The organism is Methylosinus sp. R-45379 (assembly GCF_001644125.1).
GTDB lineage: Bacteria > Pseudomonadota > Alphaproteobacteria > Rhizobiales > Beijerinckiaceae > Methylosinus.
This window is the reverse complement of the sequence record NZ_LUUM01000246.1, coordinates 1-54,698: the sequence shown is the minus strand read 5'-3', so window position 1 is coordinate 54,698 and position 54,698 is coordinate 1. Positions and strand designations below refer to the sequence as shown.

General features: G+C 65.3%; 58 protein-coding genes and 1 tRNA gene (1 of these 59 running past the window's edge). 11 read left to right on the top strand and 48 right to left on the bottom strand.

The window, feature by feature from the left end; all coding sequences use genetic code 11:
* The 9 genes from A1351_RS11220 to A1351_RS11175 all read right to left on the bottom strand — a co-directional run.
* A protein-coding gene (locus A1351_RS11220; protein ID WP_064032989.1) for a phage/plasmid primase, P4 family crosses the window boundary here: on the bottom strand, nt 1-165 show its 5' end (the start). The gene continues 1,194 nt to the left of window position 1, outside the view; 165 of the gene's 1,359 nt are visible here — the first part of the coding sequence; it begins with the start codon at nt 163-165; its stop codon lies off the left edge, out of view.
* A complete protein-coding gene (locus tag A1351_RS11215; RefSeq protein WP_064032988.1) occupies nt 162-467 on the bottom strand; it encodes a hypothetical protein in 306 nt (101 codons plus the stop codon). The genes A1351_RS11220 and A1351_RS11215 overlap by 4 nt, the downstream gene beginning before the upstream one ends.
* Nucleotides 464-967: a hypothetical protein gene (locus A1351_RS11210; RefSeq protein WP_064032987.1), complete on the bottom strand. Its 504-nt coding sequence runs from the start codon at nt 965-967 to the stop codon at nt 464-466. Before A1351_RS11210 ends, A1351_RS11215 begins: the two co-directional genes overlap by 4 nt.
* Nucleotides 967-1,242: a hypothetical protein gene (locus A1351_RS11205; protein ID WP_064032986.1), complete on the bottom strand. Its 276-nt coding sequence runs from the start codon at nt 1,240-1,242 to the stop codon at nt 967-969. Before A1351_RS11205 ends, A1351_RS11210 begins: the two co-directional genes overlap by 1 nt.
* 209 nt (nt 1,243-1,451) lie before the next feature.
* Nucleotides 1,452-1,673 carry a hypothetical protein gene (locus tag A1351_RS11195; protein ID WP_064032984.1) on the bottom strand — a complete coding sequence of 74 codons (222 nt, stop codon included), beginning with the start codon at nt 1,671-1,673 and terminating at the stop codon, nt 1,452-1,454.
* A gap of 63 nt (nt 1,674-1,736) precedes the next feature.
* Nucleotides 1,737-2,258, bottom strand: a complete 522-nt coding sequence (locus A1351_RS11190; RefSeq protein ID WP_064032983.1) for a hypothetical protein — start codon at nt 2,256-2,258, stop codon at nt 1,737-1,739.
* 3 nt (nt 2,259-2,261) lie between these two features.
* Entirely contained in the window at nt 2,262-3,542 is a 1,281-nt protein-coding gene (locus tag A1351_RS11185) for a site-specific integrase (RefSeq protein WP_064032982.1), read from the bottom strand.
* A gap of 438 nt (nt 3,543-3,980) precedes the next feature.
* Complete coding sequence (locus A1351_RS11180; RefSeq protein ID WP_051592491.1) at nt 3,981-5,285, bottom strand: glycosyltransferase family 2 protein; 1,305 nt, start codon at nt 5,283-5,285, stop codon at nt 3,981-3,983.
* A 167-nt stretch (nt 5,286-5,452) separates the two neighbouring features.
* On the bottom strand, nt 5,453-6,601 hold the full coding sequence (locus A1351_RS11175; protein WP_024880103.1) for a HupE/UreJ family protein: 1,149 nt from the start codon (nt 6,599-6,601) through the stop codon (nt 5,453-5,455).
* A 228-nt stretch (nt 6,602-6,829) separates the two neighbouring features.
* On the opposite strand from A1351_RS11175, the gene A1351_RS11170 reads away from it, so the two are divergent.
* Together A1351_RS11170 and A1351_RS11165 are read left to right on the top strand one after the other, a co-directional pair.
* The gene (locus tag A1351_RS11170) at nt 6,830-7,237 is read left to right on the top strand and encodes a copper resistance CopC family protein (protein ID WP_024880102.1); all 408 of its coding nucleotides are present in this window, start codon (nt 6,830-6,832) and stop codon (nt 7,235-7,237) included.
* 38 nt (nt 7,238-7,275) lie between these two features.
* Complete coding sequence (locus A1351_RS11165; RefSeq protein ID WP_026598770.1) at nt 7,276-7,845, top strand: hypothetical protein; 570 nt, start codon at nt 7,276-7,278, stop codon at nt 7,843-7,845.
* 1 nt (nt 7,846) lies between these two features.
* Here A1351_RS11165 and A1351_RS11160 read toward each other — a convergent pair whose 3' ends face one another.
* The 5 genes from A1351_RS11160 to A1351_RS11140 all read right to left on the bottom strand — a co-directional run bounded on the left by A1351_RS11160 (nt 7,847) and on the right by A1351_RS11140 (nt 12,151).
* The gene (locus A1351_RS11160; protein ID WP_245267320.1) at nt 7,847-9,025 is read right to left on the bottom strand and encodes a PepSY domain-containing protein; all 1,179 of its coding nucleotides are present in this window, start codon (nt 9,023-9,025) and stop codon (nt 7,847-7,849) included.
* 404 nt (nt 9,026-9,429) lie between these two features.
* Nucleotides 9,430-9,648, bottom strand: coding sequence for a YdcH family protein (locus A1351_RS11155; protein ID WP_024880099.1), 219 nt, complete (start codon nt 9,646-9,648; stop codon nt 9,430-9,432).
* Nucleotides 9,649-9,768: 120 nt separating this feature from the next.
* Complete coding sequence (locus A1351_RS11150) at nt 9,769-10,362, bottom strand: hypothetical protein (protein WP_134188097.1); 594 nt, start codon at nt 10,360-10,362, stop codon at nt 9,769-9,771.
* Between the two features lie 10 nt (nt 10,363-10,372).
* Nucleotides 10,373-11,809 (bottom strand): protein adenylyltransferase SelO, encoded by a 1,437-nt coding sequence (locus A1351_RS11145; RefSeq protein WP_064032981.1) that lies wholly within the window; start codon nt 11,807-11,809, stop codon nt 10,373-10,375.
* 162 nt (nt 11,810-11,971) lie between these two features.
* Complete coding sequence (locus A1351_RS11140; RefSeq protein WP_024880096.1) at nt 11,972-12,151, bottom strand: YdcH family protein; 180 nt, start codon at nt 12,149-12,151, stop codon at nt 11,972-11,974.
* Nucleotides 12,152-12,417: 266 nt separating this feature from the next.
* On the opposite strand from A1351_RS11140, the gene A1351_RS11135 reads away from it, so the two are divergent.
* Both A1351_RS11135 and A1351_RS11130 read left to right on the top strand, forming a co-directional pair.
* A tRNA-Val gene (locus A1351_RS11135) sits at nt 12,418-12,492 on the top strand.
* A 276-nt stretch (nt 12,493-12,768) separates the two neighbouring features.
* Nucleotides 12,769-13,236: a MucR family transcriptional regulator gene (locus tag A1351_RS11130; RefSeq protein ID WP_024880095.1), complete on the top strand. Its 468-nt coding sequence runs from the start codon at nt 12,769-12,771 to the stop codon at nt 13,234-13,236.
* A gap of 54 nt (nt 13,237-13,290) precedes the next feature.
* On the opposite strand, the gene A1351_RS11125 is transcribed toward A1351_RS11130, so the two are convergent.
* Together A1351_RS11125 and A1351_RS11120 are read right to left on the bottom strand one after the other, a co-directional pair.
* Complete coding sequence (locus A1351_RS11125; RefSeq protein ID WP_024880094.1) at nt 13,291-15,348, bottom strand: polysaccharide biosynthesis tyrosine autokinase; 2,058 nt, start codon at nt 15,346-15,348, stop codon at nt 13,291-13,293.
* Between the two features lie 14 nt (nt 15,349-15,362).
* Nucleotides 15,363-16,127, bottom strand: coding sequence for a metallophosphoesterase family protein (locus tag A1351_RS11120; RefSeq protein WP_051465410.1), 765 nt, complete (start codon nt 16,125-16,127; stop codon nt 15,363-15,365).
* A 225-nt stretch (nt 16,128-16,352) separates the two neighbouring features.
* Between A1351_RS11120 and A1351_RS11115 the strand changes: the two genes are divergently transcribed.
* On the top strand, nt 16,353-17,906 hold the full coding sequence (locus tag A1351_RS11115) for a sugar transferase (protein WP_064032980.1): 1,554 nt from the start codon (nt 16,353-16,355) through the stop codon (nt 17,904-17,906).
* A 7-nt stretch (nt 17,907-17,913) separates the two neighbouring features.
* Here the strand turns inward: A1351_RS11115 and A1351_RS11110 are convergent, their stop codons facing one another.
* The 15 genes from A1351_RS11110 to A1351_RS11040 all read right to left on the bottom strand — a co-directional run bounded on the left by A1351_RS11110 (nt 17,914) and on the right by A1351_RS11040 (nt 35,385).
* Nucleotides 17,914-18,744: a glycosyltransferase family 2 protein gene (locus tag A1351_RS11110; protein WP_198162346.1), complete on the bottom strand. Its 831-nt coding sequence runs from the start codon at nt 18,742-18,744 to the stop codon at nt 17,914-17,916.
* Between the two features lies 1 nt (nt 18,745).
* The gene (locus A1351_RS11105) at nt 18,746-20,035 is read right to left on the bottom strand and encodes a glycosyltransferase (RefSeq protein WP_064032979.1); all 1,290 of its coding nucleotides are present in this window, start codon (nt 20,033-20,035) and stop codon (nt 18,746-18,748) included.
* On the bottom strand, nt 19,944-21,017 hold the full coding sequence (locus tag A1351_RS11100) for a glycosyltransferase family 4 protein (RefSeq protein WP_064032978.1): 1,074 nt from the start codon (nt 21,015-21,017) through the stop codon (nt 19,944-19,946). Before A1351_RS11100 ends, A1351_RS11105 begins: the two co-directional genes overlap by 92 nt.
* Nucleotides 20,996-22,450 carry an O-antigen polymerase gene (locus A1351_RS11095; protein WP_064032977.1) on the bottom strand — a complete coding sequence of 485 codons (1,455 nt, stop codon included), beginning with the start codon at nt 22,448-22,450 and terminating at the stop codon, nt 20,996-20,998. Before A1351_RS11095 ends, A1351_RS11100 begins: the two co-directional genes overlap by 22 nt.
* Nucleotides 22,451-22,455: 5 nt before the next feature.
* Nucleotides 22,456-23,682: a glycosyltransferase family 4 protein gene (locus tag A1351_RS11090; RefSeq protein WP_064032976.1), complete on the bottom strand. Its 1,227-nt coding sequence runs from the start codon at nt 23,680-23,682 to the stop codon at nt 22,456-22,458.
* A 13-nt stretch (nt 23,683-23,695) separates the two neighbouring features.
* Complete coding sequence (locus A1351_RS11085) at nt 23,696-24,568, bottom strand: glycosyltransferase family 2 protein (protein ID WP_036309513.1); 873 nt, start codon at nt 24,566-24,568, stop codon at nt 23,696-23,698.
* Entirely contained in the window at nt 24,565-25,524 is a 960-nt protein-coding gene (locus A1351_RS11080; protein WP_024880085.1) for a glycosyltransferase family 2 protein, read from the bottom strand. Before A1351_RS11080 ends, A1351_RS11085 begins: the two co-directional genes overlap by 4 nt.
* The gene (locus A1351_RS11075) at nt 25,518-26,687 is read right to left on the bottom strand and encodes a glycosyltransferase (protein WP_064032975.1); all 1,170 of its coding nucleotides are present in this window, start codon (nt 26,685-26,687) and stop codon (nt 25,518-25,520) included. The genes A1351_RS11080 and A1351_RS11075 overlap by 7 nt, the downstream gene beginning before the upstream one ends.
* Nucleotides 26,684-27,976, bottom strand: a complete 1,293-nt coding sequence (locus A1351_RS11070) for a polysaccharide ABC transporter ATP-binding protein (protein WP_051465408.1) — start codon at nt 27,974-27,976, stop codon at nt 26,684-26,686. The genes A1351_RS11075 and A1351_RS11070 overlap by 4 nt, the downstream gene beginning before the upstream one ends.
* Nucleotides 27,973-28,839 carry an ABC transporter permease gene (locus tag A1351_RS11065; protein WP_036290925.1) on the bottom strand — a complete coding sequence of 289 codons (867 nt, stop codon included), beginning with the start codon at nt 28,837-28,839 and terminating at the stop codon, nt 27,973-27,975. Before A1351_RS11065 ends, A1351_RS11070 begins: the two co-directional genes overlap by 4 nt.
* Nucleotides 28,836-29,462, bottom strand: coding sequence for a hypothetical protein (locus A1351_RS11060; RefSeq protein WP_024880081.1), 627 nt, complete (start codon nt 29,460-29,462; stop codon nt 28,836-28,838). The genes A1351_RS11065 and A1351_RS11060 overlap by 4 nt, the downstream gene beginning before the upstream one ends.
* Complete coding sequence (locus A1351_RS11055) at nt 29,459-31,696, bottom strand: polysaccharide biosynthesis tyrosine autokinase (RefSeq protein WP_024880080.1); 2,238 nt, start codon at nt 31,694-31,696, stop codon at nt 29,459-29,461. The genes A1351_RS11060 and A1351_RS11055 overlap by 4 nt, the downstream gene beginning before the upstream one ends.
* A 20-nt stretch (nt 31,697-31,716) precedes the next feature.
* Complete coding sequence (locus A1351_RS11050; protein ID WP_064032974.1) at nt 31,717-33,207, bottom strand: O-antigen ligase; 1,491 nt, start codon at nt 33,205-33,207, stop codon at nt 31,717-31,719.
* Nucleotides 33,208-33,342: 135 nt separating this feature from the next.
* On the bottom strand, nt 33,343-34,701 hold the full coding sequence (locus tag A1351_RS11045) for an outer membrane beta-barrel protein (RefSeq protein WP_026598760.1): 1,359 nt from the start codon (nt 34,699-34,701) through the stop codon (nt 33,343-33,345).
* Between the two features lie 96 nt (nt 34,702-34,797).
* Nucleotides 34,798-35,385, bottom strand: a complete 588-nt coding sequence (locus A1351_RS11040) for a polysaccharide biosynthesis/export family protein (RefSeq protein ID WP_064032973.1) — start codon at nt 35,383-35,385, stop codon at nt 34,798-34,800.
* Nucleotides 35,386-35,592: 207 nt separating this feature from the next.
* Here A1351_RS11040 and A1351_RS11035 point away from each other — a divergent pair, with 207 nt between their 5' ends.
* The 4 genes from A1351_RS11035 to A1351_RS11020 all read left to right on the top strand — a co-directional run bounded on the left by A1351_RS11035 (nt 35,593) and on the right by A1351_RS11020 (nt 39,655).
* Nucleotides 35,593-36,153 carry a TadE/TadG family type IV pilus assembly protein gene (locus A1351_RS11035; RefSeq protein ID WP_064033013.1) on the top strand — a complete coding sequence of 187 codons (561 nt, stop codon included), beginning with the start codon at nt 35,593-35,595 and terminating at the stop codon, nt 36,151-36,153.
* Between the two features lie 95 nt (nt 36,154-36,248).
* The gene (locus A1351_RS11030; RefSeq protein ID WP_245267316.1) at nt 36,249-36,734 is read left to right on the top strand and encodes a pilus assembly protein; all 486 of its coding nucleotides are present in this window, start codon (nt 36,249-36,251) and stop codon (nt 36,732-36,734) included.
* A gap of 20 nt (nt 36,735-36,754) precedes the next feature.
* Nucleotides 36,755-38,191: a TadE/TadG family type IV pilus assembly protein gene (locus A1351_RS11025; protein ID WP_064032972.1), complete on the top strand. Its 1,437-nt coding sequence runs from the start codon at nt 36,755-36,757 to the stop codon at nt 38,189-38,191.
* Nucleotides 38,192-38,263: 72 nt separating this feature from the next.
* A complete protein-coding gene (locus tag A1351_RS11020) occupies nt 38,264-39,655 on the top strand; it encodes a carbohydrate porin (RefSeq protein ID WP_083967272.1) in 1,392 nt (463 codons plus the stop codon).
* 4 nt (nt 39,656-39,659) lie between these two features.
* On the opposite strand, the gene A1351_RS11015 is transcribed toward A1351_RS11020, so the two are convergent.
* A complete protein-coding gene (locus A1351_RS11015; RefSeq protein WP_064032970.1) occupies nt 39,660-40,106 on the bottom strand; it encodes a four-helix bundle copper-binding protein in 447 nt (148 codons plus the stop codon).
* A 175-nt stretch (nt 40,107-40,281) separates the two neighbouring features.
* Between A1351_RS11015 and A1351_RS11010 the strand changes: the two genes are divergently transcribed.
* A complete protein-coding gene (locus A1351_RS11010; RefSeq protein WP_024880071.1) occupies nt 40,282-40,512 on the top strand; it encodes a hypothetical protein in 231 nt (76 codons plus the stop codon).
* 46 nt (nt 40,513-40,558) lie between these two features.
* Here A1351_RS11010 and A1351_RS11005 read toward each other — a convergent pair whose 3' ends face one another.
* From A1351_RS11005 to tpiA, 5 genes are all read right to left on the bottom strand, one after another.
* Complete coding sequence (locus A1351_RS11005) at nt 40,559-40,867, bottom strand: hypothetical protein (protein ID WP_064032969.1); 309 nt, start codon at nt 40,865-40,867, stop codon at nt 40,559-40,561.
* A gap of 81 nt (nt 40,868-40,948) precedes the next feature.
* Entirely contained in the window at nt 40,949-41,161 is a 213-nt protein-coding gene (locus A1351_RS11000; RefSeq protein WP_024880069.1) for a hypothetical protein, read from the bottom strand.
* 107 nt (nt 41,162-41,268) lie between these two features.
* Nucleotides 41,269-42,357 (bottom strand): 3-deoxy-7-phosphoheptulonate synthase, encoded by a 1,089-nt coding sequence (locus A1351_RS10995; protein WP_064033012.1) that lies wholly within the window; start codon nt 42,355-42,357, stop codon nt 41,269-41,271.
* Between the two features lie 212 nt (nt 42,358-42,569).
* Nucleotides 42,570-42,800, bottom strand: coding sequence for a hypothetical protein (locus A1351_RS10990; RefSeq protein WP_018265265.1), 231 nt, complete (start codon nt 42,798-42,800; stop codon nt 42,570-42,572).
* Nucleotides 42,801-42,898: 98 nt separating this feature from the next.
* The gene (tpiA, locus tag A1351_RS10985; protein ID WP_064032968.1) at nt 42,899-43,657 is read right to left on the bottom strand and encodes a triose-phosphate isomerase; all 759 of its coding nucleotides are present in this window, start codon (nt 43,655-43,657) and stop codon (nt 42,899-42,901) included.
* Nucleotides 43,658-43,867: 210 nt separating this feature from the next.
* Between tpiA and ndk the strand changes: the two genes are divergently transcribed.
* Nucleotides 43,868-44,290 carry a nucleoside-diphosphate kinase gene (ndk, locus tag A1351_RS10980; protein ID WP_024880066.1) on the top strand — a complete coding sequence of 141 codons (423 nt, stop codon included), beginning with the start codon at nt 43,868-43,870 and terminating at the stop codon, nt 44,288-44,290.
* Between the two features lie 4 nt (nt 44,291-44,294).
* On the opposite strand, the gene A1351_RS10975 is transcribed toward ndk, so the two are convergent.
* From A1351_RS10975 to A1351_RS10925, 11 genes are all read right to left on the bottom strand, one after another.
* Nucleotides 44,295-45,005 (bottom strand): glutathione S-transferase family protein, encoded by a 711-nt coding sequence (locus tag A1351_RS10975; protein WP_064032967.1) that lies wholly within the window; start codon nt 45,003-45,005, stop codon nt 44,295-44,297.
* 366 nt (nt 45,006-45,371) lie between these two features.
* Nucleotides 45,372-46,025: a phosphoribosylglycinamide formyltransferase gene (gene purN, locus A1351_RS10970; RefSeq protein WP_083967271.1), complete on the bottom strand. Its 654-nt coding sequence runs from the start codon at nt 46,023-46,025 to the stop codon at nt 45,372-45,374.
* Nucleotides 46,022-47,092 (bottom strand): phosphoribosylformylglycinamidine cyclo-ligase, encoded by a 1,071-nt coding sequence (gene purM / locus A1351_RS10965; RefSeq protein ID WP_064032966.1) that lies wholly within the window; start codon nt 47,090-47,092, stop codon nt 46,022-46,024. Before purM ends, purN begins: the two co-directional genes overlap by 4 nt.
* 159 nt (nt 47,093-47,251) lie before the next feature.
* Complete coding sequence (locus A1351_RS10960) at nt 47,252-47,620, bottom strand: iron-sulfur cluster assembly accessory protein (RefSeq protein ID WP_024880062.1); 369 nt, start codon at nt 47,618-47,620, stop codon at nt 47,252-47,254.
* Between the two features lie 57 nt (nt 47,621-47,677).
* Complete coding sequence (locus A1351_RS10955) at nt 47,678-48,103, bottom strand: VOC family protein (protein ID WP_024880061.1); 426 nt, start codon at nt 48,101-48,103, stop codon at nt 47,678-47,680.
* Between the two features lie 15 nt (nt 48,104-48,118).
* Nucleotides 48,119-48,529, bottom strand: a complete 411-nt coding sequence (locus A1351_RS10950; protein ID WP_198022766.1) for an iron-sulfur cluster assembly protein — start codon at nt 48,527-48,529, stop codon at nt 48,119-48,121.
* Between the two features lie 15 nt (nt 48,530-48,544).
* On the bottom strand, nt 48,545-49,795 hold the full coding sequence (locus A1351_RS10945) for a cysteine desulfurase (protein WP_024880059.1): 1,251 nt from the start codon (nt 49,793-49,795) through the stop codon (nt 48,545-48,547).
* A complete protein-coding gene (gene sufD / locus A1351_RS10940) occupies nt 49,792-51,096 on the bottom strand; it encodes a Fe-S cluster assembly protein SufD (protein ID WP_024880058.1) in 1,305 nt (434 codons plus the stop codon). Before sufD ends, A1351_RS10945 begins: the two co-directional genes overlap by 4 nt.
* 10 nt (nt 51,097-51,106) lie before the next feature.
* Nucleotides 51,107-51,856 carry a Fe-S cluster assembly ATPase SufC gene (sufC, locus tag A1351_RS10935; protein WP_024880057.1) on the bottom strand — a complete coding sequence of 250 codons (750 nt, stop codon included), beginning with the start codon at nt 51,854-51,856 and terminating at the stop codon, nt 51,107-51,109.
* 140 nt (nt 51,857-51,996) lie between these two features.
* Nucleotides 51,997-53,466, bottom strand: a complete 1,470-nt coding sequence (gene sufB / locus A1351_RS10930; RefSeq protein ID WP_024880056.1) for a Fe-S cluster assembly protein SufB — start codon at nt 53,464-53,466, stop codon at nt 51,997-51,999.
* Between the two features lie 67 nt (nt 53,467-53,533).
* Nucleotides 53,534-54,694: a cysteine desulfurase family protein gene (locus tag A1351_RS10925; protein ID WP_026598749.1), complete on the bottom strand. Its 1,161-nt coding sequence runs from the start codon at nt 54,692-54,694 to the stop codon at nt 53,534-53,536.
* Between the last annotated feature and the right edge of the window lie 4 nt (nt 54,695-54,698).

Here is a 54,698-nt window from a genome sequence, read left to right as displayed (position 1 = left end):
TTGCCAGTGTGTCCCGGTCCATGACAACCATTTCCCCCAGGCCGCGACATAGCGCAGGTCGCCGGCATGCAGTTCGGCGAAGCGTAGCGCGAGCGCTTCGTCCGAGAATGCAGGCGGCAGCGGCTCGTATTCGATGTTATCGTCGATGGCGAAGGGTCGGCTCATTTGCCCCCCTTCGCCGTAGCGGCGCGAAGCGCATCGAAGCTACGCGCGGCCTCGCGGATGCTCGCGACAATTCGCGAAAGCCGGTAATAAGCTTCATCATCGTCGCCGAATTGCAGTGCGACATGCGCCGCGAGCGCGTCAGCCGGAACCGGGCCGAGAACGTCGCAGATGTGGCTGCGCTGCATGTCTCGGGAAAACTCACAGTGGAGCGGAGCCGTCTCGCGGCCCCGGCGCTTCGGCAGATTGGCCTGATAGTCCTTCGCCGCGGCGATCGTGAGCGGATCAGGGAAAGGCGCGGTCATGCGGCGCCTCCCGTGATCTTACCGATCTTGGCGAGGCCCGCCACGGCAATCAGCGCCGCCTCGGCCCGGCCGTCATCCTTAACGCGGGCGAAGAGACCGGCCTGCGCAGGCCAGCGGCGGATTGCTTCGGAGCGGGCGGCGTCCTTTGCGCCGTCCTTGCCGGCGGGAATGCCGACGAGGCGCTTCCATGTCGGCGGTGTCAGATGCGTCGCCGGAATGCCGCAAGCGCCCATGACGCCCTCGACCACGCCGCGGGAGCGACCGAACGCAAAAGCGCCGACTGCGCCTTCGCCGGGCCGGGCGCCGACATATTCAATGAAAGCGTGTCCCGCGTGCCAGCGATAGACCAACTCGGCGAGCAAGGGCGGATTGACGGCCGGCCTTCCTTTCGGCCCGTCGTCGAGCGTCGGCATGTCCGCAATCTCGAGGAGATCACCATTCGGCGAGAGGAGCGCGAGCGCGCCGTGAACGCCAATATCGATTCCGATGAGGTTCGCCATTATCGCGCCTCCCCGAACAATGCATCGCGCCATTGGGGAATCGCGCTGAGAAATTCCGTCGCCCAAGCGAGCGCCGAGTCATGAGACATTGTCGCCAGCACATCGGCGTAGAACATGTCCGGCCGCGTCTCATTCCAGCGCCGCACTTCGAACGCGAACGTCGCCACGTTTTCGTCGGTCGGATGAGCGCAATTCTCGGCGACGAGTCCGGCGACGGCGATCGTGAGCTTTTCACGCTCGGCCAGCGCCGCGCGGAAATCGATGATCTCGGTCATCGGCGCGCCTCCCCGAATGCGAGAGAGGCGACGACGCCCGCGGCGACCGGCGAGAGGCGGAACCGGCGCGTGAGATGCGCGGCGCGAAAGGCTTGAAGGTCGAGGGCGGAAGAGATAGGCTCGGAACCGATCAGCGCGCCAACGTGATCAGATTTCCGAGGCCGGTCCGCGCTCCACGCGGCCGGCTTCGATTTTTTCGAGGCCATGATTCAAGCGGCCTCCGACTTTTCGCCGGCGCCGGCCGCGGCGCGATCTTCCATCGCCCGACGCCAGTCGGCGGCGGCCTCCCTGGAAATCCGAACGCCCTTCGTCCCGATGCGCATTTCTCGCGGGCCGTAGCCTTCGCGCTGCGCTTCGTAATACGCGCTGGCGCTGATTCCGTGCGCCGCGCAGAATTCCTTGATCGTGTAGGCTGCTTTCTGGTCGCTCATTTTGCACCTGTGTTGTTTCGAACACGGGTGCAGTATTGCGGAGCAATCAGGGGCTTTCGACGCCTATAGCGCGCTCTTGTCGGACAGAAGCGCGCTCTTGTCCTTTTTCGGCTCGATCGCGCGAATGATGTCTTTATTGTCCAGGGGAAGGTCGATCTTCCCATTCCAATTTTCCCGAATGTAACGCGCGCGGTGGGTCGGCTTTGAATGACCGGCCGCTTTCGCTTTTACGTCCAGTTCTCGTGCGCGATTTCGCCATTGATCGTCCGCCCGCTGCTTTTGAGTGGCGCCACCCATTCGACCGCTTCGCTTCGCTTTGTTGACTAATTCAAGCCGTTCATCTTCTGAGCTAGCGAATAGGCCAATGCGGAAGGCCGCGTGAATAGCGGTAAACACCTCATATCGAACAGCGTCCGGCAAACTATCGATCGTTTCCATGGTCCTGTTAAAATCACGGCGCGCGAGCCGAATGAACTTCCTTGTATCGTCATCCGGATTGCCGTTCGCTGCATTGTCTGCGACATGGGGAACGCGCGACTTAACGTATTCGCCGATCATAGGTTTGATCGCATCCTTGATTTTCATCGGTCACGCCCTCTCACGCGCTGTTCCGAAAGAGGTGAAGTTTCCAGCGCTATGCGTTCCGAGCGTTGGCGCGAATTTCCGGATGGTCTCGGCGAGGTAGGACGGCGCGAGGTGCGCATAGTGCTTTTCACACATGCGCGTGTCGGCATGGCCGAGGTTCTTTGCGATGACGTTGAGCGGCGCGCCAGCCATGGCGAGCAAGGATGCGTAGGTATGGCGCAGAATATGGAAGCCGGCCGGCTTGATCCGCGCGCCGGCGCAGGCCTCTTTCATCGGCCGCAACTGGTGGGAGGCTCCCCAGGCGCCGCCGCCGTCTTTCTCGAGAAGGAGATCGCCGCTCTCCCGCCCGGCTGTCACCTGTCGGAAAAATACCTGTCCCTCCTCGGTCAAAACGACATGGCGGGCCTTGCCGCTCTTGCTCTTGCCTACAGAGAGCGTTCCGGCGTCCGGATTGAAATCGGCGACTCGCAGGCGCGTCAGCTCGCCATAGCGGCAGCCGGTGAACAGCGCGGCATTGACGAGCGTGCGAAACGCGCCCTGAGAGGCATTCACGATGCGCCGGGCCTCGTCGACAGTGAAATATCGGACGCGCGCCGTCTCAACCTCCCGGAACGGCTTCACGGCCCGCCATGCGACGTCTGAGTCGATCTTGCCTTCGCGAAAGGCTTGGTTGAGCGCGGCCCGCAGGACGGTAAGCGTCCGGTTTGCGCTGGCCTGCCGGCGGCGCTTCTCTTCGTCACTCTGCGGAGCGGGCAGGGCGCGCGCCGCTTTTCCCTTTTTCCCCCGGACGTGGCGCGGGCGATTCGCGATCTCATTTCGCCAAGCTGTCAGCTTGTCCCGGTCGAGATCGGCGACTAGGACGGCGCCGAGCTTGGGGCGGATCAGATTGGCGGCCCGATTGCGGGCGTCGCCGAGGCTCTTGGAATGTTCCGATTCCAGCCGGGAGAGATATTCGTCGAGCGCACGGTCGACGGTGAAGGGCGCGGCCGGCCTCGTCTCCCGGCTATCGGCAGCGCGCTCGCGGGCCTTGGCTTGGGCCTGAGAGAAGGTCAGCACCTCGGCGCCGTCCGCGTCCTGGCCGTCGTCGGCCGTGCCGATCGTCTCGACGAGATATTTCTCGTCGCCGATATAGCGCCGGACAACCCACTTCCCGCCGGTCTTTCCCTTTCGGTAGCCGAGGTGCAGCCCGATATCGAGTGCGCGGAAATAGGGTTTCGGCTGCGGCTTCAGACGCTCGCGCGCGGCGCGGCTGTCCAATTTCGAGTCTCTGACGGTCTTTGCCATGTGCGCCCCCGACTTGCCCGGCGAAAACGATGCTGTCCAATATGTGTCCAATATATGGGGGCGGAGTCCTGCGCACAAGCACGAAGTTGCGCGCATATCATATATATTAAAATCAATAGCTTGGTGAAGTCGTGCGCAGCGCTGTGGAGGTGTATCTTAGCTCTTTCACGGCGAAAACACGGGTTCGATTCCCGTTGGGCGCGCCAGTGAGCACTTATCGACAAGACAATTGCAGCGCTCGATGCGGCTCGACGATTATTCCGCGCCCGTGAGAAATGAAAAACGCCCCGCGCTTACATCCGGCGTCGGGGCGTCTCGCTGTTGCGTCCAGTTCCGGGAAACTTTCGGCTTGCTCACAGATTAGGCGGGTCGGCCCTGTGATGCAAGCGTGGGCGCCGGGGCTCGCGCGTCGATATTCCGCTCTCGGCGATGCGCTCCTCAGAAATGCCAGAGCTGATCGCCGATCTTTCTCAGCCTCGGAAGATCGAGCAAGCGTCCGAAGGTCAGACAAAGCTCCGCCATGGGTCTCACCCAGGCGCGCGGGGCGCGTCTCTTCGCGCCGATCTGCCGCTTGCGGGCGCGCGTCACACGTCTCGACAGTTCCGCGAATCCGTCCGCGCCGAGGCAGGCGCGAATTGTGTCGGCCTGCGCTGTCAATCTCGTCTCGATATAGCGCGAGAGGTTCTCATATTCCCGGAAGCCCGGGTGCGCGACGTGGGATTTCTGCAGGCACAGCAGCGCGCTGACATAGCGGTCCACGCCGAGGCGACCGGCCAGCTCGCCGACATCGTCGATCAGCCGATCGACGACCGCGCGCCAGGCGAAATATTCCGCCTTGAACGCCTTCGTCGGATCGGCGTTGTGAACTCCGCAGAGCTCGGCGTGGCCGGCGAATCCATTTGCGCCGTGAATGCGATAGATGGTCAGCGGGACGTCGATGAGCGCGACGCCGCTGAGTAGCCGCACGCCTTTGTTGAGATAAGTGTCGCCATGGAGCCGCAGCTGCATAGAGCAGCTTCCGCCGAGCAGCAGGCTCAGCGCGTCGCGCCGGAAGCAATTGCCGGAGGTCGGCGCATAGACCCAGTCTCCCCACTCATGCGCGTCGATGAAATGCACACGGGAGCCCACATCGTCCAGCGGCGCGCGCGAGAAAGGCCAGAGATCGCCGCAAAGATGGATGGGACGGAGGCGCTCCTTGCGTAGCCCACGTCCCGACGCGATGAATTCGCCGAAGGCGCTCCAGGAGGTTCGGACGACGCCGTTATTGGTGGATTGCAGCATATCCGCGGAGGTGAAGCCGACCGCCGTCCGCAGCGAGAAATGCACGAAGATATGCGTCTCCACGAAATTCGGGAGGAGCATGTCGTCGGCGTCGAGAAACACCACATATTCGCCGGAGCTCGCGGCGAAGCCGGTATGGAAGGCGGCCGTTTGACCGAGATTTTCGGAATGCGCGATGATCTCGACTTGCGGATGGCGGAGCCGAATGTCGCGAAGGACGAGATCGCTCTCGTCTGTCGAGGCGTCGTCGACGATGATGCATTCGATGCGCGGATAGGTTTGCGTGAGCGCCGAATTGAGCGCCGCGAGCAAGAAGCGACCGTAATTGTAATTGGTGATGATCACGCTCACGAGCGGCAGATCATAGGCGAGCCTGCCGCTGAATGCGCGGCCATGATCCGGCTCGACGAAATTTACGTCATTATCGTCGATCTCTCGAAATTGGGTGAAATTTTCTAGCATAATCGGCTCTACTGTCTAAAAACGCTTCCCCGGCCGCGCTCCCGCGGAATGCATTTTGTCGCGGCAAGCCCTGTCGCAGCAAACTGTTACGTAACGCTATATACGTACATTACCTTATTGAAAAGGGTGCGCTTCGGATTTGATGCGCGTAGTGGTCGAGGGGCGCCTCAGCCGACGCCGAGGATGCGCTCCACCAGCCAATAGGCGCCGAAGCAGGCGATCACCGCGGAGACGGCGCGCACGAGGCGCGGATCGCGCAGTCCGTGAGTGAAAAATCGGTCGAAGGCCAAGAGCAGCGGCAGCGTGACCAGCACCACGCCGATCTGCCCGGCCTCGACGCCGAGATTGAAGCTCGCCAGCGCCGGCACGAGCGCGCGCTGCGGCACGCCGATCTCGATGAGCCCGCTCGCAAAGCCGAATCCGTGGATGAAGCCGAAGACGAAAGTGTCGCGCCAGCGGCCTTCCACCTTGCAGGTGAAAAAATTCTCGATCGCGACATAAATGATCGACAGCGCGATCGCGATCTCCACCCAGCGGCTCGGCAGATCGACGAGGCCGAGCGCCGCCAGCGAGAGCGTCACCGAATGCGAGACGGTGAAGGCCGTCACCAGCTTCACCACCGGCCAGACGCGCGTCGCCCACAGCATCACCGCTATCAGGAAGCACAAATGATCGTAGCCGGTCATTATGTGCTCGATCCCGGCGGCGAAGAATTTCGGCGCCAGCTGCCAGGGGGTGAGCAGCGGCTTGGAGAGATCGATCGGCGCGTCGCCGGGGAAGACCATCACCTCGCCGGGCGCCGGCTCCGCGCCGAGCCGCTGCGCCTCGGTGAGGCGCTCGTCGGCGTCGCGCTCGCCTATGCCGACGAGATGCTTCGCGCGGCGTCCCTGCGCCTCGAGCAGCCGATAGGGGTCGTAGAAGATCTGTCCCGCGACGGCGCTGCAATCGAGGCGCAGCGCGACCTTGGAATCGCGCGGATTGGCGGGGTCCGCGCCCACCGAGGCGATCTCGCTCGGGCAGGATTCGCCGGCCTCGTTCCGCAGGGCGACGCGGCTCTGGATGAATTTGCCGATCATCGCCTCGATGACGCCGGGCTCGGTGAGATCGACATCGGCGGCGCTCGGCTTGCTTTCGGCGAACATGCGCTCGATGTCGGCGCCGAGGAAGCCGACCTCCAGGCGATAGCGGCCGCCCCCTTCCGGGACGATGCGGCTGCTGGAAATATCCGCCGTATGCGCCTTCGCGGCCGTGGCGCCGCCGAGCAGGACGAGAATGGCGAAGAGCAGGGCGAAGGGCGAAGGCGTCATTCTCATCATTTCCTTCGCCATCGTCTCCCTCGACAACTCTCTTGACGCTTCGCGACACGGCGACGTATGCAAGATAAGATGATAGTGCATATCAGACCGGCCATGACAAGGCCGAAGCGGATAGGGCCGAGGCAGGCCGGCGCGCTCGTTGCGCCGCACAATTGCCGGCGGCGCGAGCGCCTTGCTCACGCCCGAGAGGGCGCTTAGCATCGACGCAAGCACGACAAAACGGAACCCATGATCCTTCCCGCCGCCGCTCCTCGTCGAACCGCTGTCCCGCTGCGCTGCGCTGCGCTTCTCCTGCTCGGCCTCGCTGTCTGTTTCGCCTCGCCACGCGCATGGGCTCACGCCATCGTCGTGCGCACCTCGCCGGCGCAGGATGGCGTCGCGCCTGGAAACATCGGCAAGGTCGATGTCTGGTACGACGCCGGCATAAGGGACGCTTTCGCGGCGCTGGCGGTGATCGCCGCCTCCGGCGAGCGGGTCGACAAGCGCGACGCCGCGATCGATCGCGCCGATCCGGCCCATGTCTCGGTCGGCGTCAATCCGCTCGGCCCCGGCAAATATACGGTCCGCTACCGCGCGCTTTCGGCCGACGGCCATCTCGTCAGCGGCGCCTGGGAGTTCGAGGTGCGGCCTCAATAGCGCTGATCGAGCACAGCAAGGGAAAGGAAGCCGCCGAGATGAGTCCCAACGGCCGGATGAATCTGATGTTGTTCCTCGCCGTCGTGGTGATCGCCGCCGGCAATGTCGGCGCCTTCACCTATTCGCTCTGGGGGCCGTCCTTCAGCCTCTATTGGAATGATTTTCTGGATGCGCATCTCTATCGGCCGGCGGTCAAGGCGGGTGATCGCACAATTGCGAATTGCCTCAAGGTCAGCGATTTCTATTCGGCGCGGCTGACGACCTATTTCCTCGGGGATTCGGACAAGAGCGCCGGCGGCCCGACCACCGATCTCAGCAAATATGACGAATATTGCGATCGTGTGCCGGGCACCGGCAAGGTGATCTTCTCCGTCACGCTGATGGAGAAGGACGTGCGGAGCCAATCGGTCGCGCTCGCCTTCTACAAGAGCGACGCCAAAGGCGGGCTCGAGCTTTTGACCTCCGTCCCGTCCAAGCCGCATCCGGCCGGCTTCGTGACTTTGGAATCCTCTGTCGATCACAAGGGAAAATATCTCCTCGAGCTCGCTTTCGGCGAAGGCAAGAGCGAGGAGGACAGGATCGCCATGCCGATCTCCGTCGGCCAATGATTCACTTGCGCCGAGCGCGGCGCTTCTGCCGCCATCGCAGGAACCCGCTCACATAGAGGATAAGCGGCGCGAGCCCCGTCAGCGCGACCAGCGCGCGGCCGGGAACGCCGAAGGCCTCGCCGCAATGCAGCGGGAACAGCCATTCCAGCAGCTTCTCGCCGGCGGTGAAATCATCGCGGTCCTGTGTCTGCAGCACGCGGCCGCTGTAGCGATCGACGCCGACATTGCGGAATGTCTTGGTGCGGTTGGGCTCGCTTTCCGACTGCTTGCCGATGACATAAACGCCATCGTCGCCGCTCGGCAGCAGAACCCAATGCAGCCGTCCCTCCGGGAAAACTTTTTCCGCGCTGGCGATGGCCTCGTCGAGGCCGATCGGCGCGCGGCCGGCGATCGGCGTCGATCGTCCAAAGTCCGGCTCGGGGCGCACCGGAGAGATCAGCGTCGCCAGCGAATGCGTCGCCGGCTTGAAGATCATCGCGATTCCGGTGGCGAGCGTCGCCAGCAGTAGAATGGCGAAATAGGCGCCGACGCTGCGATGCGCGTCATAGACGATGCGCTCGCGGCTCGCGCTCCATTTGATCGTCAGGCCCATCCGCCAATCGCCATTGCGCGGGAGCCAGAGATAGAGTCCGAGGATGATCGAGACGAAGATGACAATGCCCAGACTGCCGATGAGATAGGCGTTATTGACGCCGAGCAGCAGCGTCCAATGAAAAGCCATGACGATCTGCACGAGCGGCTGCGCGAGCACGTCGTCGCCATGCGCGAGCAAGCGGTCGCCGGTCACTTCGGCCCGATAGGGATCGACGAAGATCTGATGGAAAGAGCTGTCGAGATCGTCGGTCTCGACCATATAGCCGATGATCGCCGCCGCATTCGCATGGCGCGGCAAAGTGATGCGCTCGGGCCGGCCCTCCGCCGGCATGGCCGCGGTCGCCGCGGCGAGAATCTCGTCGAGCGGACGCATGACGGCCGGCGTCGGCGGCTCGACGCGCATGAGCGGGGCGTTCAGCCATTCGTCTATGTCTTCGCGAAAGGCGAGCAGGCTGCCGCTGAGACCGATGAGGACGAAAACTGCGCCGGCGAAAAGACCGATGTAGCGATGGGCAGACAGAAATATTTTGCGGCCCCGCTCGTTCCGCCCCATGATGCGCGCCTCCGGTCGCCAGATGTTGCTCATGCTCGGCTTCTCCGCCGCGAGCGAGGGAGCGTCTTCCGCCGCTCATGTCAACGCGGTGGAGCGGCGGGCGATCCCGAGGGGAAAATTCATGTGCAGGCGCTGGGATGCTTTGGCCGTCGGGCGCTAAACGTGTAATATAGGATGATTGAGGCCCCGGGCGGCGGAAATGCGGTCCGAGTGGGAACCTGTGCGCTGTTCCGTCGCATCTCGGCTTATTGTATCTCTCTTGGACAGGCATAGGCTCGCCAAAATTGAAAAAAGAACGGCGGAGGACCGTATGGGGAGCGCCCAGGATAGCAAGGAAACCGTGAGGCTCGTGGCGGTCCTCGCGATCGTCGCCATTGTCTCGCTCGCCGTTGTGGTCGGCCTCAGAATGTGGAAATAGCGCGCCGCTTTCGCCCGGATCAGGCGATGATGTCGGGCGTGAGCTGATCTTCCAGAAACGCAACGCGATCGCGCAGCAGCAATTTTCGTTTCTTCAGCCGCTGAATTTGCAGCTGGTCCACGGCGCCGACCGCGAGAAGGGCGTCGATCGCATCCTCGAGGTCTTTGTGCTCGAGCTTCAGTCGCTCGACTTCTAGCCGGATCGCATTGCGTTCGGCTTCGTTCAGCTCATCAACCATTCGCCAACCTGCCCGAGCGCCGCTTGGCGGCGAGTCGTGACGCGAGGATTATCGCCTCGCATCATGTTCATCTTCAAGTCCTAATGAGAAGGCGGCGACGCCTTCTCGCGAATTTCCGTCTCAGTCGACCGCGATCGACTTGTCCAGTTCCACGCAGGCGGCGGGGTCCACGCGCTCCAGCTCGAAGACGCGGTTCTGACGCGTCAGCTCGAGATAGAGGGACTTCTTCCTCTGGTCCGGGCCACGCCAGCCGCTCACGCCCTCGTCCATGTAGAGCGTGACAGAAGCGCCATCCTCGGCGAGATCGATGGGAAATTCGCCGCCTTCCTCGGCCGAGCCGCCGAGGCCGCCGCGCGCCATGCATTGGGCGGCGGCGTCCTTGCGGAACGAGCGGATGAGGCGGGCGCCGTCGACGTCGCGATTGGCCTCTTCGCTCCAGGCGCAGCCGCCGACGACGTAAAAAGCCTTGCCATGGCCCTTGTGGCGAAGCTCGATGCGCAAATCGCGCGCGTCCTCCGCCGTGGAGGCGAGCTCGCGCTGCAGCGACAGCCGCACGGAGACGACGGTCTGGCCGGGATGCGCGCGCAAATGCGCTTCGTCATAGCGACGGAAGAAGCAGGCCCCGCTCGGCGGGATTTTGTCGATCAGCAGATTTTTGGCGGCGGCGGCGCTCGAAAGAGCGAGAGACAGAGAGACGCATAGCGAGCGCTTCATTTTCCGAACGTCATCCCCCGGCAGGCGCCGGCGCATAGGCTTCACGCATGGAGGCGATCTGTGCGACCTTCTCGGCGAGCGCGCTCCAATCGTCACGCTCGGCGATATGCGCCCAGATCGATTCGACCTCTTCGATCAGCATAGTGCAGGGGACGGGGCGACGGAAATAGGGATGGTCGAGATTGGCGGCCGGCGATGTCTCATGCGCGGCGAGCGCCTCGCGCAGCCCTTGGAATTCCGGCGCGTCATAGGCCGCCGCCTCCGGGCTAGCGGCGGCGCGTTCGCGGCTCGCCATGCCGCCGCGCCAATCGAAGAATGTCTGCTCATAGGGCGCTTGCGTCTTGCCGAGAAACTCCAGCAATCCTTTGGCGAGAGCGGCGTCCTGCTCGGGATCGTCCGCCGGCAGCAGGCCGAAGCGATCGAGCAGAGCGAGCTGGAACTCGCGCTGGAGGACGGCCTGATAGCCGCCGAGAATCTGCTCGGCGCGCTGCAGCCCGACATGCGGCAGAATGGTCTCGGCGAGGCGGGTGAGATTCCAGCCGAGCGCGCCCGGCTGGCGGCCGAAGGAATAGAGCCCACTGTCGTCGAAATAGGCCGCTGTGAATTGCGGATCATAGCGCGGCGCGAAGCGCCACGGCCCATAGTCGAAGCTCTCGCCGGTGACGTTGATATTGTCCGAGTTGAGCACGCCATGGACGAAGCCCGCGGCCATATAGCGCGCGCCGAGCCGCGCCACGCGCGCGCCGACGCGCTCGAGAAAAGCGCCGGCGCGGCTTTCCGACGGCTTGCCGGCCAGCTCGGGAAAATAATTGGCGACGCAATAGTCGATGAGCCGTCCGAGCGCTTCCTGGTCGTCGAGATGGGCGAGGCGCTGAAACGTGCCGATCCGAATATGGGAATGGGAGAGCCGCACCAGCACGCTGGAGCGCGTCGGCGACGGCTCGTCGCCGCGATAGAGCGGCTCGCCGGTCTCGATCAGGCTGAAGCTCTTGGAGGTGTCGACGCCCTGCGCCTCCAGCATCTCCGTGGCGAGAATCTCGCGCATGCCGCCTTTCAACGTGAGCTTGCCGTCGCCCTGGCGCGACCAGGGCGTGCGACCGGAGCCTTTTGTGCCGAGATCGAGCAGTCGGCCGTCCGCGGCGTCGCGCAATTGCGTGAACAGAAAGCCGCGGCCGTCGCCAATGTCCGGATTGTAGGTGCGGAACTGATGGCCGTGATAGCGCAGCGCCAGCGGCTGCGGAAAGCCGCCGGGCAGGGGCTCGAAACGGCCGAGATGGGCGATCCATTCCTCTTCCGTCAGCGTATCCAGACCGACGCGCGCCGCCCAGCGCTGATTGCGATAGCGCAGAATATGCTGCGGAAAGCGGGCGGGCTCGACACGGTCGAAGAAGCCGTCGCCGAGCGTGGCGTGGAGGGTCTCGGCGCGATAGCGCGGGGAAGGGGGCATGGGGTTCTCGGCTCTCGCTTTGGCAGAAGATTCTGCGACCAGAGACGCCCCGAAGCAAGCCGGGCGCCCGCGCGGGCCGAAGCGAGCGTTGCGGCGCCCTATGCGACAAAAAAGGCGGAGAGCATCTCTCCGCCTCGACGCTAGACCGCTTTCGCAAGCTGTTCAGTGCAGGCTGACGCCTTGCCGCAGCTTGTTGATCTCGTCCTTGAGCTGAAGCTTCTTGCGCTTCAATTCGTGGAGCTTCGAATCGTCGTATCGGGGATGGTGCTGAACCTGATCGATCTCTTTCTTGAGCGCCTGATGGCGGCGTTCGAGCTCGACGAGATGGGTCTGTAGCGACATACGGCGCCTCCTTTGGTTGATGACAGAAGGACGACGCCAGTGTGACATGAATTCCAAGGCCTGCAAGGGGCGAAGACGTCGCGGGCCAATGAATTATTTCGCCCAAAGCCGCTGTTCGCGGAAGGAAATCTTAACGCTTGGGGACGCTGGGGCCGGGGTTTTGCGACAGGGCGTGGAAACTGTCGAAGGGCGCTTGCGCCTCGGCCCGACTGCCATTATACGGGCTTCACTCGCGCCGGACGGAGCAAGCATCCGAACGGCGCCGGGGGCGCGTAGCTCAGCGGGAGAGCACTACGTTGACATCGTAGGGGTCACAGGTTCAATCCCTGTCGCGCCCACCATTCTGATCCACCCTACGCTCGATCCATTCCGCCGCCCGATGACGAAAATCGCATCGGGCGAAATTTTTTGTCGGTCACGCGACGTCTCGTTCCTTGCCTAGCCTCGCCGCGCCGATATTCGGCGGGCTTTCTATTTCAATTCGACGTTCTGCGGCCTATATCATCGAAATTGAGCTTGTTACTCGAGCCGAATCTGTCGCCGAGGGAAGTCGCTGATTGCCTTCGAATTCGATATCGGCTCCAATAGAAAAAGATTCGACCGAGGAGGGAAAGGCCATGTCCGAAGCCGAAGACAAAGCGCTCGTCGCGCAGATACTCTCTTCCTATCTTTCGAATAATACTGTTGCGCCTCTCGACCTTCCTTCTGTCATCGCAGCTGTGAAAAAAGCCTTCGGCGGCGCCGACGCCGAGACGTCGAATGCAACGGACGGCGAGGCCAAGCAGTGGCGGCCTGCCGTTCCGGTGAAGAAATCCGTCACAGCGGATGCGATTACTTGCCTTTGTTGTGGTGAGCCGTTCAAATCCTTGAAGCGTCATCTTCAGGCCGAGCACAAGCTGACGCCGGATGATTATCGCGCCGCATTCGATCTAAAGAGCGATTATCCGATCGTCGCGCCCAATTACGCTGCGCAGCGCTCGGCTCTGGCCAAATCGCTCGGCCTCGGCCGCAAGCCGGCGGCGAAGACCGTTTCCGCCGCGAAGAAGCGCGGCGCGCCGCTGCGCAAGGCCGCCGCCGAGGCCTGACGGCGAGGTCTGACGGAAAGCCGCGCCGCGGGTGAGCTCGTCCGCCGGCGCGTCTCACTCGGCGTGATAGGCGTCGAAGGCGCCTCCGCCCGCATAGGGCGAATAGGCGTAGGGGCCATATTTGCGCGCCTTCGCCTCGATCACCAGATTGAGCGCGACGCCCGCTATTCTGCCGCGATCGGGAAGCCGCTCGATCGCATGAGCGACGGTTTCGCGCGGCGTCGCCGCCCAGCGAATGACGACGACAGTCTTATCGACGAGTCCGGCGATGAGAATCGGATCGACGACGGGGCCGATCGGCGGCGTGTCGACGATGACGAGATCGAAGCTCCCGCGCACCGCGGCCATGAGCGTTTTCATCTTCTCGGAGGCGAGCAGATCGGCGGGCGCCTGTATCTCGCCGCCGGCCGGAAGAACCCATAGTCCCCGCTTCTCTTCGAAGAAGATCGCGGCTCCCGGGCTCGCGGAGCCGATGAGCAGCTCGACGAGGCCGGGCCTCTGCTCGGCGCGGAAGAGCTTGGACGCGGCGCGGCGGCGCAGATCGGCGTCGATCAGCAGCGTGCGCAGGCCCGATTGCGCGGCGGAGGCGGCGATCGCCGCGGCGATCGTCGTCGTTCCTTCGCCGGGGACGGCGGAGGCGAGCTGAATCAGCTTGGGGGGATCGTCCACATCGCTCATGGCGATGGCGCTGCGCAGCGCGCGGAGCCCCTCGCTGGCGCGCGACAGAGGTTTTGCGCGCACGAGATCGACGAGGGCGGGGGCGCTCGAGGCGATTTTGGGAATGGAGCCGAGCAGAGGCAGACCGAGCGTCGTCTCGATCTGCGCCATCGTCGTGAAGCCCGTGTCCGCCAATTCGCAGGCATAAGCGGCGCCGAGCCCGAAGAGGGCGCCGAGCGCCAGCGCGATCAGCAGCGTCTGCTCGGCGTCGGGCCAGGACGGGGCGTTCGGCGTGAGCGCAGGCGATATGATTCGTGCGTCGCGCGGCTCGAATTTGGCTTGCTGCTCGACTAGGCGCGCGCGGCGCATCGTCTCATCGAGAAGCTTGCGATCGGCCGCGGCGGCGCGCTCCAGCTCGTTGAGCCGGGCGAGCCGCTCCTTGCCGCGATCCTCGGACTCGGAAATCTCGCGAAGCGCCGTATCCGCGGCCTCGCTGTTTTTTTCTGCGAGCTCCAGCTCCTGGCGCACGCCGGCCGCGAGGCGGCGCCGCTCGGCGTCCATGGCGCGGGCGGTGTCGGCGATCTCGGCGCGCAGCGCGACCACGGAGGGATGCGCCGCCGTGTAGCGGGCGCGCAGCTCCGCCTCGCGGCGGGAGAGCTGGTCGGCGCGCTGGCGAAGCTCGTCGAGCGCTCCGCCGAGGCCCGGCAGCTCGGCGGCGGCGCCGCCACGGCTCTCGATCCGCTGCAGCAGCTCGAGGCGAGCCTTGCGCTCCGCCGTCTCCGCCCGCGCCACGGCCGCGCGCTGCGCAATGGCGGTCTGCTGCTTCGCCGGCGTGGAAGGGCCGGCGGCGGCGCGAAACTGCGCCAGCGCCTCCTCGGATGCGCGCGATTGCCGTTGCAGCGCCACGAGCCGCTCGGCGAGCCAAGCGGAGGCGCGCCGCGCCGCCTCGAGCCGCGTGTCCAGCCTGTCGACCACGAAAGCGTCGGCGATCGCGTCGGCGAGACGCGCCGCTTTCGCCGGATCGGTCGAGGTGACGACGATCTTTATCACCGGCGAGTAGCGCAGCTGGGCGACGGAGAGAGCATTCCGCAAGCGGTCGAGCGCCGCGGCGCCGAATTCGAGATCGTCGGCCAGCCTTTCCCGCTCCACGACGCGCCGCAGCAGCGCCGCCGATCTTATGACCGCTATGTCGCTCTTCATCGTCTGCCGGTTGATCGGCGCATGCGCCAAGATCGCATCGGCGCCGATCGAACGATCCGGCCGCATCTCGATCAGCAATTGCGCGGAGGCGGTGTAGCGCGGCGTCGCCATGACCAGGAAGGCCGCGCCGGCGAGCAGGGCGAGCATTGTCGCGCCGAGCAGCGGCGGCCAGCGCCGGCGGAGGAATTGCGCAGCGGCGCGGAGCTTGCGGCTGCGCGCGTCGAGCCAGAACGCCGTCGTCGAGCGCTCGCGCATCGCTCGCGGCGCGGTCAGAAGCGGTCCGCGAACAGCATGCGGCGGCTGTCGCCCTCGAGCACGAGAGCGGTGAGCACCGAGGTCGCGAAAGCTCCCGTGTCGACATTGATGCGATTGGGCTGAATGTCCGGCTCGGAGACGGGCGTATGGCCGTGGACGATCACTTTCCCCCATCCGCCCTCGAAGCTCAGAAACTCCTCGCGGATCCAGAGCAGATCTTCGGCCTTCTGCTGGGCGAGCGGCACGCCGGGCTTCACGCCCGCATGGCAGAAGAAATAATCTCCGAAGCTCGCCGTCAGCGTCGTCTCCAGCATGAATTGCAGATGGTGATCCGGAAGCCGCGCCGTCAGCGCGCGGCGCGCGTCCTCGTAATTGCGGCCGCGCATGACGGAGGAGACGTCCACCCCATAGGAATGCAGCGTCTCCACGCCTCCGAACTTGCGCCAGCCCTCGAGCACGGATTCGTCCTCGAGGAAGCGCAGAAATATCTCCTCGTGATTGCCGCGCAGCGCGATGAAGGGCGTCGGAAAATCGCGTCGGCTCAGCCATTCGACCACGGTCGAGGATTGCAGCCCGCGATCGACATAGTCGCCGAGGAAGATCGTCAGCGTCTCCGCCGGCGCAGTGTCGAGCTCCGCCTCGATCCGCCGCGCGAGCGTGTCGAGCAGATCGGCGCGGCCGTGAATGTCGCCGACCGCATAGATGCGCAAATTGGGAGGAAGGACGGTCGGAAGCCCGGTCTGCAAAGCCTGAAATTGCGTCAATCGCGAAATTGTCATCTCACCGGCCCGCTCCCCGTCGCGCCCCGAGATTTGACGTGACGGATCGCAAGTCTAGAGCATATCGCCCGCCGACGAAATCGCGAGGGGCCGCGTTTCGTCGCGCTTTTATGCGCGCGCGGAATCGAGCGAGCCCCATTGTTGACATATTATCTCGCCTATGCTCAAGATCGAGCATCCCGCTTTTAGTGGTAAATCACTGTTTGCGCTGGGAATATTTTCAATATGAGGGTAGCGTCGCCGGCATCTAGGGATCGAATTGCCTTTCGTCTCCAGCTGGCCGACATCGGCTGGGCGACGGCTGCGCCTTTCATCGCCCTCGCCCTGCGCGACCCTCAGCTGCTCGAGGCCGGCGATCTAGCACGCGACCTGCCCGCGCCTTATCGCTACGCCTTCCTATCCATCGCCTGCACGCTGCTGGTCATGTGGGGTTTCCGCCTCAGCGACCGCATGGGGCAGTTTTTCTCGCTGCGCGACGCTGTCGATGTCTGCGTCGCCTCGGCCTGCGCGGTCGCCTCGAGCAGCGTCGTTCTGTTCACGCTCACGCGGCTCGAGGGCGTGCCGCGCTCCACGCCGCTGATCTATGTCCTCGTGCTCGCCGCCGGCCTCATCGCGATCCGGGGGATGACGCGCCTGCATCACCGGGAGGTCTGGCGCAGGGAGCTCGAGACCGACATCGCCGATCCGTCGGTGGCGTTGCGGCGCGTGATCCTGATCGGCGTCGATCGCTTCGCCTCTGTGGCGATCAAGCTCATCGACTATCAGCTGCCGCGGACGACGCAGATCGTCGCCGCGTTGGACGCGCGGCCTTCCTTCGTGGGGCGCAAGGTCGGCGGCGTCTCGATCGTCGCTCTACCGCAGGACATTGGCGCGGTGCTCGACGAATATGCCGAGCATGGCGTCGAGATCGACGAAGTGTGGCTCGCCGACGATAAGGAGGCCTTGCCGGCCGAGCTGCTGAAGGATGTCGCCGCGCAATGCGACGCGCGCGGCCGCGATTGCGTCCCCATTGCGGAAGCGCTCAATCTCGCCCCGCGGCAGGCGCGGCCGGAGACGCCGCTCGGAGGGCCGCCGGACGGGCGTTTCGACACGCCGGATTATTTCGGCTCCAAGCGCGTGATCGATCTTCTGGCGACGAGCCTGCTGCTCGTCTTCGCCGTGCCGACGGCGCTGATCGTGGCTTGCGCCATCCTCATCGACGTCGGCGCGCCCATCGTTTTCTGGCAGCAGCGGGTGGGACGCAATGGCGAGCGCTTCTTCGTCTATAAGTTCCGCACCTTTCGGCCGCCCTTCGACCGCCATGGCCGCCGCGTGCCCAAGGAGCGCCGCTTGTCGAGGATCGGCCGCGCCATTCGCGCCGCCCGGCTGGACGAGATTCCGCAGCTCTACAATGTGATCATCGGCCATATGTCGTTGATCGGCCCGCGCCCTCTGCTGCCGGTGGATCAGCCGGCCGATCCGCGGCGGCGGCTCAGCGTGCGGCCGGGCGTCACCGGATGGGCGCAGATCAAGGGCGGAACGCTGGTCACGCCCGAGGAGAAGAACGCGCTCGATGTCTGGTATATTCGCCACGCCTCGTGGCGGCTCGATCTGGCCATCGTCTTCGGCACGCTCGCCATCGCCTTCACCGGGGAAAGACTGAATCGGGCCGCGGTCGATCACGCCACCGGCTGGTATCGCCGCGAGTTCGAAGGCGCGCGCGGAAGGGCGGAGACGGTCGGCCTGCGGCCGCAGGGCCGAGCGAAATCGCCGACGCTGGCGCCGGGGCGATCGATCTGAGGCGGCGCTACCGGACTTCCTCTCGCTCGGCCTTCTGCGGCGTTGGCGCGATCTTCGTCGTAGAAGTCAGCCGCTTCTCCAACGCCATCAATGCGAGGATCGACTCCGCGACGAGCCGCTGCAGCGCGTAATAGAGGCCGGCGCGGCCGTCGAGAAACAGGCCCTTGGCGAAATAGGCGTAGAGGAAGACGACGATCGGCGCCAGCGGCGGAAGGCTGCGCAGACGGCGGATCAGCGAGGGCGGCTCGTCCGCGTCGAGCCGCTCCACCTCGCGCGACATATAGCGGATTTGCGAGGCGACGAAGCGCGCCGTGGATTTGCGATCGTCATGGGTGATCTTGCCCGCGAGCGTCTCGACCGGACCATCGACGCGCCAGCCCTCGGCATGGCCGCGATCATGGACGGAGAAGCGCCCCTGGCGCAGCAGCACGGCTTTTGGCGGATAGAGCGAACCGCTCAGCGGTCGGCCGAAAATCTCATAATCGAAGCCGATCTCATAGGCCGCGACATCCGGACCCGGCCGCAGCGCGCGCAATTCCTCTATGAGCGCGTCGCCGAGGCGATAATCGGCGTCCAGACGCAATATCCATTCGGTGGCGACGCCGGTCTCTGTCACGGCGAAGCGCCATTGGCTCGCATGCGTGTCGAAAGGCCGCGAGAAGACGCGCACGCGCGCATCGGCGCGCAGGATCGCCAGCGTTCGATCGGCGCTGCCGCTGTCGACGACGACAATGGACCTCGCCCAGCGCAGCCGCGACAAAGTGCGGGCGATGTTCGGCTCCTCGTCATAGGTGAGGAGAACCGGGGTGATCCGATCCAGCAGGGAAGGGCGGGTCATATTACGGGACGCCTCGCATGGAAGATTGCTGTAGCACATCTTCGTAGTGCGCGACCATTTCCGCGGCGACGGCGGTCCAGTTCCATCGCCGCTCGACAGCAGCGCGTCCGCGCCCCCCCATTTCCGCGGCGGCGCGAACGTCCGATGCGATGATCGCGAGGCCGCGCGCGATAGAGCCGGCCTCCGGCGTGACGACGACGCCCGCGCGCTCGGCCGCGACCGCCTCCGCGACGCCGGCCGTGTGGGAAACGACGACCGGCCGGCCATGCGACATCGCCTCGAGAGCGACATTGCCGAAATTCTCATTGAGCGAGACGAGCGCGAGACAGGCGCAGGCGCGATAGAGCGCCGATCGGTCCGGCTCGCCGATCTGCCGCGCGATGATCGTCACGCGCGCGCTAACGCCGAGCCGCGCGCAAAGACGCGCCAGCTCCGCCGCGCGACCATGCTCGTCATTGCCGGCGATGACGCAGCGCAGATCGGGCGTCAGAGCGACGGCCTCGATCAGCGCCGCGAGATTTTTCTTCCAGTCGATGCGTCCGAAGGCGAGGACGAAAGGGCCGCCGGCGATGGCCGCGGCGACATCGCCGGTGATATTCTGCTCTGCTCGCAGGTCTGCGGCGTCGACGCCGTGGCCGATGACGGCCAGAGGCGGCAGATCGAAGCGGAAGGCGCGCAGATCGTCGGCCTCACGCCACGAGGCGAGATGGAGCGCCGCCGCCTCGCGAATGGTGCGGCGCTCGAACAGTGCGATCCAGGCGGATTTGATGAGCGCGCTCTTGGCCCGCACCAGCGAGGCGACCAGCATTCCATGCGGCGAGAGCACATAGGGCGCGCCGTGGCGCCTCGCTATGCGCGCCGCCGCCAATGGCGGCCACAGATAGACGGAATGGAGATGCAGAATATCGAAATCCGCCGCATGGCGTCGCAGCGCCACGCCCATGGCGGGGGATCGGTAGATACGTCGTCCGAGGCCGGTGGCGAAATAGGTGACGCCGACGCCGTCGAGATCGACGCGCGCGCCGAGCGGCGTCGGCGTGACGCCGGGACCATCGACATTGGTCGTATAGACCTCGACCGCATGGCCGAGCGCCGCTTGCGCCTTGGCGAGCCCATGCACAGCGTGGATCGTGCCGCCATAGCGGACCGCCGGCAGATAGGTGGGCGTGACATGGAGGATGCGCAGTCTCGTGCCTCCGTCAGCGTGCCTCGGCGAGGCAGCCGAGCATCGCCTCGAGCAGCCGCTCGCAGCCTGCCTCGACGCGATAGTCGCGGCTCTGCGCGCGGCCATTCGCGCCCATGGCGCGCAGCCGCGCGATCGGCGTGCGCGCGATCTCGCGCAGCGCCCGCTCGAGCGCCGCGGCGTCGCCCGCGGGGATCAACCATCCGTTTTTCGCGGTGACGCGTTCGACCGCGGCGCCGGTCCGATCGCTCGCCAGAACGGGCATGCCGGCGGCCATGCCCTCGATGACGACGAGCCCCCAGCCGTCGTGACGCGACGGCGCGACCAGCACATCGGCGCGGGCGTAGATCTGCGGCAACGCTTCCATTTGAGCGAAGCCGACGCGCTCGATGCGATCTGGAAAGCGCAACGCCAGCCGCTCCACATCCGCGCGCAGCGGTCCGTCGCCGACGAAAGCCGCTTCGAGCGCGACGCCATCGGCGAGCATTCGCTCGAGAGCGGCGATAAGGAGATCGACGCCTTTGCGCGCGATCAGCGCGCCGGAGAACAGGAGGCGTGGCGCGCGCGGCTCGGCGTCGCCGCGCTCGATCGCCAGAAAGCCCGAGAGATCGGACGTATAGGGGAGGTTTCGATAGCGTCGGCGCGGGCCGAACTCGCGCCGATAGGAGGCGACGGCCATCTCGCCCATGCCCCACATTTCGGCGGCGCTCGCATGAAAGGCGCGCATGGCCCAGCGCCGATAGAGCGCGCCCAAGACTGGCGGCGCCTGATAGCCGAAGCGCTCGCCCCAAAATGCGAAAGGATGGCCGGAGGCGAAGCGCAGCTTCAGCAGCCGCCGCACGACTGGATGGCGATAGCCGACGAACACGCAGAGATCGCTGTCGCGCATCCATTGCGCGAGCCGTTCGAAAGGCGCCTCGCCGCAGCAGGCGTGCTCATGCGCCAGCGTCGGCGCGCGCCATTCGCGATCGGGCGCGCGCATGCGCTCATAAATCACACGCAGCGCGATCCGCCCCTCCGCGGAGAGGAGATCGAACAGGCGCGCCTGATAGGGCGAGGGCATGTTGGTCACGATGACGATGGTTCGCACTTCTGCTCGCTATCGTCTCGGGCGGGCGGCGTCGTTGCGCCGGATTGGCCGCTGGATTTCTTGGAGGTGACGAGGCTGACGACCGTCCATGCGAGCACGGCGTAGGTCATCAGAATGATCTCCTGCATCGAGCGCATGCCGACGAAGAACACCATCAGGCCGAGGCAGTAGAGAACGCGGGCGTTCTCGTTGCGCTCGCGCAGCAGCGCCGTCCAGGAGGCCGCCGCCCAGCCGAGCAGCAGCGCGCCGAGGATGACGGCGGCGAGCCCATAGGAGGCGTAGAGCTCGCCGATGATCGAGCTGGACAGAGAGACGTCGGATTTGCCGACCAGCCCCGGCAGGCTGAAGCCGGCGTCGATCGGCTTGTCCGGCCAGAGCGCGCGCGGAATGGGACGCACCAGCACGTAATAAATCTGCTTCCAGCCGACATATTCGACGACATCGGGGAAATAATGAATGATCTGGGCGAGCCGCAGGAAATTATCGTCGACATGAAACTGGCCGGCGAACTCGAAATCCTCGAGGCCGACGTCGCCGCTCAAAAAGCCTTCGAGCCCGACATTGCGGATGAGCAGGATGAATTGCAGCAGGCTCAGCACGCCGACCGCGCCGCCGGCGACGACCGCGGCCCGCACGATGGAGAAGCGCTCCTTCAATATCATCCACAGCAGAAGGCCGGAGCCGAGCATCATGCCGATGATCCGGCGGCCGCCGCTCTGCGCGATGAAGGCGCAGACGATGGCGGTGAGCAGAACGGAAATCCAGACGCGCGGATCGGCCCAGCGCGCCTTGGCGCGCGTCGCCACCAGCACTGTGGCAGCGGGCAGCACATAGCCGAAATAGGCGAGATGATCGATGAAGGCGTCCCAGCCGCCGAGATCTCCGCGCGACCAGGGCGCGCTGAAGCGCGGCTGAAACAGCCCATCGATCATCCGCGCCGGATCAAATCTCGCCGGAATGCCATAGGAGGAGATGCACAGAGCAAAGCAGAGGCAGACGGCGATGAAGGCGTTTTGCGCCGGCAGATCGGCCCGCGCGGCGCGCGCGATCGGCCTCGGCGCTCCGATCGTCGGAATGAGCCGCCCGAGCGGGATGAAGAGGGCGAAGACGGCGATCGTCTCCAGCGCGGCGATCACATCGTCGCGGCCGAGCTCGTCCAGCGGATAGGCGCCCTGCAGCAGATCGAGCAGGATCCAATAGATGATTGCGACGAGGAGAAGATTCTCGGCATGCAACAAGCCGTGCAGCCCCTCGGCCAGACCGCGCATCAGCGGGATTGCGAGCAGGCTCGCCGCCAATGCCGCCGCCGGCAGGAACATGGCGCCCTGCGGCGCGTAGTCGATCGGCGTCAGCGCGACGGCGAGGACGGCGCCGGCGCCGATGATGGCCGAGCCGGCGAGCGCGACGCCGGCGTCGCCGGGAAGCGGGCGCATGCCCGCTAGGCTCCCGCGGCCGCGTCGCGCCGGCGCAGCGCTTCACGCCCGATCTCGCGCAGCTGCCCGATCACCGCCTCGGGCCTAAAATCGGCGGCGCGGGAGATCGCGCGCGCCGACATTGCGGCGAGGCGCTGGGGATGGCGCAGCGCCCAGAGCAGCGCGTCGCGCAGAGATGCGGCGCTCTGATCCGGCAGCAGCAGGCCGCTCGCGCCGTCGAGCACGACGTCGCCGCAGCGCCGCGAGACGATCGCCGGCAGCCCATGCGCCTGCGCCTCGAGCTGGGTGAGCGCGAAGCCGTCGGAATGCGTCGGCAGGACGAACACATGCGCCTTTCGATAGAAGTCGGAGGTTTCGTCGCGCGGAACCTCGCCGAGGAAGCGAATATCGGCATAATCCTTTTGCGCGGCGGCGCCCAGCTCGTCGCGTCCGACGACGAGAAATCGGATCGGCTCGCCGCGCAGCATGGCGGCCGCCTCCAGCAACGTCCGCGCGCCCTTGCGCAGCGAGAAGGCCCCCAGAAAAAGCACTGTGAGCGGATGATCCGCGTCGAAACGCTCCGGGTAATGCAGCGCCGCGCTCGGGCGCTCCGGGCGATACATCAGCGGCGCAATGGCGAGCTTCCCGCGCGGGACGCCTTCGGCGATGAGACAGTCCCGCGCCCAGACGGAATTGACGAGGATCATATCCGCTGTCTCGCATTCCTCGCGCCAGCGGCGCCAATAGGCCTCGGGCGGCGCGTCCGCTCGCGCGCCATAACTTTGCGCCAGCGCGGAGATCAGCGCCGCCTCCTGCGGGCCGCCGTCGATCTGGTTCAATATGGTGGCGAAGCCGCGGCTCCGCGCTGCGCGCAAGCTCTGCGCGGCGGCGTAGCTGTAGCAGAGCGCGACGCCGCCCGCTGGCGCGCGCATCCTTTGCAGCCGGGCCGCGGCGAAACGATCGAAACGCAGATTATCGGCGTGCAGGCCGGACCAGTTCGCGCCCGGCGCCAGCCGCGCGGCGCTCCGCGAGGCGATGGAGGGGAGCGTGTCGGCGAAGACGCACGCGCTTTCGAGCCGCGCCGAATAGCGGGCGGCGAGACGCGGGCTGACGGCGCGCAGCGCGCGGCTCCATGGGCGATCGGGCGGCAGCCAGATATCGGTGACGAGCGCGCGCAGCAGGCCGCGTTCGTGCAGCGCGGCGGGCAGGGCGTAATGCTCGCGCGCGCCGATCTGGCAGACGATCCAATCCATGGGGTCATGCGCGTCAGAAATCGCTCCAGCCTCCTTTGCGCAAGGCGAGCTTGGCGGCGACCGCAGCCTTCGACACGAGGCGCCTGTGCGCGCGCATCCGCCAAAGATGATGCGGGATCATCGCCAGCCCGGCGACGACGCCGCGCCTGCGTCCCATCTGCAGGCAGAAGACGACGCGATTGGCGATCTGCAGCGCCGCCAGCGGATAGAAGCGCGGCGGATAGCGCAGAAAGGCGAGCAGCGCGATATTGGCGATGCTCGCCGCATTGATGCGCGGCTCGGCGTGATGCGCGAGATCGGAATTGTGGAACACGCGCAGATAGGGCGTGAAGACGAGCCGGCGCCCGCGCTCGATGAGGCGTAGCGCCATATCCTCCTCCTCGACGCCATAGGCGAGCGGCAATGGCAGATAGCCGCCCGCCTCGAGGAGATGGCTGTGCCGAAACACAACGCCGCCGCCATTGAAGCCGCTGGTCTCGCGCAGCGCCCGCCGATCCGGCGCCGGCGCTTCGCCGGGATGGACGATCTGCGACGTCGCCAGAGAGAGATCGGGGAAACGCGCGAAAATCTCGCCGGCGCGGGCGAAGAAGTCCGCGTCCATCGGATAGGAATCATCGTCGAAAGCGGCGACGAGCTCGTGGCGCGCGGCCGCTGTCATCCGGTTGCGTCCGCCGCCCGGTCCGACGCTCGTCTCGCTGACGATGACGCGCGCCGCTGGAAAAGCTGCGCGCACCGCATCGGCGCAATCATGCCGCGCAGCGTCGACGTGAACGATGATCTCGGCCGGCGGCGGACGGCAGGCCTCGAGGCGCCGCAGCGTGTCCAATGTCTGCGCGATGCGCGCGAAGGCGGCCACTGTCGCGGTGATCTGTGGCGGCTCGCTCATCGTTCCGCCCATCCGGCGACGATGCGGGCGAGGCCTTTCGCGCGCCCGCGCAAAATCTCGCGCGAGAGCGGCCCTGCGGCGCCGAGCAGCCGCAGCGTCGAGCCGAAAGATTCGAGAATTGCGTAGGCGACGATGAGCGAGAGCGCATGCGCGCGCGAGCGCCCGAGCGTGCGGCGAAGGATCATATAGCGATTGAATATGTCGTCCTCGGCGGCGATCCGCGCCGAGACGCGCCCGCCCGCCGCATGAAAATGCGCGATGCGCGCGCGCGGCGCGAAATAGAGCGCGCCGAAGCGGCGCAGCTTCAAGGAGAGATCGACATCCTCGCTCATCGTGCAGCGATGCAGGAAGAAATCCGAGAATCCGCCGGTAGCGACATAGGCCGAGCGGCGGATCATCGCTGTTGCGCCACCGATCCATTCGCTCTCGGCGATGTCCGCCGGCGCCGGCGAGAAGCCGTAGCGCAGCAGCGGGCCGATGACGCGCCCTTGCCATTCGCCCTCGCCAAAGCCGAGCAGGCGGCGCAGCACGAAACGCCAAACGCGGGTCGGCGGCGGCCAGCCGTCATTGCTCATATTCGCCATCACGCCGACGCTGTCGGCCCGCGACGCGAGCGCGTGGGCGAGCTCCGCGACGCAATCTTTCTCGAGCGCGACATCGTCGTCGAGCAGCAGCAACAACGCTCCCCGCGACGCGTCGATCGCGGCGCGGCGCTGCCGCACCGCATTGGGCGGCGAGACGGCGAGGAAGCGGATTGCGAGGCCTCGCGCGCGCCAGAGCGGGTCTTCGGCGACCGCGCGCGTCTCCGCGTCTCCGCCGCCATCGGCGATGACAATCTCAAAAACGCCGAGCGTCTGCGTCGCGAGGGATTCGAGAAGCCGTCGCAGCGATTGCGCGCGGCCATAGGTCGGCACGATTGCGCTTATGCGCGGCGCGGTCTCGCGATCCTCTAGCATCGGGCGTCCTCGAGCCCGAGCGCCGCCGCGAATTTTGCCTGCGCGTCTCGATAAGAGAAATCGCGGTCGCCGGCCGCGCCGGCCGTCGCGCCGAGGCGTTGGCGCAGCAGCGGATCGTGCGCCAATGCGGCGAGCGCCGCGGCGAGCGCCGCCACGTTGGGCGTCTCGACATGCATCAGCGCGTCGTCATTGGCGCGCGACCATTCCGCCGCCGTGCAATCGGGCGGGCCGTAGAGAACAATGGGCAGGCGCGTGAGCGTGTAATCGACGAGCTTGCTCGGAAAGGAGAGGCGCATAGCGGGCCGCTCATCCTCGAAAAAAGAGAAGGGAAGAAACAGAGCGTCGGCGCGCGCCGTCAGCTCGGCGAGAAAATCTTGCCCCGCGACCATGCCGCCGATGATCGTCGAGGCGTGGCAAAGGCCGATGGATCGAGCCGCCGCCGCGGTAAGCGGGCCGAAGATCAGCAGGCGCCCGCCGATGGCGGCCATGGCCGCTGCTGCGTCGCGCAGCGCCGCCGCGAGGCCCGGCCAATGGACGCTGCCCGCGAAAGCGAGCGTGAAGGGACGATCCGGCCGCGCTTGTGGCGCCATCGCCGTCGCCTCGCGCGCACGGAATGGCGGCAGCACATCGCCCGGCGCGCCATAGCGAGCGGCGTATTCCTCCGCCATTCGCGCAGAGATGCAGAGCCGCGACGCCGCGCTGCGATAGACGGCGCCGAAATAGCGATCGCGCGCGCGTTCATGCGCCGGGCTGCGCAGAGCGGTGCGCCGCCAATCGTCATGCATGATGAGATGCAGCGGCAGGCCGCGCCGCGCCGCGAAGGCCGCCGCCGCGCGCCAGGAATGATGCTGCCCCACTGTGACGATGGCGTCCACGCGCCAATCGCCGACGCGCCGCTGCACGCGCGGCGCGTCATAGGCGGCGAAGCGCTCGACCGCCGCCTCGAAATAGGACGCAAAGCGCGTGAATTGCAGGCGCGGCGGCTTGCGCGTCAATCCCGCATAGCGCACGCCCGGCAGGCGGCGGGCAGGGTCCGAGGGGCCGAGATAGCCCTCGACGATCCGCAGATTTTCGGCGGGCCACGACTCCAAGAGCCGATACAGAAACAGCGAGCCGTGACAGGAGCGCTCGACCGGCGCGCAGCCGCAATAGAGGAGATTCATGCGCGTCTCTCGTCGAGCCGTGCGAGCTTGGGCGGCGTCGTCGAGGGCAGGGCGACGAAGCCGAAGCCGAAGGATTGCTTGAAGTCCCAGCTGCCGCCGCCGACGTTGGAGAACGGCGTCTCGAAGGCGAGCGCCTCATAGACCTGATGATCCCAATTCACCATCGTCACCGCGGTGGCGACATCGATGCAATATTGTCCCGAGGCGAGATGGATCGGCGCCGCCTCTATCGTCAGCTCATAGCAGCCGGGCTCGGCGGGCAGCGACATGGCGTCGAAATGGCTCAATGACCAGAGCGCGATGCGCGCGCGCTGCGCATTGGCGAGAAACACATCGACGGAGAGGCCCGGCGTTCCATCCGTGTCGAGAATAATGCGCAGCCGCAGCGGCGTCCCCGGCAGATAGACGCGCGTCGGGCCGTCGTCGCCGATCATCTCGACCGAGCGTATGCGCGTATGCGCGCCGGCGCCCCAATCATGCTCGGCCTCGTCGGCGCCGCCGTCCTGCTGCAGCCTTCCATAGGCGGCGATGGCCTCGTCCACACTGCCTTGCAGCACGAGCCGTCCGCGATCGAAGACGAGGCCGCTCGTCGCGAGACTCTTCACCGCCGCGAGATTATGGCTGACGAGCAGAACCGTGCGCCCGCCTTTGCGCGAGACCTCGTCGATCTTGCCGAGGCATTTTTGCTGAAAGCGCGCATCGCCGACGGCGAGCACCTCGTCGACGACGAGAATGTCCGGCTCGAGATGGGCGGCCACGGCGAAGGCGAGGCGCACATACATTCCGCTCGAATAATGCTTCACCGGCGTGTCGATGAAGCGCTCGATCTCGGCGAAATCGACGATGGCGTCGAAGCGCTTCGCAATGTCGGCGCGGCGCATTCCGAGAATGGCGCCGTTGAGAAAAATGTTTTCGCGGCCGGTGAGCTCGGGGTGAAATCCCGTGCCCACCTCCAGCAGGCTGGCGACGCGGCCCTCGAGCGTCGCGCGGCCTTCCGTCGGATCGGTGATGCGCGAGAGGATCTTTAGCAAAGTGGATTTGCCGGCGCCGTTGCGGCCGACGACGCCGACGATTTCGCCCTCGGCGATTTCGAAGGAGACGTCGCGCAGCGCCCAGAAACGCGTGTCCGCCTCCGCCGCGCGCGCGCGGCCGCGCAGCCGCTCGAAAGGCGCCGCGGCGGCGTCCACTAGCGCCTCGCGCAGCGTGCGATAGGCGCGCGCCGGCGCGCCGATGCGATAGAGCTTCGACACGCCTTCGGCGCGGATGGCGATTCCGCCTCTACGCATCATACGATATCCGCGAAGCCGCGCTCGACGCGCGCGAAATAGGCGACGCCGAGGCAGAAGATCGCGAGCGCCGAGGCGCCGGAGATGACGACGCCGCTGATATCCGGCGGCGATCCGATGAGCGCGTGGCGGAAGCCGTCGATCATGCCGGCCATGGGATTGAGGAAATAGAGCCAGCGCCATTCTGTGGGAACGAGGGAGACCGGATAGGCGACCGGCGAGGCGAACATCCAGAATTGGATGAGAAAGGGCACGACATGGCGAAAGTCGCGATAGGCGACAGTGAGCGCCGACAGCAGCACGCCGACGCCGAGCGCCGTGATGACGACGCCGAGCACGAAGAAAGGCGCTGCGAGCTGGCTCCAGCGCAGGCCGACGCCGTTCCACGCCATGACGGCGAAGAGCAGCAGAGCGGAGATCGCGAGATCGACGAGCGGCGCGCCAGCCGTCGACAGCGGGATCAACAGGCGCGGGAAATAGACCTTGGTGACGATGTTGGACGAGGCGACGAGCGAAGCGCCCGCCGTCGGCGCGACATTGGCGAAGAAGGTCCAGGGCAATAGGCCCGCCAGCGCGAAGACGGGGTAGGGCGCGCCATCGGACGGTAGGCCGGCGAGACGTCCGAAGACGATGGAGAGCACGATCATCATCGTCAGCGGCTGCAGCAGCGCCCAGGCGGCGCCGAGCGCGGTCTGCTTGTAGCGCAATTTGAGATCGCGCGCGGCCAGCACATAGAGCAGCTCGCGATAGGCGAAGGCCTCGCGAAAATCATAGAGGCGCCAGCCTGGTCGCGCTTCTATGATCGTGATCGGCCTGCGCGCGTCGTCGCGCATCGAGGCCGAGGCGCGCTCGTCCATAGGGCTCATCTCTCCCTCGGCGTGGGCGCGAGGCCGATCTCGGCGCTGATCGTCTCGCCCGCGGCGCCGGCGCGCAGCAGCGCCTCGCGTATCTCGGTCTTTGTCTGCTCCGGCGAGAGATAGACGATGGAGACGAGCGCCTCGCGATCGGCGCCGGCCGCGCCCTCCCATCCGCCGAGCAGATCATCGACGATGCTGCGGCGCGCGGCGGCGGAGAGCTGCGGCCAGAGCGGAACGGCGAAACCGGCGCGCCGCGCCATCAGCCAGCCTTCATTGCGACCGACGAGCGCCGACATGAGAAGCGCGCGCTCGACCTTCGCCATCGGCTCCTCGGTCTCTAATCCGGCCTGCGCGAAAGCGAGCCAGGCGCCGCCGGAGAGTGGGGCGCGCGTCAGCAGATTGCGCGATCGCTCGCGCCGCTCCTCATCGCTCGCGCCGGCGTCGAGCTCGAGCAGCCGCGCCTGCGCCAATGTTCCGACCAATGGATCGCCGAGGAAAGGCGCGAGAGTCTTTCGCGCGGTCTTCGCCTCGGCGGAAAGATCAGCGAGGCCGAAGGAAAGCAGCCGCGCGGCCCCCGCCATGGCGGCTACACAGATCGCGATGATGACGACGGCGGTCACGATGCGGCTCATTCGGCGTAGTATTTCTTGTAGTAGCGGCCGCCGTAATAATAGGAATAGGCGTGCTTGCCGTATTTCTGCGCCTTGGAGTCGATCACTTGATTGAACACCACTCCGGCGACCTTCTTATGACCGGACAGACGCTCGATCGAATGCGCCACCATCTCGCGCGCCGTCGATGACCAGCGCACGATGAAGATCACCTTGTCGACGAGATTGGAGATGATGAGCGGATCGACGACCGGCCCTATGGGCGGGGTGTCTATGACGATGAGATCGAATTGCTCGCGCAGGCTCGCGACCAGCGTCCGCAGCCGCTCGGACAAGAGCAGATCGGGCGGGTTCTGCGTCTTGCCGCCGGCCGGGAGAAACCAGAGCTTCAATGTTTCATTGTAGACGAGCGCCGAATGCAGTTCCGCCGCGCCGATGAGACAATCGACGAGGCCGAGCTTCTTATCGGCGCCGAAATAGCGTGACGCCGAGGGACGGCGCAGATCGCCGTCGATGACGAGCACTTTTTGTCCCGATTGCGCCGCCGAGCCGGCGAGCGCTATGGCGAGCGTGGATTTGCCCTCGCCAGGGATGGTCGAGGTGAATTGCAAAACCTTGGGCGGATTGTCGACATCGCTCATCTGTATGGCGCTGCGCAGCGAGCGCAGCGCCTCGCTGAGACGCGACAGCGGCTTGGCGAGCGGATATTCGGGAATGGAGACGACGGAGCCGTTCACCGACAGCTCGCGCTGATCCATGCGCGAGATGGAGGCGAGCAGCGGCAGAGCGAGAAAATCCTCGATCTCGCGCGGCGTCGCGAAGCCGGCGTTGAACATCTCCAGCGCATAGGCGCCGAGCGTGCCCGCCATCAGGCCGAGGACGAGAGCGACGAGCATGGATTGAAGCGGCTTGGGCGAGGTCGGCGTGACCGGCGCCAGAGCCGGCGTGATGATGCGGGCGTCGCGCGCCTCGAAGGTCGATTGCTCCTGCGTCACGCGCTCGCGCTGCAGAAAATCCTCGAACAGGCTCTTGTTGACGGCGGCGGTGCGCTCCAGCTCGCGCAGCGTTATGGCTTTCGTATTGTCGAGATCATTGGCGCCGGTCACTTCCCGCAGCGTCTTCTCGATCGCCTCCTGCCGCGCCTTGGCCAGCTCGTGCTCATTGCGAATATTGGCGGCGAGGCGCTGCGACTCGGCGGCGATGGCGCGATGGACGTCGGCGATCTGCGCGCGCAGATTGACGACGGAGGGATGGCTCGGATTGTAGCGCGCGAGCAGCTCCGCCTCCTGGCGCGAGAGATCGCTCGCCTGTCGGCGCAGCTCCGCGCTGGCGCCGCTGGAGACGTCCGGCAGCTGCGCTATGCCGCCGCCGCGCGCGTCGAGCTTTTGCAGCATGTCGAGCCGCGCCTTCTTCTCGGCAGTCTCCGCCCGCGCCTGCACGAGACGACCGTTGAGCTGGGCGAGCTGATCCTGATTGAGCGTCGCGCCGGGCGTGGAGCCGCTGAGATTATTCTCGGCGCGAAAGCGCGCCACCGCCTCCTCGGATTCGCGCAGCTGCTGACGCAGCTCGACGAGGCGATCGGACAGCCAGGCGGAGGCGCGCCGCGCCGCCTCGAAACGCGCGTCCAGCTTGTCGACCACATAGGCGTCCGCGATCGCATTGGCGAGATTTGCGGCCTTCTCCTTGTCCGCGGAGGTGAAGGAGACGTTGATCACATAGGCCTGGCCGGCGCGCGCCACGGCCACCGCCTGCTTGACGTTCTCGACGGTGGCGACCGTCTCGGGAGAGCCGCCGAGCGCGGAGGCGACCGTTCTGGCGGGTGTCTGCGGCGTATTGCGGGAGAGCAGCTCGCGCAGGCGGTCGAGGAGACCGCCGCCGCCGACGCGGGTCCGCGCGCCGAACTCCGCATCCTCGACGAGCCGCTCCTTCTCCACGACGCGGCGGAGCAGCGCACTGGATTTGATGATGGCGATCTGGCTCTCGATCGTCGGCAGATCGAGCGCGGCGTCGGTCATGATCGCGTCCTGCCCGCCGGCCTTCTCCTTATGCGGATCGAGCAGCAGCTGCGCCGAGGCGGTGTAGAGCGGCGTCGTGCGCGCCGTTTCGACGGCGGCGACGAGCAGGAACAGCGCCGTTACCCCGGCAATCAGCTTCCACTGACGCCAGACGAAATTGACATAGCCATGGATGTCGAAGCCCGTTTCCGCTTCGGCTGGCGCGGGCGCCTCCCTTTGTGTCTCGAGACGTTTCAGCATCGAATGCGTGTTCCAGCGGGCTAGTCGGAGAGAGAGATGCGCGAGCTTTCGGCCTGCGCGACGCCTGCGCCGAGAATGGCCATATAGGTGAGCGCCACGGCCTCTATCTGAACGCCGAAATCGACGAGAGAATGGACGCCGACGAGCAGCGAGCAGGCGGCGGCGGCCGCCGCCGGAGCCGAGGCCCGTCGCCGCGTCGCCGCGCCGATGACGCATTTCGCCGCGAGCCAAAAGAGCGCGCCGACGAGCGCTGCGCCGAAGACGAGACCGAGCCCCAAGAATGCCTCCAAATAGGCGTTATGCGCCTTGTCCCATATATCGGCCGTCGGAATCGAACGGTCGCGATAGAGCGGAAACAGCGTGGCGAAGGCGCCATAGCCATAGCCCAGCAGCGGCGTGTCGAGAATGGCGCGAAGGGTGATGGAGAAGACGGCGAGGCGCCCGCCATCGTCGAGGCCGGAGTCGAGCGTGCGACGGACGATGAGATCGCCGAAATAGAAAATCGTCGCCGAGAGCCCAGCGACGACGAGCGCGACGGCTCCAGCGTTTTCTCCGCCGCGCCGGCCGCGCGAATAGGCGAGGGCGAGCAGGGCGCCAGCGCCGAGAATCGTCGCCAGAATGCCGCCGCGCGACACTGTGCCGAGCAGAGCGACGAAGATCACGAACGCAGCCGCGAGCAGGAGCCAGCCGCCGAGGCCCGCCGCTTCCAGCCGCCGCGCCAGCCGAGCGGCGAGCGCGCCCGCTTCGCGCGGAGCGTCTCGGTCAGCGAGCGGAATGAGGAGCGCGAGCGTCGTCACCAGCCCGATGCCCGCATAAGTAGCGAAATTATTGCGGTTGACGAAGGTGGAGCGCACGAAAAGGCCTTGCGCGGGGGCTTCGAAAAACGGAATCGTCGCCGAGACGAAGGCCGAGAGAAAGAGCCCATAGGCGGCATAGGCCGCCACGATGACCGCGATCGTCCACAGCAGAAAATGCGCGCGATGCGAGCGGCGCGACAATTGGAGCGCCAGCCAGAAGACGCTGGCCGCCGTTACGAGGCGGAGCAGGAAGACGAGCGTCTGGCCGCGATCGACCGAGATCGCGCCGTCGAGCGGCCGCTCCAGCGCCTCGCTCGCCATGCTCCAGATCGGATGCGCGAGCGCTCCAGAGGCGAGCGGGGAAGCCTGGACGCAAATCCACAACAGCGCCGCGCTGAAGAGCGCCGCCGGACCGGCGATGGCTGTGATCGATACGGCGTGGCGGCGGCCGGCGAGCAGGACGCCGAGCTCGAAGAGAATGACCAGCGCCGGAAAATACAGCCCGTTCACGCCCCAAGCCGGCAAGCGATTGCCGCCGAGCCAAAAGGGCGCGACGGCCAATCCGGCCACGAGGCCGAGGAGGAGAAGCGCCTCGAAGCCGCCTTCCCCCCATAGATCGGCGAAAAATCCGCGCGCCGGCTCGCGGGAGCTTTCGGTCGGGAGCGAGGACTCCCGCGAAAAAGGCGCGAGCTTCTGCAAGAGGCGCTTGTCCATGCTGCCGCCATCGGGGTGAATGCGGCGCTTTTCACCCCAAAGGCGCGGTTGCGGAGGGGAGATCATATCGCCACGAATGAGGGCGGGTCGAGGCCGGGGCGACTCATGCGCGACCAGCTCTTTGGCGCGGCGCGCTCAATAGCGATAGGTTACGCCGGCCGACACGACATTCTGCGTAAATCCCCAACTCGCCGTGGAATAGCCGATGGCGCCGAAGACGCCGCTGACATTGGAGCTGGTCTTCTGAAGCTGATAGTCCAGCGAGATCGCGATGTTGCGCCAGAATGTGTAGCTGATGCCGCCGCCGGCCGCCCACACGGTGTCGGCGCGCGGCGAATTGGTCCAGCGCGTCTCGCCATAGCCGCCGCGCGCATAGGCGGTCCAGAAGGGAGAGATGGCGTAATCGATCTGCAGCTTGGATTGCGTGTTGAGCGTCGCTGGCGACCATTGGCCGAGACGGCCCGCGAGAGCTGTCGGCGCGGCGGCGGCGGCGAGCATTTGATCGACCGTCGCGGTCAATGTCAGATAGGGCGTCGGATAATAGTGCAGCCTTGCGCCGAAGGCGGGTTTGGTGACCTCGCCACCGGGAAAATTCTGCACGCTGGACTGGCTCTGATAGCCCCCATAGACCTCGCCACGGAACAGGCCGATGAGATCCGAGCCGAGACCGCCGACGATGCGATAGCCATTGGTGTCGGAGATCGAGTTCTCATAGCGGCGCAGATCGAGCGTCGGCTCGACGAAGCCGTAGAACATCGGCGAGAGCCACATTCCGCCGCGCAGCGTGGCCGTGTAGCTCAGACCGTTCTGCACGTCGCCGCTCGCGGCCAGCGAGCCGATCGGCCGGCTGTCATAGGAGACATATTGGACGCCGGTCGTCGCGCGCACGAACCAATCGGAAATTTTCTTCTCGACGGCGACAGAGCCGGAGAACTGATTGGAGAATTGCTGCGAGGCCGACACTGTATAGCCGGTCGGAACGGTGACATTGGGCGCCGTGGCTCCGAAATTGGAGCCGAACAGACCGCTCTGCCGCGTGTAATCGGCGGAAACATACACGTTGAGGTCGCTGAATGGCGACCAAATGTGATTTATCCCGGCGCGGCCGGTCACATTGGTGGGGTCGACATCGATCGTCGGCGTCGGCGACAGCCGAAATTGCGCGCCCAATCCCGGATAGAATTGCGCGTCGGCGCTCACATAGGCCGTGGATTTGTGCAGGCCGTTGTCGAGGCCCGCCTGGACCGACGGCCGCACGCGCACGCCGACGGCGGAGCGCCGATCAGTGGCGGTCGAATAGATATTGTCGTTGAAGACGGAGCCGATGAAGAGGGACGGATAGACGATCCAGCCGTCGATCGCGAGGCCTTCCTCGGGACTGGGACCCATGGCGGTGACGCCGGCCGGAATTTCCTCGCCGCGGGCGACGGAACCGGCCGAAATTATGAGCGCGATCCCCGCCGCGACGCCATTCGGCAGCAAATTGCTCTTCATAACGCCCTCTCGAAGGCGTTCAGCTTGTAAGTGAAACGCGCCCGCAGTCAAGCCTGCGCCCCTTAGTCTCTCAGGGCGAGAGGCGGGGCGGGGCCGTCAAAAATAGCGCTCCGGCACGCGCACGAGATCGCCGGGCAGCACGGGAATGGTGGGCGCCAGCGGATATTCCTTGAACCCTTGCTCGCCCACATGCTGGATGAGAACGGTCGATCTGCTGGCCCGATAGGTCGAGCCGCCGGCGAGCGCTATCGCGCTCATCACATTGAGTCCGCTCTTGAACGAATATTCGCCGGGCTTGCCGACCTCGCCCATTATGTAGAAGGGACGAAAGCTCGCGACATCGACTGTCACCTTGGGATTGCGCAGATACTCGCCGCGGAATTTTTTCGCCAATTCCTGTTCGAGCTGCGGCTTGCTGAAGCCGGCCGCCTTCACCGTGCCGGCCAGCGGCAGCGAAATAAAGCCGGCGGGGTCGATCTCATATTCGCCTGAGAGGCGGTCCTCGCCGAAGACGGTGACGCGGATTTTCTCGCCGGGCTGCAGATTCGGCGCGGTGGTCGCCGCAGTGCGAATCAGCGCCTCGCGCTCCTCCGCCGACACAGGACCGAGATTGGAGCCGCCGTCGCACCCCGTGAGCAGGAGAGAGAGCGAGAGGCAGAGGCCGGCGGAACGGAAAAACGACATCGATCTCGTATGTCCTCGTCCTGAGATGGCGCAAAGCCGCAGTAGATAAGTGCCCCGTGCGCGGCGCGTCAATACGAAGGCTCTGGGCGCTCGCTCCTCGGGGGCGAGCGCCGAGCGTGCGCCCGCCGCAGGCGCCGTAATAGCCGAGCTCTGGTAACTCTTTGTTTGTCGGCTACGGTCATGCTGCGGCAGGGAGCGAGAATCGGCATGCGCAGCGAGGACATCGACGAAGGACCGGCGAAGCCGCGCACCCGTGGCGCGGGGCTGCTCGCCTGTCGTCGGGGCGCCGCGATCGTCGAATTCGCCTTCATCGCGGCTCCGCTGTTTGCGATTCTGATCGCGATCTGCCAAGTCGGCGTGGTGTTTCTCGCGCAGCAGGAGCTGGAATCCGCCGTCGAGAAATCGGCGCGCATGCTTCTTACCGGCGCGGTGCAGAAGGGCGGACTCAACCAGGAGCAATTCACGACCAAGGTCTGCGGCGGACTGACGGCGCTCTTTACTTGCACACAGCTGATCGTCGATCTGCAGACGGCGAGCGCTTTCGCCTCTGTCGATACTTCGGCTCCCGTCCTCACCTATGATTCCAGCGGCAATGTCACCAATAGCTGGAAATTCCAGACCGGCGGCGTCGGCAGCGTTCTCGTGCTGCGCGTGATCTATCAATTTCCTGTCGTCGGTGGACCGCTCGGATTCAATCTCGCCAATCTGCCGAATGGCAGGCGTTTATTGATGGCGACCGCCGTATTCCAGGTCGAGCCCTACTCGTAAACATCGGAGCAGGCCCATTGCGAATGCGCTGTCTCAGTCGCTTAACGTCGAACGCCGGCCGGCGCGCCGGCGCGCTTCGGCGCGACGAGCGCGGCATGATCGCGGTCGAATTCGCGCTGATGATCCCGATCGCCGTGCTGATCCTCGTCAGCGAGTTCACGCTCGGCGAGGCGATCAGCATCAGTCGCAAGGTGGCGATCACCGGCCGCACGCTGACCGATCTCGTCGCACGTCGCGCGAGCGTGTCCACCGCCGATCTCACGACGATATTGAACGCCTCGACGCAGATTATCGCGCCTTTCTCGACCGCCAATCTGACGATCGTTCTCGCCGAGGTCTCGACCGATGGGAGCGGCACGAAGGTCGATTGGAACGAGCCCTTCCACACCACCAAGCTCGTCGATGGATCGCCGTTCGTTCTTCCCGCGGGCATGGCGCAGCTGGGCACATCGCTGATCTACGCCTATGTGCGCTATGACTATACGCCGCCTTTCGGCGCCAAGATGATCCCGGCGGTGCCGATCCGCTACACATTCTACATCAACCCCCGCATCACCTCATCCGTGCCCCGGGTGAATTGAACGAAATGGCCGCGCGACGCATGATGATGTTTCGGACTCTCGGCAAATTCTTTGCTCATCGAGGAGGCAATGTCGCGATCATATTCGCGCTGACGGCGATTCCTCTGATGATCGCCGCCGGCGGCGCCATCGATTATGCGAACGCCGGGCGCATCAAGACGCAGCTCTACGCCGCGGCCGACGCCGCCGCGCTCGCGGCGACGACGCCGCCAATGATGCTGAAGTCTTGGACCGTCGCCCAGGCGGCGGCAAGGACGATGTTCGCCGCTCAGATGACGCAGATCACGCGAGTGACCTATGACGCCGCCAGTCTCACGGTCGACGGCGGCGACGATCCTGCGCCCGGCTCCATGACACGCAGCGTGTCAGTCACTTATACGACGAAGGTGCAGAACTCTTTCGGCGGCTTCTACGGCTTGCGGACATCGAACATAACGGTGACCGCCTCGGCGACCGCGACGACGGCGCGCAATATCGATTTTTATCTGCTGCTCGACAATTCGCCGTCTATGGAGCTGCCCGCCACACAGGCGGGCGTGACAGCGATGAACGCCTTCGGATGCGCCTTCGCCTGCCATGAGAAGAATGTCAGCGACAATGAATATTCGACGCCTTATCCCGGCTGGGGGACGATCGACAGCTATGCCTACGCAGAGAACAACGGGATAAAGCTGCGCATCGACAATGTTCGGGACGCGGCGAAGAGCCTCGCGACGACCGCGCAATCGACGATGGCCTCCAATGGCGCGACCTATCGCCTCGCGGCCTATAGCTTCAATTACGGCGTGACGATGATGCAGAATCTCGTCCCGACGACGCGCGGCAATGTGAGCGTCATCCAGTCCAATATCGGGACGATGACGCCGCCGCTGATGGATTCGAACAATGTGCTCGCGGCCAATATGTCGTACACCTATCCGACCAGCAGCTCGACCTACGATACGGTCACGACCGGCGGCGCGTTGAACACCAATGACGCGATGACCGATCTCAATCAGGCGCTCACCAGATTGAACTCGACCATGCCGGCGCCCGGCAGCGGCGCCCGCGTCGCCGGCGACAAGCCGCAGGAAGTGCTGATGCTCGTGACCGATGGCGTTATCGATGCGAGCTATTATTCCAGCGGAACCTGCACGACTTCGCTGAATTGGAACTATTCGAACGCCTATGGCTCGTTTTACCGTTGCTTGCAGCCGGTCGACACCTCCTTCTGCACGACGATCAAGAACCGCGGAATTCGGATCGCGGTTCTCTACACGACCTATTATCCCGTGCCGAGCAATGGCTTCTACCAGGGGACCGTCGCCACCTTCGCATCGCAGATCGCCGACAATATGAAGAGCTGCGCCTCTTCCCCCGATCTCTTCTTCGAGGTGAACACGGGCGGCGACATCAGCTCGGCGCTGTCGACCCTGTTCTTGAACGCCGTTTCCTCCGCCTCGCGTCTCACGCAGTAACGGCCGCGTTCGCGTTGATTTCCCGTGTCACGGCCTTTACGCTGCGACGCGGAGAATGTGCGAAGGACGAGAATGCGAGCGCTCCAGATCATCATCGGCCTCGGCGCGGCCGCCGCGGCGCTGGTTTTCGCCGAGGCGGCGTCGGCGCGAGGCGGCGATCATCATGATCCCGCGCCCCAGAACGATAATCCGCCGACGATCGCGACGAGCCTTCCCGAATCTCTGGCGCAGCCCGCGGCGGCGCGCGACGCGCTCGCGGCGCGCGGCTTCGAATTCGGCCTCAAATATATCGGCGAGACTTTTTCGGATGTCTCCGGCGGCCTGCGGCGCGGAACGATCTATGACGGCAAGCTGCGCGTTTCCTTGGACGCCGATCTCGACAAGGCCTTCGGCTTCACGGGCCTCGTCTTCCACGCCAACGCCTCGCAGTTGCATGGGCGCGGCATAGATCAATTTTATACGGGCGCGCTGATGCCCGTCAGCAATATAGAGGCGACGCCGACGACCCGTCTCTTCGAGGCCTGGTTCGAGCAGAGCGTCGCCGAAGGCGCCTCCATTCGCCTCGGCCAGATGGGCGCGGATCAGGAATTCATGACGCGCGCATCGGCGAAGATTTTCGTCAACAACAGCTTCGGCTGGCCGGCGCTGGCCATCGCCGATCTGCCCGCCGGCGGCGCCGCTTTTCCACTGTCCAATCTCGGCGCGCGCGCGAAATGGGAGACGGAGCGCTTCGCCATTCTCGCTGCTGTCTTCGACGGCGATCCGGCCGGTCCCCAAGGCGCGTTCGAGTCTCCCGATCCGCAGCGCCGCAATGCGGATGGCGTGCGCTTTCGTCTGAAGGACGCGCCTTTCGTCATCGGCGAGGGGCAATGGAAATATGCGGTCGACGATCTGCCGGGCGTCGCCAAGATCGGCGGCTGGCGGCATTTCGGCGTCTTTGCCGATGAGCGTTTCGGCGCCGACGGACTTTCGCTCGCCGATCCCGCGAGCGCCGGCGTTCCGCTTCGCCGTCGCGGAAATTTCGGTGTCTATGCGCTGGTCGATCAGCAGATCTTCCGATCGGACGAAGGCGGCGCCGGCGCTTTCGCGCGCGCCGAGGCCGCGCCCAATGATCGCAATCTGGTGAATTTCTACGCCGACGCCGGCGTCTCCTTCCGCGGCGCGCCGGCGCGGCCGGATGATCTCTTCGGCGTCGCCGTCGGCTATGCGCGCGTTTCCAATGGCGCGCGTGGGCTCGATCGCGATACGGCGGCTTTCGGCAATCAATTCGCGCCCATTCGTTCCGGCGAGGCGCTGGTCGAGGCGACCTATATAGCGAGCCTCGTTCCCGGCTGGACGCTGCAGCCGGATCTGCAATATATCCGCCGCCCCGGCGGCAATATCGCAGACCCGCGCGACCCGAATGGAGTCAGGAGCCTGCGCAGCGCCTTCGTCGTCGGTCTGCGCACGCTCATTCGCTATTGAGACTTTAGACGGAGACCTTGCGGCATTCCTCCGCGCAGGCCTTGCAGGAGTCGCCGCAGGCTTTGCATTCCGAATATTGCGGAAAGCGGTCGCATTCCTTCTTGCAGGCCATGCATATGTCGCCCACTGCCTTCGCCAGGGTCGGCGTGAAGGTCGAGTTCACCGCCGCCAGCGATTCGAGCGCGGCGCAGGCGGCGACGAGATCATAGGCGGCCTTGGTGCAGCCGGCCATGCTGGTGTCGTTCATCGACAACATGCCGAAGCAATGGCGCAGGCATTCATTGCCGGTGGAGACGCATTCGGCGCTGGTCTTCATCAGCGCCTGAAATTTCGGTCCATGCATCATGTGCTCGGCATGCGGATTGGCGGTCTGATCCTCGGCCAGCGCGCGCGTGGCGGAGAGGGCGGCGGCCGCGCCGACGGCGGCGGCGACGAATTCACGACGTTCCATGGAGAGCCTTCCTTTCGCTTCGGTCGAGAGGGGTCGAGAAAGTTTTGCTCTAACTGGCGCATGACACAGAAGCTTCAATCCATTTTCCGCGAGCGGGACCGTCGTTTCATTGCGCGCGCGGGTTTCGCACGCCATTTCTGGCGAGAGGGCGGGAGCGACGAAAGGGGAGGAGGAGATGGAGCCGAATATTATGCTCACGCTGGCGCGCAGCGACGCCGAAGCGCTGGTCGGCAGCCTGCGCCGACGCTTCGAGCGGCTCTGCGACATTCGCAAGGAGATTTGCGAGCCGGAGGAGTTCGATGAGCTGGAGCGCGAGGAGCGCGCCTATTTCGACGCCGAGAATGCGCTGGTCGAGCGCATCATCGGCGAGCTGACGCGTGCGCTCGAATCGGAACCTCGTCATTAGAGCGCCGCCGATCGAACGGCGCGTTCGATCGATCAGAGACGCCGATTCAAGCGTCGCATGGCGAAGGCCCCGTCGCGTCCCAGGCCAGCGGCCGCGGCGCGCGCCGGCGCGTCTCCGGCCAACGCGCCAGCAGCATGCTCAGCACGACCAGGAGATCGGCGGCGGCGCGCGACTGGCCGAGATCGACAAAGCCGCGAATGTCCGCAATGAGAATATCGCGCACTGCGGCGGCTCCGCGATGGCGGTTGAGGAGATAGCTGGCCAGCGTCCGCTCATGCGCCTTCGAGGGGGCGACGCTGGCGAGCGGCATTGGATCGAGGCCGCTCGGCGCCAGCATTTCGGCGATCTGCATCATCGGTCGGCTCCACGACTCGTTTCTGCCGCAGAGCGCTAAACCGACGACGATGACCTTTTGTGACAGTTCCTATCGTGGAGTCTACCTATTCAGCGCGGCCTCGGCGCGGGCCTTTTCGCCCAGCAGCCGCTCGGCGCTCTCGGCGACGCGAAGCCAGACGCCATGGCCTTCGCTGTCGCCGGCCCTCTGCAGATCGACGGCCCGCTCACGCGCATTGGTGGGCGCGTCCCGCCGCAGCCGGCGGGTGAGCGCGCGCGCATGAATCTCGACGGCCTGTTCTAGAGAAATCTCCATGACGTCAACTCCTCTCGCAGGCGGCCGAGCCCCGTTTCCCGCCTTTGTGTTCATATGGTGTCGCATAGGAGGCGTCACGGGGGCTCTGCGGCGGATCGTCGCGGGGCTCAGGCGCTCGAGACCAGCCCCGCCGACGCTCCGCCGGAGGCGCGCCGCCGCTCGACGGCCGCGGCGAGGCGGCGCAGCGCGGCGAGCGAGGTCGTCCAGTCGATGCAGCCGTCGGTGACGCTCTGGCCATAGACCAGCGGCTTGCCGGGAACGATGTCCTGCCGTCCGGCGACGAGATGGCTCTCGATCATCAGGCCGATGATGCGTCGCTCGGCGGCCTCGACCTGCCGGGCCACATCCTCGACGACGGCGGGCTGATTCTCGGGCTTCTTGCTGCTGTTGGCGTGCGAGGCGTCGATCATCAGAAAGGGGGAGACGCGGGACTTCTCCGCTTCCTTGGCCGCGGCGTCGACGCTGGCGGCGTCGTAATTGGGCGTCTTTCCGCCGCGCAGAATAATGTGGCAATCCTCATTGCCGCTGGTGGAGGCGATGGCCGAGCGGCCGTCCTTGGTGACGGCGAGGAAATGATGCGGCTGCGAGGCGGAGAGCACGGCGTCGAGCGCGATGCGCACATTGCCGTCGGTGCCATTCTTGAAGCCGACCGGGCAGGAGAGGCCGGAGGCGAGCTCGCGATGCACCTGGCTCTCCGTGGTGCGCGCGCCGATCGCGCCCCAGCCGACGAGATCGGCGATATATTGCGGCGTCGTCATATCGAGGAATTCGCAGCCGGCCGGCAGGCCGAGCTCATTGACGTCGAGCAGCAGCCGTCGCGCGAGGCGCAGCCCGGCTTCTATGTCGAAGCTGCCGTCGAGGCGCGGATCATTGATGAGGCCCTTCCAGCCCACCGTGGTGCGCGGCTTCTCGAAATAAACGCGCATGATGATCTCGAGCCGGTCGCCGAGCTCGCGCTTGGCCTCGGCGAGCAGGCGGGCGTATTCGATCGCGGCGTCGGGATCATGGACCGAGCAGGGGCCGATGACGACGGCGAGGCGATCGTCGCGCCCGCGCAAAATCTCGCGCAGGGCGGCGCGCGCGCCGAGCACGGTGGCGCTGGCCTTCTCGCTGCGCGGAAGCTCGCGCATGATCTCGGCGGGCGGGCTCAATTCGGTGATCTTGACGATGCGAAGGTCGTCGGTCTCGGTCGGCACGGCGGGCTCCTTTTTCAATTTTGCGTCGCGCCGCGGAACAAAAAAGCCGCCAGCGGGACTGGCGGCTCTCGGGGTTTTCAGGCTTCGCGTCTTTTGCTCACACGCGCTCGCCTCCCGTCGCCGCCGGCGCAGGATAGCTAAAATACCAATAGTAGCGCGCGGAGCGGACGAGGGTCATGGCCGCAGAGTTAAAGCGGAGCAGGGGAGGCGAGTCAAGGCGCCGGCACGCAGAGGCCCGAATATCCGGTCATGCGCGTGTTCAGCGGCGTGCCGTTCTCCTTGCCTTCCGCGGCTATGCCGAGAGAGGCGCGCGGCTGCAGCTTGCGCGCCGCCTCGACGCATTTCTCCTCGGTGGCGTAGCCGGGAATGGCGTTGGTCGCCACTGCGCCGGCGGCCTGGGAGGTGGTGACGACAAAGGTCGCGACGATGAGCGTGTAGGACATTGAAAATCTCCTCGCGAGCAATGAAAGCGAATGAAAACGGCGAAGACGCCCTTACGCGCTGCGACTCTATCGCGAAACGATTGCGAGAATATCATTGCTCAGCGATAGATTTCGGCGATTTCCAGAAATTCCTTCGCGGTCAAAGAGGCGCCGCCGACGAGCGCGCCATTGACATTTTTCACGCGCAGCAGCTCGGCGGCGTTGGCGGGCTTCACCGAGCCGCCATAGAGAATGCGGGTCGCCTCGGCGCCGGCGCCGAAGAGGGCGACGAGCCGGGCGCGGATGGCGGCGTGCATTTGCGCGACGTCGAGAGGCGTCGGCGTGAGGCCGGTGCCGATCGCCCATACGGGCTCATAGGCGACGACGAGATGATCCGGCGCGACGCTGCGCGGCAGCGAGCCGTCGAGCTGCGCTTCGACGATCGCCGATGCGCGACCGGCGTCGCGCTCGGCGCGCGTCTCGCCGACGCAGACGATGGGCGTGAGCCCGGCGCGCAGAGCGGCCTGCGCCTTGGCGCGGGTGAGCGCATCGCCCTCGCCATGATCGGCGCGCCGCTCACTATGGCCGACGATCACATATGACGCGCCGACGTCGGCCAGCATTTCGGCGGAAATATCGCCCGTATGCGCGCCGCTCGGCTTTTCGTGGCAGTCCTGCCCGCCGAGCGCGATTTTCGCGCCGGAGAGAATGCGCGCCGCGCGCTCCAGAAGAGTGACGGGCGGGCAGATCGCCAGCTCGACCTTCTCGCGCAAGGCGGCGTCATAGCGCGCGGCGATGGTTTCGATCTCGCCGAGCGACGCCGAAAGCCCGTTCATTTTCCAATTTCCGGCGACGAGCGGGCGCGGCGTGAAAGACATGTCCGGGCGTTCCTCTCAAATACAAGCGATGAAGCGAGCAATTCTGGCCATATCAGCGCTCGCCGCCATGGGCAATTCGCCGCGACGCCGCGCGGTTGCGGTCAAAAGGAAAATTGTCGCCGCTCGGGCCGGGTTGCCGGGCGTCCGGCCGACGGCTATAAGCGCCCCGATCTTAAATCCCATCCTCGAACTCGACGAGACGACGCGCCCATGGCGATCGAACGCACATTCTCCATCATCAAGCCGGACGCCACCAAGCGTAATCTGACCGGCAAGATCAACGCCCTCATCGAGGACGCTGGGCTCCGCATCGTGGCGCAGAAGCGCATCCAACTGACGCGCGCGCAGGCCGAGACCTTCTATGGCGTCCATAAGGAACGCCCCTTCTTCGGCGAGCTGATCGAATCGATCACCTCCGGCCCGGTTGTCGTCCAGGTTCTGGAAGGCGAGGGCGCCATCGCCAAATATCGCACCGTCATGGGCGCGACCAATCCGGCGAGCGCCGATCCGGGCACGATCCGCAAGGAATTCGCCGTCTCCATCGGCGAGAATTCCGTGCATGGCTCCGACGCCCCGGAGACGGCGGCGATCGAGATCCCGCAGTTCTTCTCGGGCAATGAGATCGTCGGCTGATTTTTCAGGCGACGACATAGCTCGGAAAATAAGCGGCGAGCACCCGGTCTCGATAAGCCACGAGATTGGGCCTGCTCGCTACTGCCTCGCTCAGGGGCGATCGAAGCTCGACAACGAGCGATTCCGCCACCATGGCGAAAGCCGTGGCGTCGGCGGCGCTGGGCGCCTCGCCGAATAGATAGGGCTTATCGCCGAGCAGCACGGCGAGCGCCTCTATGTCGCGCCGCGCCAGCACGGCGAGCTCGTCGTTCGAATGCCGCCCGAGGCCCTGGGCCGTAAGACTGCGCGCGATCTTCTTCCGGATCAACGCCTTTATGAGCGGGCGGATCAGAGCTGGAGCGCGCGCGAAAAACTGCGCCGGGCCGCGCGCAAAATTGCCGTCGTCGATCCAGCGCGCCTGCACCATCAGCCAATAATAATGCTCCTCCAGCATTTTCTCGATCGCCCAGCCGGCGGCGCGTTGCTCCGCCGTGAGGCCGGCGTCGAAATCTATTCCATAGGTCTTTTCGAGATAGAGGCGGATGAAGGTCGAATCGGCGACGATCTTTCCATCGTCGTCGATATAGGGCAGCTTGCCCTTGGGCGCGCGTCCGAAGCCGGAATGATCCTCGACATAGCGAAGGCCGGCGAATTTCAGCAGCGTCATAGTCTTGAGTACAAAGGGACTTGCGTCTGGAAGACCGAAATAGGGACCGAACGAGTATAATTTGATCATTATCAAAACCTCTTTGCGGAAGCCGCTTCGAGAATATGATCGAGAAACTACAAAGATCATATTGGTAGCCGACAAAGTTAAGTAAGTCTCGTATCTTTGCGTTAACATTGGGGCGAGTCCGCGCGACGGCGGCAAGGGCGATATGATGACGAAACGCTGGGTTTATTGGGGGGTGAGGGCCACAGGTTTGCTGGCGCTCACGATTCTGCTCATAGCGACGCCCTTCGACGGAGCGCTCGGCCTCGCAAAGCTTTTGGCGTTCGGCGTCTATCTCTGCGTTTTCGCGCTACCGAGTCCGTGCAAGGGCGGCGCGTCCTATCCTTTCCGCCATGGCTTTCGCAACGGCGCCGGATGCCCGCGGCAGGATCAGCCGGAGGAGGGGACGGCGAGCGCCGGCTGCGGCGACGGGCTCGCGCCGAGCACGCGATTGCCATCCACCCTGACGGCGCCGGAAGCGACGAGCCGCAACGCCCGCGGATAGAGCAGATGCTCCTGCTCGAGCACGCGCGCCGCGAGACTGTCCGGCGTGTCGGAATCGAGCACGGCGACGGCGGATTGGGCGACGATCGGCCCTTCGTCCATTTCCGGAACCACGAAATGGACGGTGCAGCCGTGGATTTTCACGCCATCGGCGAGCGCCCGCTCATGCGTGTGCAGGCCACGAAAGGCGGGCAGCAGCGCCGGATGGATATTGAGCATGCGCCCGCGCCATTGGCCGATGAACCAGGGCGTCAGCAGCCGCATGAAGCCGGCGAGGCAGAGAAAGTCGATTCGGTGCGTCTCCAGCACAATCTGCAGCGAGCGCTCGAACTCCTCCCGGCCGGCGTAGATTTTGTGATCGACCGCGGCGACGGCGATTCCCGCCGTCTTGGCCTTGGCGAGGCCCGCGGCCTCCGGGCGATTGGAGACGACCAGCGCGATCTCGGCCGGAAAATCCGGCGCGTGGGCCGCCTCGATCAGCGCGTCCATATTGGAGCCGCGCCCGGAAATGAGGATCGCCGTGCGCAGCCGCCGGCTCACAGCGGCAGGGTCCCGCGCGTGACGACGCGCGGCCCGTCGCCCGCCGCTGCAATCTCGCCTATGGCGATCGGCGTCTCGCCCGCTTCGCGCAGCGCCGCCACGGCTTCGTCCGCGCCCTCTTTGGCGACGACCACGACCATGCCGATTCCGCAGTTGAATGTGCGCAGCATTTCGGCTTCCGCGACGCCACCCGTCAGCGCGAGCCAGGAGAAGACTGGCGGCGGGCGAAATGCGCCGAGATCGAGCGACGCGCCCAGCCCCTTCGGCAACACGCGCGGCAGATTGTCCGGAAAGCCGCCGCCGGTGATATGGGCGAGGGCGAGAATTTTCTCGCTGCGCTTCAGCGCCGCGAGCAGCGGCTTCACATAGATGCGCGTCGGCGTGAGCAGCGCCTCGGCCAGCGTCCGCTCGGCGGCGAAGGGCGCGGGCGCGTCCCAGGCGAGGCCCGACTCGGCGACGATGCGGCGAATGAGCGAAAAGCCGTTGGAATGGGCGCCGGAGGAGGGCAGACCGAACAGAAGATCGCCTTCCCTCACCTCGGCGCGCGGCAGCAGGCGGGAGCGCTCGGCCGCGCCGACGGCGAAGCCCGCGAGATCATAATCGCCCTTGGAATAGAGGCCCGGCATTTCCGCGGTCTCGCCGCCCAGCAGCGCGCAGCCGGCCTCGACGCAGCCGGCGGCGATCCCCGAGACGACGGAGGCCGCCGCATCCGGCTCGAGCTTGCCGCTCGCGTAATAGTCTAGGAAAAACAGAGGCTCGGCGCCCTGCACGACGAGATCGTTGACGCACATTGCGACGAGATCGACGCCGATCGCGCCATGGAGGCCCGATTCGATCGCGATCTTGATCTTGGTGCCGACGCCGTCATTGGCGGCGACGAGAACCGGATCGGAAAAGCCGGCCGCCTTGAGATCGAAGAGGCCGCCGAAGCCGCCGATCTCGCCATCCGCGCCCGGCCGGCGCGTCGAGCGCACGGCGGGGCGGATCATGTCCACCAATCGATTGCCCGCGTCTATGTCGACGCCAGCCTGCGCATAAGTAAGGCCTTTGCCTTCCGCCATTGCGATATCCCGCGCTCGGTTTCGAGCCTGCGGCCTAGCGCCTTACGCGGCCGGGTGCAATCCCGTTTCGATGGACCGACCAACAGGTAGAGCGAGCCTGAAGGCTCGCGGTCCAGGGCGTGCGTTGGACCGCGAGCCTTCAGGCTCGCATCTTTACTCCCGGACTCAGCCGCTCACATGCTTCTCGACCGCGCTCGGATCGACAGGGTTCAATTCGACGCTCTCGCCGCAGCCGCAGGCCGAGGTCTGGTTCGGGTTCTGGAAGACGAAGCTCGACGAGAATTGCTGCACATCGAGATCCATGCGCGTGCCGAGCAGATAGATGACCGCCTGGCCGGCGACGATCACGCGCGCGCCTTTTTCCTCGATCACCTCGTCGCCGGGCGAGGGCTCGGCCAGTTCCATCTTATAGGCCATGCCGGCGCAGCCGCTCTTCTCCACCGAAATGCGCAGGCCGATATTGGCGTTCTCGGCGCCGGCGAGCAGGCCGCGCACGCGCTCCGCCGCGGAGTCGCTGAGGCTCATGACGTTCATCTGTTCGCTCCCTACATCCCTTCGTCTTCCGCGTGGATGCGCGGCCAGACGTCGCGATCAATAATTCTTCCATATGCCCGGAGTCGCCAGCTCGACGAGATTGCCGTCGGGATCGCGGAAATAGAGGCTCCGCCCGCCACGCGGCCACTCCATCCGCGCCTCGATCGGCACATTCTTCTCCGCGAGCCGCCGCTCCCACAGGCCGAGATCCTCGGGCCGGATCGCGAGCGCGAAATGCAGACGCCCGCGGCCTTCGTGCGGCGGTATCTCGCCCCCCGGCAGAACCACCGTTTCGCCCATTGTTTCCCGCGCAAATAGTAGAAGCACGCTGCGCGGGCCGCAATCATAGGCTATGAGCCGCTGATCGGCGAACATGGGCTCGAGGCCGAGCGCATCCTCATAGAAACGCGAGGCGCGCGTCAAATCCTCGACATAGAGAGCCGTCTCGAGACACCCGTCGATTTTCGGCGCGGGCGTGTCCATCGGCTCTCCTCACGCTCACCACATGTCGAGCGTCATGCGGGCTTCGTCCGACATGCGGCTCTGATCCCATGGCGGCTCGAAGACGAGCTTGACGATGACAGCCATCACGCCCGGCACGAGGCTCACCGAGCTCTGCACCTGCTCGACGATCTGGCCGGCGACGGGACAGCCCGGCGCGGTCAAGGTCATGTCGATATAGACGACGTCCTCGGGCGTGATGTCGATATTGTAAATCAGGCCCAGCTCGAAAATATCGGCGGGAATCTCGGGATCCTGGACGGTCTTCAGCGCGGCGACAATGCCTTGCGTCAGCCGTTCGACTTCTTCCTTCGATCGGCCCGCGGGCAGGGACTGCTGCTCATCCCGAGTCAGCTCCCGACCGGTCACGACTTCCTGCGGCTCCGCCGCGTCATCGGTCTTGGTCATGATTCTGTCTCCTTATCAAGAAAACAGCGCCTTCGCTTTCAGTAGCGCTTCCGCCAAACGATCGACCTCGTCGCGCGTATTATACATTGCGAAAGAGGCGCGACAGGTGGAGGTGACGTTGAAGCGCTGCAATAGCGGCATGGCGCAATGGGTTCCGGCGCGCACGGCGACGCCCGAGCGGTCGATAACGGTCGCTATGTCGTGGGCATGGGCCTCCGGCATATCGAAAGCGACGATCGGTCCCTTGTCTTTAGCGTGACCGAAGATTCGAAGCCCCGGTATAACGGAGAGGCGTTCATGCGCATAGGCGGTGAGATCGGCCTCATGGGCGCGGATCGCCGGGCGGCCGATCTTCTGCATATATTCGAGCGCCGCGCCGAGCCCCGCCGCCTGCACGATGGGCGGGGTGCCGGCCTCGAAGCGATGCGGCGGCGTATTGTAAGTCACATAGTCGCGCGTGACGGTCTCGATCATCTCGCCGCCGCCGGCGAAAGGCGGCAGCTTCTCGAGCCACTCGCGCTTGCCATAGAGAGCGCCTATGCCGGTCGGCCCATAGAGCTTATGGCCGGTGATGATGTAGAAATCGACGTCCAGCGCGCGCACGTCGACATCGAGATGCACCGCGCCTTGCGAGCCGTCGACGAGAACCGGCACGCCATGGGCGTGGGCGATGCGCACGACGTCGGCGATCGGCGTCGGCGCCGCCAGCACATTGGACATATGCGTCAGCGCGACGATCTTCGTCTTCGGCGTGATCAGTTTCTCGAAATCCTCGAGCGAGAAGACGCCATTATCGTCGGTCTCGATCCATTTCAGCACCGCGCCCTTGCGCTCGCGGAGGAAATGCCAGGGCACGATATTGGAGTGATGCTCCATGATCGAGAGGATGATCTCGTCGCCCTCGCCGATATTGGCGAGGCCGAAGGAGGAGGCGACGAGATTGATCGCCTCCGTCGCGCCGCGCGTGAAGATGATCTCCTCGCGATCGCCGGCGTTGAGGAAGCGGCGCAAGGATTCGCGCGCGCCCTCATAGGCGTCGGTCGCCGCATTGGCGAGATAATGCAGGCCGCGATGCACATTGGCGTATTCGTGCTCGTAGACCTGGGAGATGCGCTCGATCACCTGCCGCGGCTTCTGCGCCGAGGCGGCGTTGTCGAGATAGACGAGATCCTTGCCATAGGGCTTTTCCGCCAGGATCGGGAAGTCGCGGCGGATCGCCTCGACATCATAGGCTGGCGTGGCCTCGGCCAAGAGCGGCTGGTTCACTTCGCTCCCCCTCGCTTGCCGAGCCAGCTGCGGATGCGCTCGAAATAGGCGTCGCGCGCCGCTTCTTCGCCGAGCGCCTCGACGATCTCGCCGGCGAAGCCTTCGATCAGCAGCGCCTCGGCCTCATGCTTGGGCAGGCCGCGCGCCACCAGATAGAAGAGCTGGTCGGCGTCGAGACGTCCGCAAGTGGCGCCATGGCCGCAAACGACGTCGTCGGCGAAAATCTCCAGCTCCGGCTTATTGTTCATTGTGGCGTTCTCGCTGAGCAGCAGAGCACGCGACTGCATGGAGCCGTCGGTCTTCTGCGCGCCCGGGCGCACCACCACCTTGCCTTGGAACACGCCCGTCGATTGACCATCGAGCACGTTGCGGAAGCGCTCGCGGCTCTTGCAATGCGGCGCGGCATGCTCGACGACGAGCGTCGTATCCGCGTGATCCTTGCCGCCGAGCAGAGAGATTCCGTCGAGCGAGACGCTCGCCTCCTCGCCGGCGAGCCGCGCGAAGATTTGCCGACGCACGAGGCCGCCGCCTTCGACGAAGCCGAGCGATTTGAACGCGGCTTTCGCCTGCGCCGTGATCAGCAGGCTGAACAGGCGGATGGCGGATTCCGATTGCGGACCGATGTCGGCGATATGCTCGACCTCGGCGCCCGCGCCGATCGCGAAAGCGAGAACGTGGTTCTCCTGCGCGCCGGAGGGCGCGAGGGCGAGCGACGTCTCGACGATCTTCGCCTTGGCGCCGTCGCCGACGATGACGAGCGAGCGCGTGAAGGAGGAGAGCGCCTCGCCGCCGGTGGAGAGCAGCAGGATCTCGATCGTCTTGGCGACGTCCGTCGCCGGAGCGATGCGCAGAACCACGCCGTCCTGCATCAGAGCCGCATTGAGAGCGACGACTGCGTCGGCGCCCGCATTCTCCGGCAGGCCCAGCGCCGTGAGGACGGCGCCGTCCTCCTTGGCGAGGACATCGGCGAGAGAGGAGAGCTCGACGCCGGCCGGCAGAGCCGCGACATCGGACAGCTCCGGCCGGAAGGCGCCGTCGGCGACGACGAGACGCACACGGCCGAGGGTCGTCGGCGGCAGCGTGATCGCTCCCGGCGCGCCGAGCGGAGCCACTGTGCGCAGCGAGGCGCGCAGATCAGTGTAGTGCCACGCCTCGACGCGACGCGTCGGAAGCCCTTTGCGCGTGAAGAACTCCCACGAGGCCTGGCGCAACGACGACGCGCCCTTGCCTTTCATCGCCTCGAAGGCGCCGGCGAAGGCCGTCTCGGCCTCGCTCTTCTTGTCGATCGCCTGCACGGTCATGATCTTATCCTCACGCCGCTTCGCCGACATAATCGCGATAGCCGCTCTTCTCGAGCTCGAGCGCGAGCTCCGGCCCGCCGGTCTTCTGAATCTTGCCCTTGGCCATCACATGCACAGTGTCCGGCTTGATGTAATCGAGCAGGCGCTGATAATGGGTGATGACGAGGAAGCTGCGGTTCGGCGAGCGCAGCGCGTTCACGCCTTCGGAGACGATGCGCAGCGCGTCGATGTCGAGGCCGGAGTCGGTCTCGTCGAGAATGCCGAATTTCGGCTGCAGCAGGCTCATCTGCAGAATGTCCATGCGCTTCTTCTCGCCGCCGGAGAAGCCGACGTTGAGCGCGCGCTTCAGCATGTCCATATTGATGCCGAGCTTGGTGGAAGCCTCGCGGATCAGCTTCATGAAGTCCGGAGTCTGCAGCTCTTCCTCGCCGCGCGAGCGGCGCTGCGCGTTCACGGCGGCCTTGAGGAAGGTCATCGTCGCGACGCCCGGAATCTCGACCGGATATTGGAAGGCGAGGAACACGCCCTTGGCGGCGCGCTCATGCGGCTCGAGGCCCAGAATATTCTCGCCGTCGAGCAGCACCTCGCCCTCGGTGACGTCATAGCCGTCGCGGCCGGAGATGACATAGGAGAGCGTGGATTTGCCGGTGCCGTTCGGCCCCATGATGGCCGCCACTTCGCCGTCCTTCACCGTGAGGTTCAGCCCGTCGAGAATTTTACGCTCGCCGATGGAGACGTGGAGATTCTTGATTTCGATCATGGTGTCGTCCTGTTGGCTGTTCGCTGTCGTGCGAGGGACGTTGCAATTCGGGGGCCGCTCTATTGGGGCCGTTTCGTCGCTCGCCTGCCTCGTAAAGAGGCGCTCAATAAACGCAGAGCGCCTCTTTGCTCATCGATACGTCAACCGACGCTGCCTTCGAGGCTCACTGCGATCAGTTTCTGCGCTTCCACTGCGAATTCCATGGGCAGCTTCTGCAGAACGTCGCGCACGAAACCATTGACGATGAGCGCCGTCGCCTCTTCTTCGGAGAGGCCGCGCTGCATGCAGTAGAACAGCTGGTCCTCGGAGATTTTCGACGTCGTCGCCTCATGCTCGAACACGGCGGAGGCGTTCTTCGACTCGAGGTAGGGCACCGTATGCGCGCCGCATTTGTCGCCGATGAGCAAGCTGTCGCAATTTGTGAAATTGCGCGCGCCTTCCGCCTTGCGATGCGCCGACACCTGTCCACGATAGGTGTTCTGCGAATGGCCTGCGGAGATGCCCTTGGAGATGATGCGGCTCTTGGTGTTCTTGCCGAGATGGATCATCTTCGTGCCGCTGTCGACCTGCTGATAGCCGTTCGACACTGCGATCGAATAGAACTCGCCTTGCGAATTATCGCCGCGCAGAATGCAGGACGGATATTTCCACGTCACCGCGGAGCCCGTCTCCACCTGCGTCCAGGAGATGTGCGAGTTCTTGCCGCGGCAATCGCCGCGCTTCGTCACGAAATTGTAGATGCCGCCCTTGCCCTCGCTGTCGCCAGGATACCAGTTCTGCACCGTCGAATATTTGATCTCGGCGTCGTCGAGAGCGACGAGCTCGACCACGGCGGCGTGCAGCTGGTTCTCGTCGCGCTTGGGCGCCGTGCAGCCTTCGAGATAGCTGACGTAAGAGCCGGCGTCGGCGATGATCAGCGTGCGCTCGAACTGTCCCGTGTTCTTCTCATTGATGCGGAAATAGGTCGACAGCTCCATCGGGCAGCGTACGCCCGGCGGGATGTAGACGAAGGACCCGTCCGAGAAGACGGCGGAGTTCAGCGTGGCGTAGAAATTATCCGTCACCGGCACGACAGAACCGAGATATTTGCGGACGAGCTCGGGATGCTCGCGCACCGCTTCCGAGATCGGGCAGAAGATCACGCCGACCTTGGACAGCTCCTCGCGGAAGGTCGTCGCCACCGAGACCGAGTCGAACACCGCGTCCACAGCGACCTTGCGCTGCTCGACGCCGGCCAGCGCTTCCTGCTCGCGCAGCGGAATGCCGAGCTTCTCATAGGTGCGCAGCAGCTCCGGATCGACCTCGTCCAGCGACTTGGGGCCGGGCGTCGATTTCGGCGCGGAATAGTAATAGAGGTCCTGATAGTCGATCGCGGGATAGTCGACGCGAGCCCATTTGGGCTCCTCCATCGTCAGCCAGCGCCGATAGGCCTCGAGCCGCCACTCGGTCAGCCATTCGGGCTCGTTCTTCTTTGCCGAAATGAAGCGGACGATATCCTCGCTGAGACCCTTTGGGGCCTTTTCGGATTCGATATCGGTGGTGAAGCCGTATTTATATGCGTCGACGTCGATCTCTTCGACGCGCGCCACCGTCTCCTGGCGAGCCGCCATGTGTCCTCTCCTCGTCTCGACGGGTTCAAGGCCCGCCGGCCGAAATTAGAGCCGCCGGAGCCGCCCTTCAGGCGGCCGTCCGCCGCGCCCTGATCCTCTTTGCGACCCCTGCAAAAGCGATACCAAACAAATCTACATGCTCCTCGGTCGAACTCCAACCCAAGCTCGCCCTGAGCGCGGCCTTTTCCTCGAGGCCCATTGCGGCGAGCACATGGGAGGCTTTCACCTTGCCCGAGGAGCAGGCCGATCCCGAGGAGAGAGCGACGCCTTCGACATCGAGCGCCATCAGCAGAGTCTGCGTCTTCTGCCCCGGCGTCAGAAACGCCGACGTATTGGCGAGCCTTGGGCCTTTCGCGCCGAGAAACATGGCTTCCGGCCAGATTTCTGCGACTTTCGCCTCCAGCCGATCGCGCAGCGCGCCGAGCCTCTCGGCCTCCGCAGCCATGCTTTTTTTTGCGACTGCGAAAGCCGCGGCGAAACCGGCGATGGCGGCCACATTCTCGGTGCCGGCGCGGCGTCCGCTCTCCTGTCCTCCGCCGCGCAAAAGCGCCTCTCTGATATGGAGCCGGTCCTCGGCGAACGCCAGTGCTCCGGCGCCCATAGGGCCTCCGATCTTATGTGAGGAAAAGAACAAAGCATCGACCCGCAGGGCCGCGAATGTGGTCTCCAGTCGGCCGACCGTCTGGGTGGCGTCGCAGATGAGGAGCCCCCCTGCCGCATGGACGAGATCGGCCGCGGCGGCGACCGGCTGTATGGCGCCGGTCTCATTGTTGGCGGCCTGCAGGGCGAGCAGAATTCGTTTACCTTTGTTGCGCTGCAGCGTATCGGCCAGCGCATCGAGCGACAGGCCGCCCTCCGGGTCGAGCCCGATGGTCTCGGCGCGCTCGGCGGGGAAGCGATGGCCGGCGAGAACGGCCGGATGCTCGCCGGCGCCGAGGAGCAGCAGATCGATCTCCGCCGTAGTTTGGTCTCGTTGTAAGAAAGGCGTCAAAATCAGATTGGCGGCCTCGGTCGAGCCGGACGTGAAGACGACATTGCGTGATTTCGTCCCAAGTCCCGCGCCGATTTCACAGCGCGCCGCCTCGATCAGCGCGCGGGCGGCGCGGCCTTCGGCATGGATGGATGAGGGATTGCCGAGCGTCTCCAGCGCCGCGAGCATGGCGTCGCGCGCCTGCGGCCGCAGCGGCGTGGTGGCGTTATGGTCGAGATAGGCGCGGGGAGCGGACATATCG

Bases quoted from the DNA above. Each gene is read 5' to 3' on its own strand.
- A1351_RS11175 (WP_024880103.1), bottom strand. From the start codon at position 6,601: ATGATGAGAATGACGCCTTCGCCCTTCGCCCTGCTCTTCGCCATTCTC.
- A1351_RS11095 (WP_064032977.1), bottom strand. From the start codon at position 22,450: ATGCGCCCGCTTCCCGGCGACGCCGGCGTCGCGCTCGCCGGCTCGGCC.
- A1351_RS11020 (WP_083967272.1), top strand. From the start codon at position 38,264: ATGCGAGCGCTCCAGATCATCATCGGCCTCGGCGCGGCCGCCGCGGCG.
- A1351_RS11170 (WP_024880102.1), top strand. From the start codon at position 6,830: ATGATCCTTCCCGCCGCCGCTCCTCGTCGAACCGCTGTCCCGCTGCGC.
- A1351_RS11085 (WP_036309513.1), bottom strand. From the start codon at position 24,568: ATGAGCGAGCCGCCACAGATCACCGCGACAGTGGCCGCCTTCGCGCGC.
- A1351_RS10975 (WP_064032967.1), bottom strand. From the start codon at position 45,005: ATGATCAAATTATACTCGTTCGGTCCCTATTTCGGTCTTCCAGACGCA.
- A1351_RS11105 (WP_064032979.1), bottom strand. From the start codon at position 20,035: ATGGCCGCGCGCAGAGCCGCGACTATCGCGTCGAGGCAGGCTGCGAGC.
- A1351_RS11030 (WP_245267316.1), top strand. From the start codon at position 36,249: ATGATCGCGGTCGAATTCGCGCTGATGATCCCGATCGCCGTGCTGATC.
- sufB (WP_024880056.1), bottom strand. From the start codon at position 53,466: ATGGCGGCTCGCCAGGAGACGGTGGCGCGCGTCGAAGAGATCGACGTC.
- sufD (WP_024880058.1), bottom strand. From the start codon at position 51,096: ATGACCGTGCAGGCGATCGACAAGAAGAGCGAGGCCGAGACGGCCTTC.
- A1351_RS11215 (WP_064032988.1), bottom strand. From the start codon at position 467: ATGACCGCGCCTTTCCCTGATCCGCTCACGATCGCCGCGGCGAAGGAC.
- A1351_RS11205 (WP_064032986.1), bottom strand. From the start codon at position 1,242: ATGACCGAGATCATCGATTTCCGCGCGGCGCTGGCCGAGCGTGAAAAG.
- A1351_RS10950 (WP_198022766.1), bottom strand. From the start codon at position 48,529: ATGACCAAGACCGATGACGCGGCGGAGCCGCAGGAAGTCGTGACCGGT.
- A1351_RS11015 (WP_064032970.1), bottom strand. From the start codon at position 40,106: ATGGAACGTCGTGAATTCGTCGCCGCCGCCGTCGGCGCGGCCGCCGCC.
- sufC (WP_024880057.1), bottom strand. From the start codon at position 51,856: ATGATCGAAATCAAGAATCTCCACGTCTCCATCGGCGAGCGTAAAATT.
- A1351_RS11005 (WP_064032969.1), bottom strand. From the start codon at position 40,867: ATGATGCAGATCGCCGAAATGCTGGCGCCGAGCGGCCTCGATCCAATG.
- ndk (WP_024880066.1), top strand. From the start codon at position 43,868: ATGGCGATCGAACGCACATTCTCCATCATCAAGCCGGACGCCACCAAG.
- A1351_RS11190 (WP_064032983.1), bottom strand. From the start codon at position 2,258: ATGAAAATCAAGGATGCGATCAAACCTATGATCGGCGAATACGTTAAG.
- A1351_RS11055 (WP_024880080.1), bottom strand. From the start codon at position 31,696: ATGCTGAAACGTCTCGAGACACAAAGGGAGGCGCCCGCGCCAGCCGAA.
- A1351_RS11000 (WP_024880069.1), bottom strand. From the start codon at position 41,161: ATGGAGATTTCTCTAGAACAGGCCGTCGAGATTCATGCGCGCGCGCTC.
- A1351_RS11070 (WP_051465408.1), bottom strand. From the start codon at position 27,976: ATGATGCGTAGAGGCGGAATCGCCATCCGCGCCGAAGGCGTGTCGAAG.
- A1351_RS11195 (WP_064032984.1), bottom strand. From the start codon at position 1,673: ATGAGCGACCAGAAAGCAGCCTACACGATCAAGGAATTCTGCGCGGCG.
- tpiA (WP_064032968.1), bottom strand. From the start codon at position 43,657: ATGTCTTTCACGCCGCGCCCGCTCGTCGCCGGAAATTGGAAAATGAAC.
- A1351_RS10925 (WP_026598749.1), bottom strand. From the start codon at position 54,694: ATGTCCGCTCCCCGCGCCTATCTCGACCATAACGCCACCACGCCGCTG.
- A1351_RS11050 (WP_064032974.1), bottom strand. From the start codon at position 33,207: ATGGACAAGCGCCTCTTGCAGAAGCTCGCGCCTTTTTCGCGGGAGTCC.
- A1351_RS11115 (WP_064032980.1), top strand. From the start codon at position 16,353: ATGAGGGTAGCGTCGCCGGCATCTAGGGATCGAATTGCCTTTCGTCTC.
- A1351_RS11130 (WP_024880095.1), top strand. From the start codon at position 12,769: ATGTCCGAAGCCGAAGACAAAGCGCTCGTCGCGCAGATACTCTCTTCC.
- A1351_RS11185 (WP_064032982.1), bottom strand. From the start codon at position 3,542: ATGGCAAAGACCGTCAGAGACTCGAAATTGGACAGCCGCGCCGCGCGC.
- A1351_RS11110 (WP_198162346.1), bottom strand. From the start codon at position 18,744: ATGACCCGCCCTTCCCTGCTGGATCGGATCACCCCGGTTCTCCTCACC.
- A1351_RS11165 (WP_026598770.1), top strand. From the start codon at position 7,276: ATGAGTCCCAACGGCCGGATGAATCTGATGTTGTTCCTCGCCGTCGTG.
- A1351_RS11150 (WP_134188097.1), bottom strand. From the start codon at position 10,362: ATGAAGCGCTCGCTATGCGTCTCTCTGTCTCTCGCTCTTTCGAGCGCC.
- A1351_RS11080 (WP_024880085.1), bottom strand. From the start codon at position 25,524: ATGCTAGAGGATCGCGAGACCGCGCCGCGCATAAGCGCAATCGTGCCG.
- A1351_RS11210 (WP_064032987.1), bottom strand. From the start codon at position 967: ATGGCGAACCTCATCGGAATCGATATTGGCGTTCACGGCGCGCTCGCG.
- A1351_RS11120 (WP_051465410.1), bottom strand. From the start codon at position 16,127: ATGACAATTTCGCGATTGACGCAATTTCAGGCTTTGCAGACCGGGCTT.
- A1351_RS11040 (WP_064032973.1), bottom strand. From the start codon at position 35,385: ATGTCGTTTTTCCGTTCCGCCGGCCTCTGCCTCTCGCTCTCTCTCCTG.
- A1351_RS11140 (WP_024880096.1), bottom strand. From the start codon at position 12,151: ATGTCGCTACAGACCCATCTCGTCGAGCTCGAACGCCGCCATCAGGCG.
- A1351_RS11065 (WP_036290925.1), bottom strand. From the start codon at position 28,839: ATGAGCCCTATGGACGAGCGCGCCTCGGCCTCGATGCGCGACGACGCG.
- A1351_RS11060 (WP_024880081.1), bottom strand. From the start codon at position 29,462: ATGAGCCGCATCGTGACCGCCGTCGTCATCATCGCGATCTGTGTAGCC.
- A1351_RS11075 (WP_064032975.1), bottom strand. From the start codon at position 26,687: ATGAATCTCCTCTATTGCGGCTGCGCGCCGGTCGAGCGCTCCTGTCAC.
- A1351_RS10990 (WP_018265265.1), bottom strand. From the start codon at position 42,800: ATGTCCTACACGCTCATCGTCGCGACCTTTGTCGTCACCACCTCCCAG.
- A1351_RS11045 (WP_026598760.1), bottom strand. From the start codon at position 34,701: ATGAAGAGCAATTTGCTGCCGAATGGCGTCGCGGCGGGGATCGCGCTC.
- A1351_RS11010 (WP_024880071.1), top strand. From the start codon at position 40,282: ATGGAGCCGAATATTATGCTCACGCTGGCGCGCAGCGACGCCGAAGCG.
- A1351_RS11160 (WP_245267320.1), bottom strand. From the start codon at position 9,025: ATGAGCAACATCTGGCGACCGGAGGCGCGCATCATGGGGCGGAACGAG.
- A1351_RS11180 (WP_051592491.1), bottom strand. From the start codon at position 5,285: ATGCTAGAAAATTTCACCCAATTTCGAGAGATCGACGATAATGACGTA.
- A1351_RS11090 (WP_064032976.1), bottom strand. From the start codon at position 23,682: ATGGATTGGATCGTCTGCCAGATCGGCGCGCGCGAGCATTACGCCCTG.
- A1351_RS11035 (WP_064033013.1), top strand. From the start codon at position 35,593: ATGCGCAGCGAGGACATCGACGAAGGACCGGCGAAGCCGCGCACCCGT.
- A1351_RS11155 (WP_024880099.1), bottom strand. From the start codon at position 9,648: ATGGTTGATGAGCTGAACGAAGCCGAACGCAATGCGATCCGGCTAGAA.
- A1351_RS11125 (WP_024880094.1), bottom strand. From the start codon at position 15,348: ATGCGCGAGCGCTCGACGACGGCGTTCTGGCTCGACGCGCGCAGCCGC.
- A1351_RS10955 (WP_024880061.1), bottom strand. From the start codon at position 48,103: ATGGACACGCCCGCGCCGAAAATCGACGGGTGTCTCGAGACGGCTCTC.
- A1351_RS10960 (WP_024880062.1), bottom strand. From the start codon at position 47,620: ATGAACGTCATGAGCCTCAGCGACTCCGCGGCGGAGCGCGTGCGCGGC.
- A1351_RS11145 (WP_064032981.1), bottom strand. From the start codon at position 11,809: ATGCCCCCTTCCCCGCGCTATCGCGCCGAGACCCTCCACGCCACGCTC.
- A1351_RS11025 (WP_064032972.1), top strand. From the start codon at position 36,755: ATGATGATGTTTCGGACTCTCGGCAAATTCTTTGCTCATCGAGGAGGC.